This is a genomic window from Sphaerisporangium sp. NPDC051017 (assembly GCF_040683095.1).
In the GTDB taxonomy this organism is placed as follows: Bacteria; Actinomycetota; Actinomycetes; order Streptosporangiales; family Streptosporangiaceae; genus Sphaerisporangium.
Genome location: NZ_JBFBCI010000046.1, coordinates 1 through 57,671, shown reverse-complemented (window position 1 = coordinate 57,671; position 57,671 = coordinate 1). Strand labels below are relative to the sequence as shown.

The 57,671-nt window shown below is 70.6% G+C and carries 48 protein-coding genes and 1 pseudogene (1 of these 49 running past the window's edge); 22 read left to right on the top strand and 27 right to left on the bottom strand.

Going from position 1 to position 57,671, the window contains the following annotated elements; all coding sequences use genetic code 11:
* Window positions 1-449, top strand: the 3' portion of a protein-coding gene (locus AB0M95_RS29460; protein ID WP_358510775.1) for a flavin reductase family protein. The gene continues 91 nt to the left of window position 1, outside the view; 449 of the gene's 540 nt are visible here — the last part of the coding sequence; its start codon lies beyond the left edge, outside the window; the stop codon is at window positions 447-449.
* The gene (locus AB0M95_RS29455) at window positions 446-1,855 is read left to right on the top strand and encodes a cytochrome P450 (protein ID WP_363771332.1); all 1,410 of its coding nucleotides are present in this window, start codon (window positions 446-448) and stop codon (window positions 1,853-1,855) included. The genes AB0M95_RS29460 and AB0M95_RS29455 overlap by 4 nt, the downstream gene beginning before the upstream one ends.
* A 524-nt stretch (window positions 1,856-2,379) precedes the next feature.
* Here the strand turns inward: AB0M95_RS29455 and AB0M95_RS29450 are convergent.
* Window positions 2,380-3,144 (bottom strand): AraC family transcriptional regulator, encoded by a 765-nt coding sequence (locus AB0M95_RS29450; protein ID WP_363771329.1) that lies wholly within the window; start codon window positions 3,142-3,144, stop codon window positions 2,380-2,382.
* A 515-nt stretch (window positions 3,145-3,659) separates the two neighbouring features.
* Here AB0M95_RS29450 and AB0M95_RS29445 point away from each other — a divergent pair.
* The 5 genes from AB0M95_RS29445 (at window position 3,660) to AB0M95_RS29425 (ending at window position 9,796) form a co-directional block, all read left to right on the top strand.
* The gene (locus AB0M95_RS29445; RefSeq protein WP_363771326.1) at window positions 3,660-4,190 is read left to right on the top strand and encodes a DUF5987 family protein; all 531 of its coding nucleotides are present in this window, start codon (window positions 3,660-3,662) and stop codon (window positions 4,188-4,190) included.
* Entirely contained in the window at window positions 4,187-5,842 is a 1,656-nt protein-coding gene (locus AB0M95_RS29440) for a GMC family oxidoreductase (protein ID WP_363771323.1), read from the top strand. Before AB0M95_RS29445 ends, AB0M95_RS29440 begins: the two co-directional genes overlap by 4 nt.
* A 14-nt stretch (window positions 5,843-5,856) precedes the next feature.
* Window positions 5,857-7,035, top strand: a complete 1,179-nt coding sequence (locus tag AB0M95_RS29435) for a carboxymuconolactone decarboxylase family protein (RefSeq protein ID WP_363771320.1) — start codon at window positions 5,857-5,859, stop codon at window positions 7,033-7,035.
* Window positions 7,036-7,446: 411 nt separating this feature from the next.
* Entirely contained in the window at window positions 7,447-8,250 is an 804-nt protein-coding gene (locus tag AB0M95_RS29430; protein ID WP_363771317.1) for a TIGR03084 family metal-binding protein, read from the top strand.
* Between the two features lie 115 nt (window positions 8,251-8,365).
* The gene (locus AB0M95_RS29425) at window positions 8,366-9,796 is read left to right on the top strand and encodes a wax ester/triacylglycerol synthase family O-acyltransferase (RefSeq protein WP_363771314.1); all 1,431 of its coding nucleotides are present in this window, start codon (window positions 8,366-8,368) and stop codon (window positions 9,794-9,796) included.
* Between the two features lie 41 nt (window positions 9,797-9,837).
* On the opposite strand, the gene AB0M95_RS29420 is transcribed toward AB0M95_RS29425, so the two are convergent.
* Together AB0M95_RS29420 and AB0M95_RS29415 are read right to left on the bottom strand one after the other, a co-directional pair.
* Window positions 9,838-10,134, bottom strand: coding sequence for a hypothetical protein (locus AB0M95_RS29420; protein WP_363771311.1), 297 nt, complete (start codon window positions 10,132-10,134; stop codon window positions 9,838-9,840).
* Entirely contained in the window at window positions 10,131-10,613 is a 483-nt protein-coding gene (locus AB0M95_RS29415) for a hypothetical protein (RefSeq protein ID WP_363771308.1), read from the bottom strand. The genes AB0M95_RS29420 and AB0M95_RS29415 overlap by 4 nt, the downstream gene beginning before the upstream one ends.
* A gap of 117 nt (window positions 10,614-10,730) precedes the next feature.
* Between AB0M95_RS29415 and AB0M95_RS29410 the strand changes: the two genes are divergently transcribed.
* Window positions 10,731-11,498: a GntR family transcriptional regulator gene (locus AB0M95_RS29410; RefSeq protein ID WP_363771305.1), complete on the top strand. Its 768-nt coding sequence runs from the start codon at window positions 10,731-10,733 to the stop codon at window positions 11,496-11,498.
* A 133-nt stretch (window positions 11,499-11,631) separates the two neighbouring features.
* Here the strand turns inward: AB0M95_RS29410 and AB0M95_RS29405 are convergent, their stop codons facing one another.
* Together AB0M95_RS29405 and AB0M95_RS29400 are read right to left on the bottom strand one after the other, a co-directional pair.
* Complete coding sequence (locus tag AB0M95_RS29405) at window positions 11,632-12,132, bottom strand: DinB family protein (protein ID WP_363771302.1); 501 nt, start codon at window positions 12,130-12,132, stop codon at window positions 11,632-11,634.
* A gap of 42 nt (window positions 12,133-12,174) precedes the next feature.
* Window positions 12,175-12,801, bottom strand: a complete 627-nt coding sequence (locus tag AB0M95_RS29400) for a class I SAM-dependent methyltransferase (RefSeq protein WP_363771299.1) — start codon at window positions 12,799-12,801, stop codon at window positions 12,175-12,177.
* 100 nt (window positions 12,802-12,901) lie between these two features.
* Between AB0M95_RS29400 and AB0M95_RS29395 the strand changes: the two are divergent.
* Both AB0M95_RS29395 and AB0M95_RS29390 read left to right on the top strand, forming a co-directional pair.
* Window positions 12,902-13,060 (top strand): annotated as a pseudogene (locus AB0M95_RS29395) (helix-turn-helix transcriptional regulator); the annotation flags it as partial.
* Between the two features lie 261 nt (window positions 13,061-13,321).
* Complete coding sequence (locus AB0M95_RS29390; protein ID WP_363771296.1) at window positions 13,322-14,887, top strand: gamma-glutamyltransferase; 1,566 nt, start codon at window positions 13,322-13,324, stop codon at window positions 14,885-14,887.
* Between the two features lie 378 nt (window positions 14,888-15,265).
* Here AB0M95_RS29390 and AB0M95_RS29385 read toward each other — a convergent pair whose 3' ends face one another.
* The 14 genes from AB0M95_RS29385 to lanKC all read right to left on the bottom strand — a co-directional run bounded on the left by AB0M95_RS29385 (window position 15,266) and on the right by lanKC (window position 27,720).
* Window positions 15,266-15,700, bottom strand: a complete 435-nt coding sequence (locus AB0M95_RS29385; protein ID WP_363771294.1) for a CBS domain-containing protein — start codon at window positions 15,698-15,700, stop codon at window positions 15,266-15,268.
* A 103-nt stretch (window positions 15,701-15,803) separates the two neighbouring features.
* Window positions 15,804-17,225, bottom strand: a complete 1,422-nt coding sequence (locus AB0M95_RS29380) for an amidase family protein (protein WP_363771291.1) — start codon at window positions 17,223-17,225, stop codon at window positions 15,804-15,806.
* Between the two features lie 273 nt (window positions 17,226-17,498).
* A complete protein-coding gene (locus AB0M95_RS29375) occupies window positions 17,499-17,870 on the bottom strand; it encodes a VOC family protein (RefSeq protein WP_363771288.1) in 372 nt (123 codons plus the stop codon).
* 231 nt (window positions 17,871-18,101) lie between these two features.
* Window positions 18,102-18,656: an alkaline shock response membrane anchor protein AmaP gene (locus AB0M95_RS29370; protein WP_363771286.1), complete on the bottom strand. Its 555-nt coding sequence runs from the start codon at window positions 18,654-18,656 to the stop codon at window positions 18,102-18,104.
* A 4-nt stretch (window positions 18,657-18,660) separates the two neighbouring features.
* Complete coding sequence (locus AB0M95_RS29365; RefSeq protein ID WP_363771283.1) at window positions 18,661-19,338, bottom strand: DUF6286 domain-containing protein; 678 nt, start codon at window positions 19,336-19,338, stop codon at window positions 18,661-18,663.
* Window positions 19,335-19,742 (bottom strand): Asp23/Gls24 family envelope stress response protein, encoded by a 408-nt coding sequence (locus AB0M95_RS29360; RefSeq protein ID WP_363771280.1) that lies wholly within the window; start codon window positions 19,740-19,742, stop codon window positions 19,335-19,337. The genes AB0M95_RS29365 and AB0M95_RS29360 overlap by 4 nt, the downstream gene beginning before the upstream one ends.
* Window positions 19,739-19,927 carry a DUF2273 domain-containing protein gene (locus AB0M95_RS29355; RefSeq protein WP_358510713.1) on the bottom strand — a complete coding sequence of 63 codons (189 nt, stop codon included), beginning with the start codon at window positions 19,925-19,927 and terminating at the stop codon, window positions 19,739-19,741. The genes AB0M95_RS29360 and AB0M95_RS29355 overlap by 4 nt, the downstream gene beginning before the upstream one ends.
* The gene (locus AB0M95_RS29350) at window positions 19,920-20,330 is read right to left on the bottom strand and encodes a hypothetical protein (RefSeq protein ID WP_363771277.1); all 411 of its coding nucleotides are present in this window, start codon (window positions 20,328-20,330) and stop codon (window positions 19,920-19,922) included. Before AB0M95_RS29350 ends, AB0M95_RS29355 begins: the two co-directional genes overlap by 8 nt.
* Window positions 20,327-20,797, bottom strand: coding sequence for an Asp23/Gls24 family envelope stress response protein (locus tag AB0M95_RS29345; protein ID WP_363771274.1), 471 nt, complete (start codon window positions 20,795-20,797; stop codon window positions 20,327-20,329). The genes AB0M95_RS29350 and AB0M95_RS29345 overlap by 4 nt, the downstream gene beginning before the upstream one ends.
* A gap of 102 nt (window positions 20,798-20,899) precedes the next feature.
* A complete protein-coding gene (locus tag AB0M95_RS29340; protein WP_363771271.1) occupies window positions 20,900-22,705 on the bottom strand; it encodes an ABC transporter ATP-binding protein in 1,806 nt (601 codons plus the stop codon).
* A complete protein-coding gene (locus AB0M95_RS29335) occupies window positions 22,702-24,660 on the bottom strand; it encodes an ABC transporter ATP-binding protein (RefSeq protein WP_363771268.1) in 1,959 nt (652 codons plus the stop codon). Before AB0M95_RS29335 ends, AB0M95_RS29340 begins: the two co-directional genes overlap by 4 nt.
* An 84-nt stretch (window positions 24,661-24,744) precedes the next feature.
* Complete coding sequence (locus tag AB0M95_RS29330) at window positions 24,745-24,873, bottom strand: SapB/AmfS family lanthipeptide (RefSeq protein ID WP_358510698.1); 129 nt, start codon at window positions 24,871-24,873, stop codon at window positions 24,745-24,747.
* A 66-nt stretch (window positions 24,874-24,939) separates the two neighbouring features.
* The gene (locus AB0M95_RS29325) at window positions 24,940-25,068 is read right to left on the bottom strand and encodes a SapB/AmfS family lanthipeptide (RefSeq protein WP_363771265.1); all 129 of its coding nucleotides are present in this window, start codon (window positions 25,066-25,068) and stop codon (window positions 24,940-24,942) included.
* A gap of 6 nt (window positions 25,069-25,074) precedes the next feature.
* Window positions 25,075-27,720, bottom strand: coding sequence for a class III lanthionine synthetase LanKC (gene lanKC, locus AB0M95_RS29320; protein ID WP_363771262.1), 2,646 nt, complete (start codon window positions 27,718-27,720; stop codon window positions 25,075-25,077).
* 517 nt (window positions 27,721-28,237) lie between these two features.
* Here lanKC and AB0M95_RS29315 point away from each other — a divergent pair.
* Window positions 28,238-28,426: a DUF2795 domain-containing protein gene (locus AB0M95_RS29315; RefSeq protein WP_363771259.1), complete on the top strand. Its 189-nt coding sequence runs from the start codon at window positions 28,238-28,240 to the stop codon at window positions 28,424-28,426.
* A gap of 66 nt (window positions 28,427-28,492) precedes the next feature.
* Here the strand turns inward: AB0M95_RS29315 and AB0M95_RS29310 are convergent, their stop codons facing one another.
* Together AB0M95_RS29310 and AB0M95_RS29305 are read right to left on the bottom strand one after the other, a co-directional pair.
* Window positions 28,493-29,164 carry a response regulator gene (locus AB0M95_RS29310; protein WP_363771256.1) on the bottom strand — a complete coding sequence of 224 codons (672 nt, stop codon included), beginning with the start codon at window positions 29,162-29,164 and terminating at the stop codon, window positions 28,493-28,495.
* Complete coding sequence (locus AB0M95_RS29305) at window positions 29,161-30,798, bottom strand: sensor histidine kinase (RefSeq protein ID WP_363771253.1); 1,638 nt, start codon at window positions 30,796-30,798, stop codon at window positions 29,161-29,163. Before AB0M95_RS29305 ends, AB0M95_RS29310 begins: the two co-directional genes overlap by 4 nt.
* A gap of 137 nt (window positions 30,799-30,935) precedes the next feature.
* Between AB0M95_RS29305 and AB0M95_RS29300 the strand changes: the two genes are divergently transcribed.
* Window positions 30,936-32,324, top strand: a complete 1,389-nt coding sequence (locus AB0M95_RS29300; protein WP_363771250.1) for a cation:dicarboxylase symporter family transporter — start codon at window positions 30,936-30,938, stop codon at window positions 32,322-32,324.
* A 137-nt stretch (window positions 32,325-32,461) separates the two neighbouring features.
* Here AB0M95_RS29300 and AB0M95_RS29295 read toward each other — a convergent pair whose 3' ends face one another.
* A complete protein-coding gene (locus AB0M95_RS29295) occupies window positions 32,462-33,391 on the bottom strand; it encodes a hypothetical protein (protein WP_363771248.1) in 930 nt (309 codons plus the stop codon).
* Window positions 33,392-33,461: 70 nt separating this feature from the next.
* Between AB0M95_RS29295 and AB0M95_RS29290 the strand changes: the two genes are divergently transcribed.
* From AB0M95_RS29290 to hrpA, 4 genes are all read left to right on the top strand, one after another.
* Window positions 33,462-33,608, top strand: a complete 147-nt coding sequence (locus AB0M95_RS29290) for a hypothetical protein (protein WP_363771245.1) — start codon at window positions 33,462-33,464, stop codon at window positions 33,606-33,608.
* A 54-nt stretch (window positions 33,609-33,662) separates the two neighbouring features.
* Window positions 33,663-34,421 carry a polyphosphate--glucose phosphotransferase gene (ppgK, locus tag AB0M95_RS29285; RefSeq protein WP_363771242.1) on the top strand — a complete coding sequence of 253 codons (759 nt, stop codon included), beginning with the start codon at window positions 33,663-33,665 and terminating at the stop codon, window positions 34,419-34,421.
* A 149-nt stretch (window positions 34,422-34,570) separates the two neighbouring features.
* On the top strand, window positions 34,571-35,002 hold the full coding sequence (locus AB0M95_RS29280) for an ATP-binding protein (protein WP_363771239.1): 432 nt from the start codon (window positions 34,571-34,573) through the stop codon (window positions 35,000-35,002).
* Between the two features lie 186 nt (window positions 35,003-35,188).
* The gene (gene hrpA, locus AB0M95_RS29275) at window positions 35,189-39,070 is read left to right on the top strand and encodes an ATP-dependent RNA helicase HrpA (RefSeq protein WP_363771236.1); all 3,882 of its coding nucleotides are present in this window, start codon (window positions 35,189-35,191) and stop codon (window positions 39,068-39,070) included.
* A gap of 40 nt (window positions 39,071-39,110) precedes the next feature.
* On the opposite strand, the gene AB0M95_RS29270 is transcribed toward hrpA, so the two are convergent.
* Window positions 39,111-39,884 carry an AfsR/SARP family transcriptional regulator gene (locus AB0M95_RS29270; RefSeq protein ID WP_363771233.1) on the bottom strand — a complete coding sequence of 258 codons (774 nt, stop codon included), beginning with the start codon at window positions 39,882-39,884 and terminating at the stop codon, window positions 39,111-39,113.
* Between the two features lie 208 nt (window positions 39,885-40,092).
* Here AB0M95_RS29270 and AB0M95_RS29265 point away from each other — a divergent pair, with 208 nt between their 5' ends.
* The 5 genes from AB0M95_RS29265 (at window position 40,093) to AB0M95_RS29245 (ending at window position 51,224) form a co-directional block, all read left to right on the top strand.
* Complete coding sequence (locus tag AB0M95_RS29265) at window positions 40,093-40,656, top strand: hypothetical protein (RefSeq protein ID WP_363771230.1); 564 nt, start codon at window positions 40,093-40,095, stop codon at window positions 40,654-40,656.
* On the top strand, window positions 40,653-47,333 hold the full coding sequence (locus AB0M95_RS29260) for a DUF4082 domain-containing protein (RefSeq protein WP_363771227.1): 6,681 nt from the start codon (window positions 40,653-40,655) through the stop codon (window positions 47,331-47,333). The genes AB0M95_RS29265 and AB0M95_RS29260 overlap by 4 nt, the downstream gene beginning before the upstream one ends.
* A gap of 177 nt (window positions 47,334-47,510) precedes the next feature.
* Window positions 47,511-47,684 (top strand): hypothetical protein, encoded by a 174-nt coding sequence (locus AB0M95_RS29255; RefSeq protein WP_363771224.1) that lies wholly within the window; start codon window positions 47,511-47,513, stop codon window positions 47,682-47,684.
* A 428-nt stretch (window positions 47,685-48,112) separates the two neighbouring features.
* Window positions 48,113-48,619, top strand: coding sequence for a hypothetical protein (locus tag AB0M95_RS29250; protein ID WP_363771221.1), 507 nt, complete (start codon window positions 48,113-48,115; stop codon window positions 48,617-48,619).
* Between the two features lie 2,371 nt (window positions 48,620-50,990).
* Window positions 50,991-51,224: a hypothetical protein gene (locus AB0M95_RS29245; RefSeq protein ID WP_363771218.1), complete on the top strand. Its 234-nt coding sequence runs from the start codon at window positions 50,991-50,993 to the stop codon at window positions 51,222-51,224.
* 171 nt (window positions 51,225-51,395) lie between these two features.
* On the opposite strand, the gene AB0M95_RS29240 is transcribed toward AB0M95_RS29245, so the two are convergent.
* Together AB0M95_RS29240 and AB0M95_RS29235 are read right to left on the bottom strand one after the other, a co-directional pair.
* Window positions 51,396-52,238, bottom strand: coding sequence for a methyltransferase domain-containing protein (locus AB0M95_RS29240; RefSeq protein ID WP_363771215.1), 843 nt, complete (start codon window positions 52,236-52,238; stop codon window positions 51,396-51,398).
* 287 nt (window positions 52,239-52,525) lie between these two features.
* Window positions 52,526-53,455 (bottom strand): radical SAM protein, encoded by a 930-nt coding sequence (locus AB0M95_RS29235; RefSeq protein ID WP_363771371.1) that lies wholly within the window; start codon window positions 53,453-53,455, stop codon window positions 52,526-52,528.
* A 473-nt stretch (window positions 53,456-53,928) separates the two neighbouring features.
* On the opposite strand from AB0M95_RS29235, the gene AB0M95_RS29230 reads away from it, so the two are divergent.
* The gene (locus tag AB0M95_RS29230) at window positions 53,929-55,158 is read left to right on the top strand and encodes a helix-turn-helix transcriptional regulator (protein WP_363771213.1); all 1,230 of its coding nucleotides are present in this window, start codon (window positions 53,929-53,931) and stop codon (window positions 55,156-55,158) included.
* A 159-nt stretch (window positions 55,159-55,317) separates the two neighbouring features.
* Here the strand turns inward: AB0M95_RS29230 and AB0M95_RS29225 are convergent, their stop codons facing one another.
* Window positions 55,318-57,054 carry a CHAT domain-containing protein gene (locus AB0M95_RS29225; protein ID WP_363771210.1) on the bottom strand — a complete coding sequence of 579 codons (1,737 nt, stop codon included), beginning with the start codon at window positions 57,052-57,054 and terminating at the stop codon, window positions 55,318-55,320.
* 303 nt (window positions 57,055-57,357) lie between these two features.
* A complete protein-coding gene (locus AB0M95_RS29220) occupies window positions 57,358-57,522 on the bottom strand; it encodes a hypothetical protein (RefSeq protein ID WP_363771208.1) in 165 nt (54 codons plus the stop codon).
* Window positions 57,523-57,671 lie beyond the last annotated feature (149 nt).

The following is a 57,671-nucleotide window of genomic DNA, read 5'->3' as shown; positions in this document are numbered from 1 at the left end:
TGGTGACGACCGGCGGTGACGTCCCGCACGCCATGACCGCCAACTCCTTCACCTCGGTGTCGCTCGATCCGCCGCTCCTGCTGGTCTGCGTCGACCGCGGCGCGCTGATGCACCAGTACCTCAGCGCGTCGCGGTACTTCGGGGTGTCGGTGCTCGCCTCGCACCAGGAGGCGGAGGCCCTGCACTTCGCGGACCGCCACCGGACGCTTGGAGCCGCCCAGTTCGACCGCGTCGACTGGTACCCCGGGCGTCAGAGCGGCGTCCCGCTGCTCAGTGGCACCCTCGCCAGCTTCGAGTGCGCGATGTGGCGGGCGTACGACGGCGGGGACCACACGATCTTCATCGGCGAGGTCCTGAACCTGCACCAGCCGACCGACATGGAGGCGCTGCTGGTGTTCAAGGCCAAGTTCCGCCAATTGAGTCCCGATTGGAGCGAGGTACCGGCGTGACGCTGACCGGACCCAAGGCCACGGCATCCGAGCGGCGGTCTTCGGACGGCCGCCGGGTGCCGCCCGGCCCGCCTTTGTGGGCCGGGCCCGGCCTTTTCAAGAAACTGGCGAAGGACCGGCTGGCGCTGATGGAGCAGGCCGCCACGTACGGCGACGCGGCGAAGCTGTCCATCGGCCCGAAGACCCTCTATTTCTTCAACCATCCCGACCACGCCAAGCACGTCCTGGCGGACAACAGCGGGAACTACCACAAGGGAGTCGGCCTGGTCCAGGCGCGCCGGGCCATCGGCGACGGCCTGCTGACCAGCGAGGGCGAGCTGTGGCGCAAGCAGCGCAGGATGATCCAGCCGGTCTTCCAGAACAAGCGCATCTCCCAGCAGGCCGGGGTCATCGCCAAGGAGGCGGCCGACCTGGTGGAACGGCTCCGCGCCAAGGGGGCCGAGGGGCCGGTCGACGTCGTCCAGGAGATGACGTGGCTCAGCCTCGGCGTGCTCGGCCGCACGCTGCTCGACGCCGACCTCGGGGAGTTCGCCTCGATCGGGCAGGACTTCGAGGCCGTGCAGGACCAGGCGATGTTCGAGCTGGTGACGCTGAGCAAGGTGCCGATGTGGGTGCCGCTGCCCAAGCAGATCAGGTTCCGCCGGGCCCGCAACGACCTCCAGCGCATCGTCGACCATCTGGAGGCCGAGCGGCTGAAGTCGGGCGAGCTCGGGGACGACGTCGTCTCCCGGCTGATCGCCTCGACCCGCGAGGAGGCCGACCCCTGCGTGGGACGGCTGCGCATGCGGGACGAGCTGGTCACGCTGCTGCTGGCCGGGCACGAGACCACGGCGAGCACGCTGTCGTGGACGTTCCACCTGCTGGACGGCCACCCCGAGGTGCGCGAGCGGCTGCGCGCGGAGGCGGTGGAGGTGCTCGGCGACCGGCTTCCGGTCTACGAGGACCTGCACCGGCTGAAGTACACCGCGATGGTGGTGGAGGAGGTCATGCGCCTCTACCCGCCGGTGTGGATGCTGCCCCGGGAGGCCCAGGGTGACGACGAGGTCGGCGGCTACCACGTGCCGGCCGGTGCCGACGTCCTGATCAGCCCCTACACGCTGCACCGGCACCCCGCCTTCTGGGACCGGCCCGAGGTCTTCGACCCGGAGCGCTTCGACCCCGACCGGCCGGGTGGCCGGCCGCGGTACGCCTACATCCCCTTCGGCGCGGGGCCCCGGTTCTGCGTCGGCAACCACCTCGGCATGATGGAGGCCACGTTCGTGATCGCCATGGTCGCGCGTGACCTGCGCCTGGCCAAGGTGCCGGGGTACAAGGTGGTCCCCGAGCCCATGCTGTCGCTACGGGTGCGCGGCGGTCTGCCGATGACCGTCCACCCCGTCCGCGACGCCGGGGGCGCCGGGGCCTGATCCTCGTTTCGCGGCCCGGGCCGCCGCACGGTTCAGGCGGGCATTCGCTTCCCGAGTCTGCCCGCCTGTTCCGGCCGGCTTCCGCCGTCTGTTCGCGCTTTCGGGAACGTCGTCCTTTTCCACGGCGGCTTCAGGGGGCGCATTGCCGCGCGCTTCGCGGCCGATTTCACATTCACGCCGCGGCGCCGTCTCGATTCACCTGGGCCCGATTCACGTGGGACGGCGCCGTTTCGCGCGGGAACCGCCCATTAACCGACGGGGACGGCGTGCGCGCGCGAATGCGGGGCCCCGGCATGCCTGAATAAGGGCGAAGGTGGGGTTGTTCGGGGGCCGGCCCATGAAATGAGGGGCGGTCTCTGGGTGTCGCCCGCGTTACCCAGAATGGCCGGGATATGAGCTGCCCGGCTGGGACCGGCTTCCCGCACGGTCCGTCTCACGGATAAGCGTTGAACCCTTGTCTCATGGAAAGGACGGGCCCGGCCGCGGCCCGTCCGGCCGCCGTGCGCCGCGTGCGCGGCGACGGCTCAGTGGGTGAGCTGGGGAACGTCGAGCAGGTCGCGCAGCGCGAGCAGCACCGGAGGGTCGAGGGGACGCATCGGACGAAGCTGCAGGTGAGCCAGCTTGGTGTCCGTGCCGGGCCGTACACTGATCGGCCCGTGGCGCCCGATGCACAGTCCCTCGTCCGAGCCGGCGGGGTGGAGGACGGCGTCCTCCCTGCCGGGGGCGACGGACTGGGCCATCAGGTGCCATTCCCCCTGTGGGACGTCCTCCAGCACGAAGGGCCCCGGCCTGCGGAGGATCGTGTATCGGATGGGCTTGCCCTCGAGGATCCTGTCGGGGAACAGCCCGGCGAAGATGGGCTGGTCCTTGAGCGGGGAGGAGATGTCGCCCCTAATGGTCGTCATCGGCCTGTCCCGCTGGGGAGCCGGTTCCGTTTCGGTGCTGATCTGCGGCGTGATGCTCTTGAGCTGCCGGTATTTCGTGGGAGAGAGCCCGACGCTCGCGGTGAACCGCGAGCTGAAGGTTCCCACGCTCGAATAACCGACCGTGTGGCTGATGTCGGTGACCGTCAGCGACGTGGTCGTGAGCAGCCGCTTGGCCTCCTGGAGCCGCACGGCCGACAGGAACCGGCCGGGCGACAGCCCCGTGACCCGCTGGAACACCCGGGAGAAGTGGAACTTGCTGAACATGGCCGTGCGGGCCATGTCGTTGATCGTCAGCTGCTCACCGAGGTTCTCGTGCATGCTCTTGACGACCCGAAGGACGGCTTGCTCAATCGCGTTTTCCATGGCTCCTCCCGTGCGCTGGAGGCGCTGTGAGAATTGACCCCGAATTGACACGGGAGAACTCGTCATCGCGAGTATCTGTCATCTGCTCAACACTCCAATACAGCGAATGGAACCCATTCGGCTGCGGTGTGATATCCGGAACAAACGACGCCCGACGACGACGCATCGACGGCACTTGGCCATGGCATCAGAATTGAGTGCCGCACCTTCTGCGACAACCCCTAGCCGCCCCCTGCCTGCCCATATCCGCTTCGGGTGGCTCGGGAATCACCCGGATCCTTTACGCCGAATGACCGCCGCGCCGGGTGACGCGCATGCGCGTTCACCGGGAACTATCCGCGCGGCGATGTCGCGGATGCCGGGCGTTAGGGGGTGTTCGTCCGGAATGCGAAAGCAACTCAGGAGATGCACCTCTTCGGGCGATGCCGTTCCATGAACTGGTCAGCAGCCCGACCTGGACGAGCGAGGAAACGCGTATGCGACCGCCATCCACAGACATAGACAAAGCCAGGACGATGACGCTGGAGGCGTTCGCGGACACGATCGTCCCCGGCGAGAAGCGCTCACCCGACGACCGGGCCATCGCCGGCGCCGCCACCGGTGGTGGCGCGGTGCAGGCCGGTGCCCTTGAGCTGCTTGGATGGGACGCGACCGGCCTCACCGAGGGTCTCGACAACTTCGCCAACGCGCTGAACGACCACGCCACGGCGTACGCCTTCGAGCACGGGGTCGACCTGGACGGCGCCGTCCCGCCGTTCGTCTCCCTGCCGTTCGAGCACAGGACGAGGCTCGTGCAGCGCCTCACCACGCCGGGCCACCCCGAGAAGGAGCTCTGGGTCAGCCTCGCCCTGTTCTGCAACATGGCGTACGACTCGGCGGCGCACATGCACACCGCCGACGCGATCGCCCAGGGACACCCGGGACTGCTGGCGATGGGCATCGAGAAGCCCGACGCCGACGGCCGGTGGAGGTTCCCGAACTTCTCCTACGGCCGGCCGCTGGCCCGCCTGCACCCGGACACGACCCCTTCAGGGAGTCCCAAATGACCAGCACGGAACGCACCGACGTCCTCGTGGTCGGAAGTGGCTTCGGCGGCGCGATCGCGGCTTACCACCTCGCGGCCGGAGGCGCGAAGGTGATGGTGCTCGAACGCGGCCCGTGGCTCACGGGCAAGGACTTCGACCACGACTTCAAGCTCGGCTCGTCCTACACGCGGGCCTTCGACTTCACCGTCGGCGACGGCATGAGCATCCTCGGCGGCAACTGCGTCGGCGGCGGCAGCGTCGTCTACTTCGCCGCGATGCCCCGCGCGCCCCGGTTCGTCTTCGAACGGCACGGCAGCATCGGCCGCCGCATGTGGCCGGCGTCCGTCAATCGTGACACCCTCGACCCGTGGTACGACCGGGTGGCCGAGTCCATCCCGATCACCCAGCAGAACTGGGAGGACGTGACCTACGCCGGCGGGCTGTGGGCCGCGGCCTGCGACCACGCCGGGCGCACCGCCAACCCGGTCCCGGCGGCCGTCGACCGCAGCCTGTGCACCAACTGCAACTGGATGATGGCCGGCTGCCACTTCGACGCCAAGCAGTCGCTGCTGCTCAACTACCTGCCCGCGGCGATCGCGCACGGCGCCGAGATCCGCCCGCTGCACGAGGTGCAGCACATCTCGCGCACCGACGACGGCGGCTACCGCGTGCACTACGACATCATGGACGACGAGGACTACCGTCTCCGCGGCGAGGGCGGCACGATCGACGCCAAGATCATCGTGCTGGCGGCCGGCGCCGGCGCCACCCCCGTCATCCTCCAGCGCAGCGAGGCCACGCTCGGCACCATGCCGCACGCCGTCGGCCGCTACTTCTCCGGCAACGGCGAGCGTCTGAACACCGCGATCCTCAACGAGGACAAGGTGCGCGAGGTGCTCGGCCTGGAGCGCGAGAACGGCCTGGCCTACGAGGCCAACCAGATCGGCAAGGGCCCGGTCGTCGCCAACTGGGACCGGCTCGACGGCTCGCTGCCGGAGTTCGAGCGGTTCTCGCTGGAGCAGCTCTACTTCCCGCCCGGCCTCGGGACGATCCTCGCCCAGGTGCCCGGCGCGCTCGGCCCGAGCTGGTTCGGGGTCGACAAGAAGGAGGTCCTCAGGCGCTGGCGCTCCTGGCTGATCATCTTCCAGATGATCGAGGACAACAATGAGGGCGTCTTCGGCCCGCCGCCCGCCAAGGGCAACGCCGACCGCCTCAGCCAGCAGATGCTCGGCGTCGGCCGCCTCAAGTACGACCCGACCCCGCAGACCCTGCGGGCGTGGGCGCTGGCGGACGCCGAGGTCAAGGACATCCTGGAGCGCGACGGCCTCGCCGAGGTCGCCGCCTGGACCAACGACGTGGTCGGCGCGTACACCGTCCACCCGCTGGCCTCGTGCCGCATCGGCGACGACCCGCACACCTCGGCGCTGGACGACCGCAACGAGCTGCGCGGGCACCCGGGCATCTTCGTCACCGACGGGTCCGCCGTCCCGGGCGCGCTCACCGTCAACCCGGCGATGACCATCTCGGCGCTGGCCGAGCGCGCAATCCCCGGCATCGTCGCGGCCGCCCAAGAGCGGGGCGTCGAGGTCACCTACGGAGCTCCGGCCCCTGACGGCTCGACCAGCGGACGGCGTGGCGTCGCTCCGCTGATCACGAGCCTGTCACGCCGGTAAGGAGGGAGCGGGCGATGGGCAGGATGCTCAGCCGTGCGACGCTGCCGGGGACGCTGTCCCACGTCCGGCACGTATCCGTGGTACGTCACCGTACCGCGCCGGACCTCGTCGCGAAGGTATACGCGCAGGTGGAGCGAGACTTCGGCATGCTGGCGCCGCCGATGCTCCTGCACTCGCCCGCTCCCGTCACCCTCGCGGCATCGTGGTTGATGCTGCGAGAATCCCTCCTCGCGGCCGGGGCGACCGGCAGGCCGCTGAAGGAGGCGGTCGCGACCGCCGTGTCGCGCGGCAACGCCTGCCCCTACTGCGTCGACGTGCACCAGGCCACTATGGACGGCCTCGCGCCCGGCGGCCACGCCGCGCTGATCGCGGCCGGCCGCGTCGACGACATCGACGACCCGGCGGTGCGCCGGGTGGCGTCGTGGGCGCTGGCGAGTGGGACGCGCGACACGGCGGCGCGGCACGAATCGCCGCTGCCGCCCGAGCGACTGCGGGAGCTGGCGGCGGTGGCGGTGACGTTCCAGTACCTCAACCGCATGGTCAACATATTCCTCACCGAGTCGCCGCTGCCCGCCGAGGTGCCCACCGGCGCGCGCGGCCTGCTGCTGCGGCTGTTCGGCCGGATCATGCGGACGTACGCCCGCCGCGGCGGCGAACCGGGCGCCTCGCTCGGCCTGCTGCCCGAGGCCCCCCTGCCCGCGGACCTGGCCTGGGCGGAGGGCTCGGCGAACCTCGCCGCCGCGTTCGCCCGGGCCGCCGCCGCCATCGACGCGGGGGGCGCTCGCGCGGTTCCGGTCCCGGTGCGCGAGCTGGTCATCACGCGGCTGGCCGCCTGGGACGGCGAGCCGACCGGGCCGAGCCGCGCCTGGGTGGCGGACGCCGCGTCCGCGCTCCCCGAGGCCCTGCGCCCGGCCGGACGGCTGGCGCTGCTGACCGCGATGGCGTCGTACCAGATCGACGACGCGCTGATCGCCGACTTCCGCGCCGGGACGCCCGGCGACCTGGCACTGGTCGAGCTCACCTCGTGGGCGAGCATGGCGGCGGCCCGCCGCATCGGCTCCTGGATCCCGATCGTCCCGGTCACTGCGGAATCGGCGCCCTCCGGTTCCGCGTCCGCCCAGGCTCCCGCCGCCGTCCCCGCCGTCCCCGCTGCCGTCCGCGCGCAGGGCGCGTCCCCCGCTGGGGAGAGCTGAGCGACGTCATGTCCTCCCGCTCCGCCCGCGTGAACCCCTGGCTCGCGCTGCCGGCGGGCAGCGCGCCGGCGACGCACATGACCCGGTGCTCCGCCGCCGCGCCCCCGCCGTCCGGGGACGACGCGCGGCGCGGAGCGCCGGTATAGCCGGTCCGCGCGATTCGCGTCGCCGATATCGCGAAATGCGGGCCCAAGAAGCACACACGGAGAAGACGCCCGAATTTTCGTGATGCATGCTTGAGTTGAGAACTCAAAACAATTGAATGCCGTTACGGTCGCATTTATAAGAATTGCCGTACTGTCTCTGGCCTGGTGTGACGCGTCCGTATGAACGTGTGGACACGTGTCCCCGGTGTTCCCGGCGCCGCCGATATCCCCGTAATCCAAGGCTTTTCAGTGAGAGGACAGACGCGTGAGCGAGCTGGATGAAGTGCTGCAGGCGCTTACCGTTGAGGGCGAGGAGCTCGACCGCGTGGTCGCCGGCCTCCAGCCCTCACAGTGGGATCTGCCCACCCCCGCACCCGGATGGACCATCGCGAACCAGATCGGCCACCTGACCTTCATCTTCGGCCTCGCCCGGACCGCCGCGTCCGACGCCGAGACGTTCAAGACCCTGGTCGCGGGCGCCGAGAAGGACTTCAACGGCGCCGTCAACGCGGCCCTCGGCCTGTTCGCCAACGACACCATCGAGTCGCTGCTCGCCAAGTGGCGCGGCGAGCGCAAGGACGTCGTCGACGCGCTCGCCGCCGTTCCGGCCGGCCAGATCGTGCCGTGGCTGGTCAACCCGCTGCCGCCGATCATCCTGGCCTGCGCGGGCATCATGGAGCAGTTCGCCCACGGCCAGGACATCCTGGACGCCCTCGGCATCGAGCGCACGTTCACCGACCGCATCAAGCACCTGGTGGTCTTCGCGGTCCTGACCAGGGACTTCGGGTACCTGTCCCGCGGTCTCACGCCGCCCGCCGAGGAGTTCCGCTTCGAGCTCGTCGCCCCGTCGGGAGAGCTGTGGGCGTTCGGTCCCGAGGACGCCTCGCAGCGCATCACCGGTCCGGCCGCCGACTTCTGCCTGCTCGCGACCCGCCGCCGTCACCGCGACGACCTCTCGATCGTCGCCACCGGCGACGTGGCCGACCACTGGCTGGACATCGCCCAGTGCTACCGGGGCCCCGCCGGGGAAGGCCGCAGGCCGGGCCAGTTCGCCGCCGCCCGGGTCTGACCGTTCGCCGTCAGGGCCGCCGCCCATCGCCTCCCGTCGCTCCGGCACCCGGCGTCGGACCCGCCGGAGCGGGGAGGTAGAACGGAGACGGGTCCCGAGGGTCAGGAGGTCGGCGGTGCGGCAGCTCAGCGCGCTCGACGCGCAGTTCCTCAACTTCGAGAGCGACACGAACGTCGCCAACGTCGCGGGGCTGTCGATCCTCGACGGCGACGTGGCGCGCGACGACCTGCTCAAGCTCGTCGAGGAACGCTCGGCGCTGGTCGCGCCGCTGCGGCAGCGGCTGGTACAGGTGCCGCTCGGCCTCGACCACCCGTACTGGGCGCAGGACGAGGCCCTCGACCTGGACTACCACGTGCGGGAGATCGGCCTGCCGGCGCCGGGCAGCGACCGGCAGCTCGCCGCGCAAGTCGCCCGGCTGCACGCGCGGCGGCTGGACCGGCGCCACCCGCTGTGGGAGATGTACCTGATCCACGGCCTGGCGGGCGGACGTACCGCGCTCTACGTCAAGATGCACCACGCGGCCATCGACGGCATGGGCGGCGCCGACGTGCTGGCGGCGTTCATGGACATCGAGCCCCACCCGCCGCGCCGCGAGCCCGACCACCCCGCCGAGCCCGACCGCGCCCCCGAGACGGCCGAGATGATCGCCAGGACGGCGGGCAGGCTGGTCGCCAACCCCGCGTACCTGCTGCGGTTCCTGGTCGAGGCGGTGCCGCACCTGGACGAGATCCCGATCATCTCCCGGCTGCCCGGCGCGGTGCCGGTGTCCCGGGCGACCCGGCGGCTGACCCGGTGGATCGGCCGGGGCGCGGGGGAGGAGGTGCCGGGGCTGCCGAGGCTCGCGGTGCCGCGCACCCCGTTCAACTGCCCGGTGTCCCCGCACCGGCGCTTCGCCTTCACCGAACTGCCGCTGGACGAGGTGAAGCGGGTCAAGAACGCCTTCGGGTACACGGTCAACGACGTGGTGATGACGCTGGTGGCGACGGCGGTGCGCCGCTGGCTGATCGACCACGACGCGCTGCCCGCCGAGCCGCTGGTGGCCGGAGTGCCGTTCTCGCTGCGCGAGGACGCGCGGGCCCCGGGCAACCAGGTCACCCTCATGATCACCTCGCTGGACACGCAGATCGAGGGCCCGCGCGAGCGCCTGGAGGCCGTGCACGAGGCGATGGGCCGCATCAAGGACCGCTTCAACCTGGCGCCCGCCCGCTGGCTGCGCACCCTCAGCGAGAGCATGCCCGCGGCGCTGACCGGGCTCGCCCACCGCGCGGCCTTCGGCCTGGCCGCGCAGACCACCCCGGCGATCAACCTGATGGTCTCCAACGTGCCGGGCCCGCAGATCCCGCTGTACGTGTGCGGGCGGCGGCTGCTCGCGCAGTACCCCGTCTCGGTCGTCACCGACGCCAGCGGGGGGATCAACGTCACCGCGTTCTCCTACGACGGGCGGATCGACGTGGGCATCGTCGCCGACCGGGCGATGGTGCCCGACGTCTGGTCCCTCACGACCTACCTGCACGACGCGCTGGAGGAGCTGAAGGCCCTCACCTGAGGGGTCCCGTCACCGGGCGGGCCGCGTCCGGCGGGATCCGTTCACCGGGCGAGGCCGAGCAGGATCTCCATCCAGAGCCGGTCCGCCTCGCGGTGACGCATGCGCGCGGTCTCGTGGTCCACGCCGGACTGCTTGTCCGCGCGCCGGACGTACGCGCGGCCGCCGCCCACCACCAGGTAGTAGACCCGTGTCCGGCACTCGCACGTCCACCGCAGGATGCGGGGCCGGGTCTCCGCGTTCATGGGCGGGTGCCAGACGATGCGCCGGCAGCCGTCGCGCGGTTTGGGGACGTGCGGGCCGTGGTCGGCGTGCCCCGAGGACGCGGTCAGCGCCGTCACCGGCCGCCCTCCATGCGCAGGGCGATCAGCGCCGAGAGCCGCTCGGGGGTGGGGGCGTGGACGAGCCGGGCCTCCAGCCAGGGGCCGCAGGCGTACCAGGTGCGGCCTGAGGACCACACGCGCCAGCCGGGGTGGGCGGTCCGCAGCGCCTCGAGCTCGGCGGCGGTCTCGTCGTCCCGGCAGGGGCCGTCCGCAGAGAGGGCGCCGGGAGTGGGGGCGTCCGTGGAGAGGACGGCGGGAGTGGGGGCGTCCGTGGAGGGGACGGCGGGAGTGGGGGCGTCCGTGGAAGGGGCGGAGGGGGAGGGGGTGTCCGCGGAGGCGGGCACTTCTGGCATTTCTGGTGCTTCAGGTGCGTACCCGCACCAGCCCGGCGGCTCCGGGGCGGGCCGCGCCGCCGGGGCCGGTGCGCACGGCACGGGGGCGCGGGTGCGGAAGAGGCGGGCGCGGCAGGCGGTGAGATAGGGGAGAACCCCGGCCATCCAGACCCCTTAGCGGCTACAGCAATCGGTTGACATATACGACAATGGCGAGACGATAAGGTGCGTGTCAACCAGGTGACCCCATCTGGAACCCCCGGCAGATCGGAACGCAGGCACGTGTCTGGCCACGCCTACGAGCACATCGCGGCCGAACTGCGTGGCGCGATCCTCGACGGTGGCCTGCCACCGGGCGCCCGCCTTCCCCGGCACGCAGACCTCGCCCGGCAGTACGGCGTGTCCGAGATCGTCGTCCGGCAGGCGATCGACGCCCTGAAGAACGCGGGCCTGGTCGAGACCCGCGGGCGCGGCGGCACCTGGGTGCGCGAGCGGCCTCTCGTGCGCCGCATCTCCTCCCAGCGCTACCTCGCCGACCTCGGGCCGCAGGCGGTCCGGCAGACCTCCTTCACCCGCGACCAGGGCATCACCTGGGAGCAGTACCGCCTCGACACCGCCTACCGGTGGATCGACGCCGACGAGCGGCTGGCGGGCCTGTTCGGCGTCGCGCCCGGGACGCGCGTCCTCGAACGGCACTTCGTCTTCTACGCGGCGGGCGTGCCGTCCCAGGTGGCGCGGCCGTGCCTGCTGGCGGCCGACGTCGAGGGCACGCCGGTGGCCGACCCGAAGAACGAGCCGTGGCCCGGCGGGACGATCAACCAGTTGCGCACGCTCGGCATCGAGGTGGACGACATCACCGAGTCGGTGGCGACGCGCATGCCCACCCCGTCGGAGGCGCGGACGCTGCGGATCGCGCAGGGCGTCCCGGTGTTCGCGATCACCCGGGTGATGTACGCGGCCGGGCGGGCGGTCGAGGTCGCCGACCCGATCGTGATCCCGGGCGACCGGGCGATCCTCGACTACCGGATCCCGCTGCGCCCCCTGCCCTGACGCGGCTCCCGCACAGGCCCCGGCACAGGCACCCCGGCTACGAACACCCCGCCGACCCCCACCACCCCGTCGCGACCCACCGCCACTGACGCCTCCCTCGCGGACTCCTTCGCCGCGGAGGGAGCCCGCGGAGTCAGCGGCCGGTCGAGCTGTCGATCAGTTCGCGGAGGATGTCCGCGTGGCCCGCGTGGCGGCCGGTCTCCTCGATCATGTGGGCGAGTGCCCAGCGGACGCTGGGAGCGGGGCGGCCCTGCGCCGGTCGGGGGACCGGTGCGCCGAGATCGGCGCACCGGTCGAGCACTTCGTTCGCACGCTCGACCGTCTCTCGGTAGCGGGCGACGACATCGGCCACGCTGTCCGCCGGTGCGGCCTGGAACGTCGTTTGCCAGTCGGTGACGGCGTCCCCGAGAAACGTCGAGCGCTCGACGAAAGTCAGGTGTTTGAGCAGGCCGAGCAGGTTCGTGCCCGACGGCACTGCGGCTGTTCGCACCTGTGGTTCGGGGGCGCCGTCGACCTTCGCGGCGATCGAGGTCCGGAGGTAGTCGAGGAATCCGCGCAGGACCTCGGTCTCGCTGCTTCCGGTCCGGGGCGGCGGGGTGTCGCGGCGGCGGTTGCGGCGCGTGCTGCTGGGCACAGCGGTCTTCTTCCTTCGTTGGGGGCGGCGTCGGCCGCCGGGTCAGGCGGTGCGGCGGATGAGGAGGACGTGGTCGGTGACCTCAGCGGTACGCCCGCCCGGTCCGGTCGCGATCCGGCGGGGTGCGTCGGCCCGCTCGACCGTCCATGTCGCCGGGTCCAGATCGATACCAGTGGCGACTTCCCGCGGGCTCGGGTACCGGATGTCGGGATCCTGGTTCCATGACCACGGCGCGGTCGAGCCGTGGTCGACGACCAGCAGCCGCCCGCCCGGGCGCAGTGCGTGCGCGGCCGCGCGCAGGACGGTTGTCCGGTCCAGGTCAAAGGGGGTGTGCAGGTAGTGGGCGCAGATCAGGTCGAATCCGCCGTGCGGGAAAGACGTGCGCAAGTCGTGCCGCACGGTGGTGACGCGGTCGCCCAGGCCGTGTGAGCGGGCGAGGGCGGTGAGCCGCTCGACCGCCACGGCCGAGATGTCGGCGGCGGTGACGTGCCACCCCTGGCGGGCGAGCCACAGCGCGTCGCCGCCGTCGCCGCATCCGAGGTCCAACGCGTCACCGGGCGGCAGGCCCGTCACCGTCTCGGTGAGGCGGGCATTCGGCTGCGGGTCGCCGGCTGCCGGCCGGGCCGCGTAGACGCCGTCCCAGAACGCGACCGGATCGGTGGTGCTCATTTAAGACTCCTTGTGTCGGTACGCGCACAGTCTGACCAGGCTCGCCGCGGTTTGGCACGCAAACTTGCCATTCTGGCAAGATGGCCTCGTGGACCACGAAATGGACGAGGTGCTTGACTCTGTGGGGCCGCGGCTTCGTGTGCTGCGTCGTGATCGCGGCATCACCCTTACCGCTCTAGCGGCGACGACCGGCGTGTCGGAGAGCACCCTGTCCCGGCTGGAGAGCGGGCAGCGCCGACCGAGCCTGGAACTGCTCATCCTGTTCGGCCTGCAAGGGGTGCGTTCGCACGTACGTACCGACCCTCATCGGTCGTCTCGGGCAGGGAGCCGGCGGTGAACTCGGGCCTCCGTTAACGGGCAGCACATGGACCGGGTAGCGCGGTGATCTTCGGAGGCGTCGGTTCGCGTGGATATCGGCCCCACTTGGCGATCGTGGACGCCTTGATCACGCATGAGTTTTGGCCCCACCTGGTACGCCGGGGGGCGGATCTCGGGAGCGGAGCGTCGTAGAGTGCCGAGCATGGAGTTCACGCGATTCGCCAGGTTTGGCATGGTTTGCACCATCGACCATCTGGCCACCTCGGCCGGGCTCACCATGCTGAACCGGGGCGGTTCCGCCGCCGACGCGGCCATCGCCGCCATCGCCGCCAACGCAGTCCTCGCCGTGACCGCGCCGCACGCCTGCGGCCTCGGCGGCGACCTGTTCGCGCTGGTCCACGACGGCGAGGGTCCGCCGCGCACGCTCAACGCGTCCGGCCGGTCGGGATCCGGCGCCGACCCGGGCCGGCTGCGCGCGGAGGGGCACGAGCGCATGCCGTTCCAGCACGACATCAGATCGGTCACCGTGCCGGGCTGCGCCGACGGCTGGCTCGCCCTGCACGCGCGCTACGGACGGCTGCCGCTGGACGAACTCCTCGCCCCCGCGATCCGGTACGCCGACTCGGGCTTCCCCGCGTCGCCGCTGCTCGCCCCGGCGGCCGCGGTGCTGCCCGGCGTGGACGCCCCGGTCGCGCCGGGCACGCCGCTGCGGCGGCCGGGCGTCGCGCGGGCACTCAGCGCGCTCGGCGCCGACGGGCGCGACGGCTTCTACCTCGGCGAGTTCGGCGCGGGCCTGCTCGCGCTCGGCCGTGACCCCGCGGTGGGCGGCACCGCCGCAGGAGAGTACTCCGAGGGCGACCTCGCCCGCGTGAACGCCGACTGGGTCGAGCCCATCGCCGTCCGCGCGTTCGGGCACGACGTGTGGACGGTGCCGCCGAACTCCCAGGGCTACACGCTGCTGCTGGCGCTCGCCATCGCCGACGGGCTCGACCTGCCGCGCGATCCGGCGGACCCGCTGTGGGCGCACCTGCTGGCCGAGGCCGCCCGGGCCGCCGGGCACGACCGTCCCGACGTGCTGTACGAGGGGGCGTCCGTGGACGAGGTGCTCGCCTCGGCCGGCGAGCGCCGTGAGGGCGTCGACCCGTCGCGCCGCGCCCGGCTCCGGGACCTGATCGCGCCGGGCGACACGACGTACCTGTGCGCCGTCGACTCCGGGGGCATGGGCGTGTCCCTCATCCAGTCCAACGCGGCGGGCTTCGGCAGCATGCTGTTCGAGCCGGCCACGGGGATCAACCTGCACAACCGGGGCCTGGGGTTCTCGCTGACCCCGGGGCACCCGGCGGAGTACGGGCCCGCGCGGCGCCCGCCGCACACCCTGGCCCCCGCGCTGGTGACGCGGCCCGACGGCTCGCTGCGCGCCGTGCTCGGCACCATGGGAGGCGACTCCCAGCCGCAGATCCTGCTGCAGGTGATCGCCCGCCTGCTGGCGTCCGGCCAGACGCCCGGCGAGGCCATCGGCGCGCCCCGCTGGCGGCTCGGCCCCGGCGACAACGGCTTCGACGCGTGGGTCGACCCCGACGGGGCGACCCTGGACGTGGAGGACGGCGCGCCGTGGGCCCCGGACCTGCGTGAACGCGGGCACGACGTGCGGCACCTGCACTACGGCGGCTCCTTCGGCCACGCCCACCTCATCGAGTCACGCCCCGACGGCACGCTGGCCGGTGCCGCCGACCCCAGAGCCGTGATCTCCAGCGCCGCGGGCTACTGAGCCTGGAGACCCGTCCGCCCTCATAGGGCGGCGGGCGTTGGAAGATTCTCGCCGGAATCTTTCGCGGCGCGGGGAACAATCACGCGGAGGGTGTGGTTCCATGTCTCGTGGCTGATGTGTCTGGTGTCCCCGGGCCTCATCTATAGCCTTCGCGGAATACCGTTCGGCTGGAGCCGCGTTGAGCCTTTCGCCGAGAGGCGACCCGCACATCGGTCCACAGCGTGAAGGCCCCGCCGGGATTTCCCGGCGGGGCTTCGCGCGTTCCGGCAGCTCACCACGCTCAAGCACCTGGTGGGGATGCTCACGGCCACGCGGGCGTGACCGCGCCCGGGCGCCGCGATGCGGGGCGTCCGGGCGCGGTGTTCGCGCGGACCCGGGTCAGGCGCCCGAGTACACGCGGTGGACGAACTCGGCCAGCTTGTCGTCCGGCAGTTCCTTGGCCAGGTCGGCCTCGCTGATCATGCCGACGAGGCGGCGGTTCTCCAGCACGGGGATCCGCTTGACCTGGTGCTGTTCCATCGTGGTCAGCGTGTCGTCGATGCTGGTCGCGCCGTCGACCCAGACCAGCCCCTCGGCCAGTTCCCCCGCCGTGGTCCGGTCAAGGTCCTTGTCCTGGGCACAGCAGTGGACGACGAGGTCCCGGTCGGTGATGATCCCCTTGAGGCGGTCGTCGCCCCCGCAGATCGGCAGCGCGCCGACGTTCAGGTCGCGCATCATCCGCGCGGCGGTGCGGAGGCTGTCGTTCTCGCCGATGCACTGGGCCCCCGGGTGCATCACGTCATGCGCCGTCCGTGCGGCTCTCGGTGTGCTCATCGGTGCCCCCTCGATCGATTGACTCCTTCGCACGACCCCTACCCGGATTGCCCTATTTGAGGGGTAATGCGATGTTTAAACCTCGGGTGGTACCGCCCCCCCGTCAGAGGTTTCCCGCGAAGATCGGTGGCACCCGGTCCCGCCACGGCGCGGCCTCCTCCAGGCGGGCGGCGACCCGGAACAGCAGGTCCTCCCGGCCGTACGGGGCGACGAACTGGACGCCGACCGGCAGGCCGCCGCTCGTCCGCCCCAGGGGAAGGCTGAGCGCGGGCTGTCCAGTGACGTTGAACACCACCGTGAACGGGCCGTATGCGAACATCGACTCCAGCCAGGTGCGGAAGGTGTGCGCCGGGTCGTCGTACCGCAGGGTGCCGTGCGGGGCGGGCGGCTGCCCCAGCGTCGGGGTGACCAGCAGGTCGTACTCTGTGAAGAACGCCCCCACCGACCGGCTCACCCGGTTCTGCGCGTCGAACGCCCCCATCAGCTCCAGCGCGGTCATCTCGCCCGCCTCCAGGAGGATGCGCCGGGTGACCGCCTCCAGCAGCGACGGGTCCAGGCGCCGCGGGGCGGTCACCAGCGGGTGGGCGGCGGAGGCCGCGCCGAGCGCCACCATGGCCCGCAGCACGTCCTCCCAGTCGATGGCCGGGCTCGCCTCCGTCACCTCGTGGCCCATCTCGGAGAGCAGCCCGCACGCCTCGGCCGTCACCACCGCGACCTCCGGGTCCACGGCCACTCCCGACCAGGCGCGCGTCGTCACCGCAACGCGCAGTCTGCCCGGATCCGCCCCGACCTCCTCGGCGTACGGGCGCGACGGCGGGGGCGCGGTGTACTTGTCGCCCACGCCGGGGCCCTGGATCGCGTCCAGGAGGTGCGCCGAGTCGCGGACGGTGCGGCTCAGCGCCGTCTCGCAGACCATGCCGAAGAACGCCTCGCCGGTGTCGGGGCCGGACGGCGTGCGCCCGCGGCTCGGCTTCACGCCGACCAGGCCGCAGCACGACGCCGGGACCCGCACCGAGCCGGCGCCGTCGTTGCCGTGCGCCACGGGGACGGCGCCCGCCGCCACCAGCGCCGCCGCGCCGCCGCTCGACCCGCCGACGCCGCGCGCGAGGTCCCACGGATTGCGGGCGGGCCCGTGCTTGACCGGCTCGGTCGAGAAGCTGAGGCCCATTTCGGGTACGGTCGTGACGCCCAGGGTGACCAGGCCGGCGGCCCGGAACCGCGTCATCAGGTCGTTGTCGTGGCGGGCCGGGACGTGGCGCAGGGCGCGGCTGCCCAGGCCGAACGGCACCCCTTCGGCCATCGGCTGACTGTCCTTGATCAGGAACGGCACACCGGCGAGCGGCCCGTCGGGCGCGTGGGCGAGCGCCGGGGTGAACAGCGGCAGCGCGAGGCCGTTGACCTCGGCGTTCGCCTTCTGAAGGGCGTCGCGGGCGGCGGCCTCGACCTCGGTGGCGGTGACCTCGCCCGTCCGGATCAGGTCTCTGAGCCCGATGGCGTCGTACCCGGCGTACTCGTGCGGCTTCACGCTCGTCTCCCTGTCGCTCGGATGCGGGAGGCCGGTCCGTCACCATCCATGCCGTTCCCCGCGCGAGAACAGTCCTACTCGCAGGCCAGCGCGCGATTCCACTGATTTTCCCCGGGGCGCCAGGGGGCGTCGCGGTGACGTGGCGTCACGGACGGGCGGGCGCCGGCCGATGTAACCACGAGGCCGTTACCGGACCTAATGAAGACGAAGGCAGAAACGATCTCGGGTTGGAGTCTCGTTGGAGACATTTCTGGGTCGTCGGCCTGGAGGCCGTCAGCCCTTGAGGAGGCAGAAGGGGTGGCCGGCGGGGTCGGCGAAGATGCGCCAGCCGTGGGGGTCGGTGTGGAGGAGCGTCGCGCCGAGCGCGAGGAGTCGTTCCTGGGCGGTGTCCAGGTCGGGGACGTCGATGTCCAGGTGGAACTGCTGCGGGTGGGCGGGGTCGGTCCAGCGCGGGGGGCGGTGGTCCTTCGCGCGCTGGAACGCGAGCACGAGGCCGCCTTCGGTATGGAGTGTCGCGAAGTCGTCGTCCACCCCCCAGCGGCGGTCGGGCCGGTTGACCTCGCCGCCGAGGACCGCCTGGTAGAACCGCGCGAGCTCGAGGACGTCCGGACAGTCCAGAACCACGCACTGCAACCTGCCGATCAACGAACGCCTCCTTCGGGGCCCGGCGCGGAGAACGGGGAGAGGCCGGGCGCACCGACTCCAGTCGTCCTCGCCCCCGGACAGGTCGGCCGGGGGAGTCGGCCGGGGGAGAAGCGCACTCCCTGGTCGTCGGCGCACTCGGCGGTCGCATTCCCGTGATCCCTGGCCCGCACACCTCTCCCCGGTGTGGCGGGGCGGCAAGGTTCCTCCAAGCCAGGCAGATCAGGCAGGCGGCTACATGCGCCGGTGGACGGCGTGCATCCGGACGGTCGCGGGCAGCCGGTCGGTCTCCAGGGACCGGCGCAGCCGCGCCACCGCCCCGTTGACGCCCTGCCGGGCCACGGCGGGATCGGCCTGGTCGGGCAGGACGACGACGATCGCGAGGCGCGGGTCGGACGGTGCGCCCGCGAGCGAGGCGCGCGCCCGCTCCCCGCCCACGTGCTCGGCGAGATCGTCCTCCAGCGCCCCGGCGGCGGCGCCCGCGGAGACGCGGGTCGTGCCGTGGGAGGGGTCGGGCTCCAGTTCGAGGGTGCGCAGCGTGTCGAGACGCCCCTGCACCAGCAGCCAGTACAGCGCGAGCAGCGCGACGACCAGCGAGCCCGCGATCACGGCCGGCCACAACCACGGGCGGCCGGCGGGGAAGCCCGCGACCTCGGGGGGGATCAGCGGGGCGTCGGGGGATCCGAGCAGGCCGAGCGCGCGTACGAGCGTGACGGCGCCCGCGAGGGCCGGCAGCAGGCCGACGAGGACCAGGCCGACGCGGTTGGCGGCAGCGGGACGGTTTTTCACGCGCTCACTTCCCTCCGTGCGTGACGTCGACGTGGACCCGCATGGGCTTGAGCGGCCGCAGCGCGTCCAGTCGCCCGCCCACGGCCTCGGTGATCTCGCCGGGAAGGTCCCCCGGGTCGCGCAGCGGCGTCACCGCCCGGACGTGCACGACGCGGCGCCGCAGCTTGACGCGCGCCCGGGACACGCCGTCCACGGCCGTGGCGACGGTGGCGAGGTGGCGGCGCAGCCCTCTCTCGGTGATGCCGGTGACGGTACTCGGATCGTCGGAGGCCAGCGGCACGACCCGGGTGCGGCCGGGCACGAGGGCCAGCCCGAGCAGGAACAGCCCGACGACGACCGCCGCGCCGGCCACCGCCAGGTGCGCCGGGTCGTCCACGGGCCCGGCCCCGAAGTCGGCGAACGACGTCCACGGCACGGTCCGCATGTTGGCGCCCGTCGCCGCCGCGACGGCTCCGATCAGGGTCACCAGGGCGGCCAGGGCGAGCAGCAGGGCGGTGACGGTCGCCGGGACCGTCCGGCGGGGACGGAACGCCCGCGCCGCGGCCCGCCGCTGGGCACCCTCGCGCGGCGGCGGTCGGCCCGTCTCGTGCTCGCCCTCCACGGGAGCGACGCCCGCGTCGCCCGGCCCCGGCCAGGCGGCGGTGGGATGGTCCGGCGTGATCCCGTGCTCCGGCCAGGTCACCGCAGGTGCCTTTCGTCCGGGGGCGGCTGGACGAAGCGCGTGACCTGCACGTCCACCTGCCGGGCCTCCAGGCCGGTCAGCTCGTGGACGCGGGCCATGACGGTGTCGCGCACCCGGCGCGCGAGCCCGCGCACCGGCTCCCCGTAGGTCGCCGACATCGCCACCCGCACGATCGCCACGCGTCCCTCGGCGTGCGCGGTGACCCGGGGGGCGGTGTCGTGCGCGTCGCGGCCGAGCGGCAGGCCGAGCACGCGCGGGGCGATCCCGCCGGCGTGCTCCACCTCGGCGACCGCGTGGGCGGCGACGCGTTCCAGGACGCGGTCGGCGATATCGGTGCGTCCGCGCACCTCCGGCGGCGCGGTGACGTGCGGGGCCCCGTACGGCGTGGCCGCGGGGGTGCTCATGGACGTCTCCGGCCGCGCAGGCCGCTCATGTCGAGTTCGCCGGTCATGGCGCGGCCGATCAGGTAGCCCACCACGCCGAGGACGAGCACGATGAGGAACGCCGTCAGGCCGCCCACGACGACGGCGAAGCCCAGGGCGGTGCCGAACAGCAGGCCGATCGCCGGCCACCAGCGGTTTTCATCCATCTCGCTCACCTTCCCCTGCCGGCCTTGTCGTTTCCGGCGGCGTGGTCGTGGTCCCGGTGGTGCCGGAGGGCTCGCCGGCCTTCTCGCCGGTCTCGGTCGTCCCGGTGACCTCGGCGATGTCGTCGATGCGCACGTCCACCGGCAGCCCCGGCACGAGCGGCTCGACGACGTCGCGGACCTCGTCGGCGATCTCGGGCATCGGCCTTCCGTACCGCACGACGACCGCGACCTCGACCTCGGTGTCGTGGACCGCCACTCCCGTCACCCGGTGGCCGGGCAGGTACGAGGCCGGCCCGCCCCCGGCCAGCGAGTCGACGTCGGGGCAGGAGGCAACGGCCTCGGCGATCCGGTCGGCGAGCCGCTCGGGGTCGCCGGTCCGTCCGGTCTCGGCGGTGGACGTCATCGGACCCGCGCCTCCTGCTGCTCGGGGGAGACCTCCTCACCCGGAAGGTGCAGGTCCTCCACGGCGATGTTGACCTCGGTCACCTCCAGGCCGCACATGTTCTCGACGGCCTCGATGACGTTGCGGCGGACGGCCGCGGCGACCTCCGGGATCGCCACCCCGTACTCGACGATCAGGTCCAGGTCGATCGCGGCCTGGCGTTCTCCCGCCTCGACCGCCACGCCCTGGGTGGCGGGGCCCGGGCCGCCGATCAGGCGCTCGCGGACGACGCCGAGGGCCCGGGACATGCCGGCGCCCAGCGCGTGGATCCCCTGGACCTCGCGCGCGGCCATCGCAGCGATCTTGGCGACCACCGTCTCGGCGATCCTGGTCCTGCCCCGCTCGGTCACGAGCTCCGCGGACCCGTGTCCCCGCGTCTGCACGGCGTCGGACGTCTGGCGGGGCGCCTCACTTCTCTGTGCGCTCACCTCGGTGTCCTCCGTTCCAGCAGGTCCCCCTGCGTCGCCGAAATAGGCCGAATAGGAAGGCGCAACCGGCGTGATCGGAGACGTACCCTGGGCGAGGGTAAATTAAGGGCATTTTATGGCCCAATGTCGGTTTTCTCGTGGGGTGTCGCACGCCTCGGCGGCGACAGGGTCCTCCCAGCGGCCCATCAGGTCCCGGTACAGCGGCGACCCGGCGATCATCTCCTCATGCGTGCCCACCCGCGCCCGGACGCCGTCCATCACCAGCACCCGCCGCGCCCGCAGCGCCGAGGTGAGGCGGTGCGCGATGACGATCAGCGTGCCCTCGCGGGCGGCGAACGCCTCCTCCGCCCGGGCCTCGGCGGCCGGGTCCAGATGGCAGGTGGCCTCGTCCAGCAGGACCAGGCGCGCGGGGGACAGGTACGCGCGGGTGAGGGCGATGAGCTGCCGTTCCCCCGAGGACAGCTCGGACGGGTCCACCACGGCCTCGTACCCGCCGATCCGCCCCGCCAGCTCCGCCATGCCGACCGCCTCCACGGCCCCGTCCAGGACGGAGTCCGTCGCGGCGCCGCCCGCCGCGAGGTAGGCCAGGTTCTCGCGCAGCGTCCCGCGGAAGACGTACGCCTCCTGCGGGATGAGGACGCGCGCCCGGCGCAGGGACTCCGGGCCGAGCGACTCCACGGGGACGCCCCCGAGCAGCACCCGCCCGCGCGCGGGCCGCAGGATCCCCGCCGCGAGGGCCGCCACGGTGGACTTGCCGATGCCGCTCGGCCCCACGACGGCCAGGTGGTCCCCCTCCGGCACGGTCAGGTTCAGGTCCGACACCACCGGCTCGGCGTCCGGCCCGTACGCGAACGTCACCCCGCGCAACCGCAGCGGCGCCCCGGCCGTGCCCCGGGACGTCGCGAGGGGGGCCGTGGCGGGGTACGCCGTGATCTCCCGCCCGCCCCGGGAACCGGCCGCCGGCCGGGCGCCGGTCGCCAGGATGCGTTCCAGCGCCACCACCAGCCGCACGCCGTTCACCCCGACCCCCTGGACGAGACTGCCGAGCGCGGGCGTCAGCGACTGCGCCACGTACGTCAGCGTGCCGAGGATCACCCCGGCGGTCGCCCCGTCCCGTACCAGGCTCGGGGTGGCGGCCAGGACCAGGAGGATGGGCAGCCAGCCGCCGACGGCGAGGGAGAGCGTGCGCACGGCGGTGAGCCGGGCGAGCGCCTTGGCGATCCCGGCCTGACGGGCGACGTCCCGCCCGACGGCGGCCTCCACGCGGTCCTCCGCGCCGCACGCCGTGACGTCGCGCAGCGCGTCCACCATGGACGCCAGCGAGGACGCGGTGCCCTCCTCGGCGAGGATCAGCCGCCGCTGCAGCCGGGCCATGGCGGGCAGCGACGCCGAGAACAGCGCCAGCCCCGCGACCAGCGGCGCCAGCACCAGCGGCAGCACCCCGTCCGTCAACGTGAGCACGCCGAGCACGACCCCGGCGACCGAGAACAGGAACGACCTGCTGACGGCGATCACGGCGGCGAAGGAGTCGCGGGCGAGCTCCACCTGGCGGCCGAGCCGGGCGACGGCGGCGCTGTCCGGCCGCAGGCCCGAGCTCGCCGACCGGTGCAGCGTCCCGGCGACGACGTGGCGCAGCAGCGCGTCGCGGAACGGCTCGACGATGCGGGCGACGGCCAGGAGCACCTGGCGGGCGCCGATCGCGGCGGTCAGCCAGGCGGCGGCCATCAGCGTCAGCCAGCCGAGGCCGGCGACCGGGCGCCCGGCGGCGAACCCGTCGTCCAGCGCGTGCGCGATGGCCTGGCCGGACACGAACGAGGGCGCGGCCTCGGCGAACGACCAGCCGAACAGCCGCACCAGGTCGCGGGGCCGCCGCCGCGCCGCCCCCCACAACAGCTCGCGGATCCTCATCCTCGCTCCACCGCCGCGGCGTCCCGGACCGCGTCCGGCGACGTGGAGGCCTTCGCGGGCCGCGGGCCGTCCGGTGACGCGGGCCCGTCCGGTGGCGTCCCTCCCGGGGGACGGCCGGGCGGGTCGCCGACCTGGAACACCGCCCGGTACGCGGGGTCCGCCCACAGGGTCTCGTGGGAGCCCCGCCCGCGGATCCGCCCGTCCTCCAGCCACACGACCAGGTCCGCGCGCGCCGCCGTCCCCGCGCGGTGGGCGACGATGACCCGCGTGCGGTCGCGCAGTTCCTCGGTGAGCGCCCGCGCCACCTGGTACTCGGTGACCGTGTCCAGGCTGGACGTCGCGTCGTCAAGGATCAGCAGCCGCCCGCCGTGCGCGAACGCCCGGGCCAGCCCCACCCGCTGCCGCTCCCCGCCCGACATGGGCGCCTCGTCCACGGGTGTGTCGTACGCGCGGGGGAGCCTGCGGACGAACGCGTCGGCCGCGGCGGCCCGGGCGGCGTCCGTCACGCCCCGGTCCGTCATGCCCGCGTCCGTCATGCCCGCGTCCGTCATGCCCCCGTCCGTCATGCCCCCGTCCGTCATGCCCCCGTCCGTCACGGTCCCGTCCGTCATGGTCGCGTCCGGGCCGCCGGCGGCGATGGCCTCGCGCAGGGTGCCGCCGAAGAGCACGGGCCGCTCGAAGGCGTACCCGACGGCCCGGCGCAGGGCCGGGCGGGCGAGCCGGGGGAGCGGCACCCCGTCGAGCAGGACCTCGCCGCGGCCGGGGTCGAGCATGCGCCCGGCGACGGCCGCCAGGGCCGACTTGCCGCTGCCCGACCGGCCGACCACCGCCAGCACGGACCCCGCGGGCACCACCAGGTCGATGTCGCGCAGCACGGCCCGCCCGTCGGCGTGGACGGTGTGGACGGTGACGTCCCGCAGTTCCAGCCGCCCGCCGTTCCCGGCCGCGCCGGGCAGCTCGCCGGTGCCGTACGCGGGGGCCGGATGGTCGAGCACCTGCCGTACCCGCCGGGCGGCCGAGCGCGCACGCGCCAGCCGGTTCAGGTACCCGAGCGCCGAGCCGATGCCGGCGCCGAGCACGGCGTACCGGGCCGCCGCGAACAGCTCCCCGGCCGTCAGCTCGCCCGCCGCCAGCAGCAGCCCGCCGACCCCGATCACCGCGGTCTCCAGCAGCGGGACGACGATGGCCGCCTGCACGCCCGCGCGGGCGTTGACGCGCCACAGGGCCATGCCATGGGTGCGCAGGCGCGGCAGGGGGGCGAGGACGCGGCGGACCTCCTGGTCCTCGGTTCCGGCGGCGGCGATGGTGCGCGCGCCCGCCAGCGCGTCGATCAGCCGGGACGCGATGTCGCTCTGCGCCTCCTGGTAGCCCCCCGAGACGGCAGTGGTCTCGCGCAGGAAGGCCCGCAGCACCAGCAGGATCACGGCCAGGCCCGCGGTGAACGCCACGGCGAGCCAGGGATCGATGAGCGCCAGCGCGACCAGCGACCCGGCGGCCGGCACGAGCAGGGACACGGCGGTGATCACGGCCTCGGGCGCGGCGCCGACCTCCTCGGCGTTCGCCCCGGCGCGGGTGACCAGGTCGCCGGGCGGGAAGCGGCGCGACATGGCGGGGCCGCCGGCGAGGATGTGCCGGACCAGCCGCCCGCGCAGCAGGCGCGCCGCCTGCGCGCCGCCCGAGCCGGACGCCAGCACCCCCACCGCGTCGCAGGCGACGACCGCCGCCACGAGCGAGGCGCACACGAGGAGCACGCCGGTGACGTCACCGCCGGGAGAGACGAGGACGTCCACCGCGCGGCCCAGCGCGCCGGGGAGCAGCAGCTCGACCACGGCGCCGACCGGCGCGGCCACGGCGTAGACGTAGGGCCATCCGCCGCTGCGGCGGACCATCTCCAGCAGGAGCCCGTCGGCCCGGCGTTCCGCCGAGGCCTCGGACGGAGCCGTGGTTTCCGCCATCGCCAAGGTTTCCCCTCGAAGAGTCCAGGGAATGGACAAGCCTGGAGCGGCCGTGCAGGGCCGCCCCAGGCTTCAGCCCGCGAGTCAGTTGCCGCAGAGGATGCTGAGGCTGCTGTTCTCGTGGGGGGTGCACCCCAGCAGGCTGAGGTTGCTGCCGCCGCCGCCGTGGCCGCCGCCGGGGAGTTCCATGTCCTGCAGGTCGAGAAGCGCCATGGGGATCACGCCCTTTCGTTGATCTTTCGGGGTTCAGGGGTATCGCGGGGTCCCGCGAGCGGAACGTCAGTTGCCGCAGAGGATGCTGAGGCTGCTGTTCTCGTGGGGGGTGCACCCCAAGAGGCTGAGGCTGCTGCCGCCGCCGCCGTGGCCGCCGCCGGGGAGCTCCATGTCCTGGAGGTCCAGGAGCGCCATGTCACGTCACCTCCTTCCCGTGCTGGAACCGTCCGCCGACCCGGCGGGGGTGCCGGGCGGGGAGATGAGGGGCAGGGACACCGGCCGGTCGTGCAGCACGGTGCCGAGCGCGAGGACCACGCCGGCGGTGCCGGTGCCGAGGTCCATCGAGAGCCGGAGCAACTGGTTGCCCGGGAAGGCCAGCCCGCCGCCGTACGGCATCGCGTGCCAGGCCAGCCGCGCCACCTGGGCGGCCACCTCGGGTGAGGAGCGGCCGACGCCCGGGACGAGGCCGAGGGCCAGCGCGGCGATCATTCCGGCCCGCCCGGAGAACAGGCCGGACTGGACGTAGTAGTCGAGGGTGGCGACGGGGCCGATGTCCGCAAGCGCCCGCCGGAACGTCTCGTCCTCGCGCCGGTCGAGGTACCGGCGCAGCACCAGCCCGATGCCGGCCGAGCCCTCGTCCATGTACGGGTTCGTGCGCCAGCCCTGCTGGACCTGGAGCTGGCCGTCCTCGCGGCGCGTGCACCGGCGCAGGTCCTGCCGCAGGGCCACGCTCGCGAGGTCGAGCAGCGCGTCCTCGCCGGTGGCGTCGTGCGCTTCGAGGAACAGCAGTGCCGGGCCGGAGGATCCGCGCATCAGCCCGGCGTGCGGGTTGCCGCCGCCGCTGACCTCGGGCACGCTCTCGACGGTGCCGAGCCGCCCGGCGACCAGGTCGACGATCGTGTACGCGGCGTCCAGCAGCTCGCGTTCCCCGGTCGTACGGCCGAGGTGCAGCAGGTTCAGCCCGATGCCGGACAGCCCGGCGTACAGGCTCTGGCCGAGTTGCTCCCACCTCTCCCGCAGGCAGAGGGTGACCAGTTCCAGGGCGTCCTCGCGGCGGCCGAGCGCGTCGAAGGCGTAGGCCACGCCGTGCAGGCCGTCGTAGAAGCCGAGGCCGGTGCCGGGTTCGGGGGCGAACGCCCGCTCGCGCAGCCACTTCTCGTGCTCGGGGTAGCGCCCCGCGCCGGTCGCGGCCAGCGCGTACAGGACGCCCGCCGCGCCGCTGCCCAGGTTGAGCCCGCCGCCCGGCTGGAACTGCGCGGCGTCGCCGGGGAACAGCCGGTCGTCGCGCTCGGGGGTGGCGGAGGCGAGGATGGCCCGGCGGGCGGCGTCCCGGATGTCCTTCCAGGACGCCCTGCCCGGCAGCGGCAGCTCCTCCATCGCCCGCGAGCCCGGCCGCCCTCTCCCGGCGGCCGTGCTCCCGGAGTCATCGGAGTCGCCGGAGTCGCCGAGGATCGTCCGGACGGCCTCCTCGACGTAGTCGCCCGGCACCGGGAAGGTCTCGCGCACCAGCGCGGCGAGGTGGGTCACCTTGGGCCGGTGCAGGGGGATGAGCACCGTGGACATCGGGGCGAACAGGCTCAGGCGCATGCACGCCAGCGAGTACCGGTCGGCCGCCACGCCGAGCCGGTCGGGCGGCGGGCAGAAGCCGGGGTGCGCGAGCGTCGGCCGGGCGTTCCTCTCCGCCAGGCTGGCGACCTCGAAGTCGATCAGCACGACGCGGTCGCCCTCGACCAGGACGTTGAAGGGGTGCAGGTCGCCGAAGACGACGCCGCGCCCGTGCAGCGAGGTGACGGCGCGGTCGACGCGGTCCAGCATGGCGAGCGCCCACTCGGTGTACTCGGCGGCGTCCTCGGCGGTGATGGTCGCGCGGGTCAGGGGGTGGCGGTGGATCGACTCCTGGCTGAGCGTGGTGCCGTCCACGAACTCCTGGACGAGGAAGTGGTGCTCGCCGAGCTCGAAGTAGTCGCGCAGCGCGGGCACCGCGTCCAGCCCGTCGAGCCGGCGCAGGATCTCGGCCTCGTGCCGGAGGCGGGCCACCGCGTCGCGCCCGGCCGCGTCCAGCCCGGCGTACGGCCTGGCCTCCTTGAGGACGACCGTCTCGCCCGTGCGCGTGTCCGTGCCCTTGTAGACGCCGCCGCCGTTGGAGAAGTGCAGCACGTCCTCGACGGTGTACGGCAGGCCGGTGAGCGTGACCGCGTTGCGGGCGGCCAGGTGGGGCTCCAGGAAGGCCGGCAGCGTCACCCAGGACGGGGGCGAGAAGGACGGGCCGCGCCGGTCGGGCACGAGCTCGCCGCCGGGGTTCTCGATCGCGAGGACGCGGTCGCGGTCGGCGTTCAGGGTGTAGCGCTCGGCGAAGCCGCCGTAGCGGACGAACAGCGGGCCCTCGCCGACGCGCAGGTCGCTGAGGATGTACGGGCCGCGCACGCCGCGCAGCAGGCCGTCCAGCTCCTTGACCACGAGCTCCAGCTCGGCCTCGTCGGCGGGGTAGATGGTGACCAGCTTGCCGCTGCTGCCCCGGTCGGCGTACTTGGAGTTGAGCATCGTCACGACGCGCGGCCCGCGCAGGAACTTGAAGCTGAGCCGGCGGCCGACGCAGTAGTCCCAGACGGTGTCCAGCGTCCGCTCGGCGTCGGCCAGGCGGGCGGAGACGTGGATCTTCCATCCCTGGGCCGGGAGCACGTCCTCCTCGGGCCCGTAGTGCAGCCACGTGTCCGTCGCGCGGTGACGCCAGCCGGGGGGAACCTTTCTGTCCGCTATGGGAAAGTCGGGGTACTTCGTCCGCTGGTTGTCAAGGGTGTCGTAAAACAGTGGATCGGCCAGGCAATAGATCTCGTATCTGCTGATCACGTTCCACGCCCCTCTCACCGCTGCTCGCCGCACGATCGCTGGGATGAGAATTACGGATAACCCCAGCGATGGCTAGTGACGCTGCCCACAGGGGTCATATGCCGCTGTCACTGTTGCATTCGTGATAACTGTCATTGTCGGCGGGCTTGACCTGTGTGTTTATGAAAGTGCGGGATTCCTGGGGTGACTTCGGAGAAATTCCGGGGTTGACCTGGTTTGAAACCAAAAAGTGGTGTTGACCTGCCTCGATTCAAACCAGAAAAGTTCTCGCGTTTTCCAGGTCGGGGTGTCCGTCATGGAGATCGGCGTCGCCGGCGGCGTGCGGCGAGAGGGTGGGGTGCCGCGCGGACGGCGTCACCGGCGGTGGGATCCGTCTGATTCACTCCGGTTAGGAAGGAGTCGTGCAGTGGAGGGGGAAGGTGACGTAAAGACTCGTGCATCGCGTTCTTCTGAGGTGGAATGGCCTGGTTTCCAGCTGATTCGCCGGGGACAGGAACCATGACGAAAAGGAGGAACCATGACACAGACGGACTTCATCCACGTGCAGAAGTACCTTTCCGGAGTTGACTACCCCGCGAGCAAGCAGGAGCTGGTGGACCACGCCAAGAAGAAGGGCGCGGACGAGCAGGCGATGAAGGCCCTCGGGCGCCTGCCCGACCGCGAGTACGACGGGCCCAACGGCGTCAGCAAGGAACTCGCCAAGTAGTCCTGACCCGTCCGGACGCCCGCCTGGGGCCCCCGCTCATGGGCGCGAGGGACGCGGCGGCGGGGCTCAGACGCTCTGGTAGAGCAGCTCAGGGCGTCCGAGCCCGCCGTACCGGGGGACCCGGCGCACGCTGCCCGTCCCGGCGAGGTGTTCCAGATAGCGCCGGGCCGTCACCCGGGAGACGCCGATCGCCGAGCCCACGGCCTGCGCCGACAGCCCGCCCTGCGCCCTGCGCAGCTCGCCGGCCACGGCGTCCAGCGTCGCCTGCGTCATCCCCTTCGGCAGCGGGACGCGGGCCGTCCCCCGCAGCGCAGACAGCGCGCGGTCCACCTCGCCCTGCCCGCTCACCTCGCCCGGCCCGCCGACGGAGGAGCGGAACTCGGCGTACCGCTCCAGCTTCTCGCTCAGCGCGGCGAAGGTGAACGGCTTGAGCAGGTACTGCACCACCCCCACCGACACCGCCGAGCGCACCACCGCGAGGTCGCGCGCGGAGGTGACCGCGATCACGTCCGACAGGACGCCCGCCGCGCGCAGCGCCCGGCACACGTCCAGCCCGTGCATGTCCGGCAGGTACAGGTCGAGCAGCACCAGGTCGGCCGGCCGCCGCCGCAGGAACCGCAGCGCCTCGTCCCCCGTACGGGCCACCCCGAGCACCTGGAACCCCGGGACGCGGCCGACGTACAGGCGGTTGGCCTCTGCGGTCAGCTCCTCGTCCTCGACGATCAGCACCGAGATCACGCTTCCTCCTCCTTCCCGGCGGCCGGCCCAGTAGCCGGAGCCGGACCCGTCAGCGGCAGCCGTACGGTGAAGACCGCACCCCGTCCGCCGTGCTCGACCTCGATCGTCCCGCCGAGGCGGCGCACCGCCTGGCCGACCATGGCCAGCCCGAGCCCCCGGCCGTCGCCCTTGGTCGTCCACCCGCGCCGGAAGGCGTCCTTGGCCTCGTCCGCGCCGAGCCCCGGCCCGCTGTCGGAGACGCGGACCAGGAAGCCCCCGTCCCCCGCACTCAGGTGGACGGCGGCGCGGGCGGGCGGCGGCCCGGTCATGGCCGCCTCCACCGCGTTGTCGATGAGGTTGCCGACGATGGTCACCAGGTCGCGCCCGTCCAGCGCGACGTCGTCCAGCTCGCTCTCGGGGCTGATCGACAGCTCCACCCCGCGCTCGGCGGCCTCGGCGGTCTTGCCGAGCAGCAGGGCGGCGAGCACGGGCTCGCGCACGGCGCCCACCACGCGGTCGGTGAGCTGCTGGGCGGCCTTCAGCTCGGCCGTGGCGAACGCGACCGCCTGCTCGGCCCGGCCCAACTCGACCAGGGTCACCACCGTGTGCAGCCGGTTGGCGGCCTCGTGCGCGGCCGAGCGCAGCGACTCGGCGAAGCCGCGCTCGGCGTCGAGCTGGCCGGTCAGCGCCTGCAGCTCGGTGTGGTCGCGCAGCGTCACGACCGTGCCGAGCGAGCGCGCGCCCGAGCGGACGACGGCGGCGTTCACCACGAGCACGCGGTCGCCGGTCAGGTGGATCTCGTCCGCGCGGTCGTCGCCCGAGGTCAGCGCCTCGGCCAGCGACGGCGGCAGCCCGAGCGCGGAGACGTGCAGCCCCTCGGCGTCCGGCGGCAGGCCGAGCAGCTCGCGCGCGCCGTCGTTGGCCAGCGTCAGCCGGTGTTCCGCGTTCACCAGCAGCAGGCCCTCGCGCACCGCGTGCAGGATCGCGTTGTGGTACTCGTACATGCGGCTGAGCTCGGCCGAGCGCAGCCCGTGGGTCTGGCGGCGCAGGCGCGCGCCCACCAGGTACGTGCCCGCCGTGCCCGCCGACAGGCCGATCGCCCCGGTCAGCGCGGCCGTCGCGAGCTGCTCGCGGAGCTGCGCGCTGATCTTCTCGACCGTGATGCCTGCGGCGACCAGCGCGCGCACGTGCCCGCCGGAGTCCCGCACGGGCGTGACGGCGCGCACGGACGGGCCGAGCGTGCCGGTGTAGGTCTCGGTGAACGTGCGGCCGGCGAGGGCGGGGGCGGTGTTGCCGAGGAACCGCCTGCCGATCTCCGCCGGGTTCGGATGGGTGTACCGGCGGCCCTCGGGGTTCATGATCGTGATGAAGTCCAGCCCGGCCTCCGTGCGCACCTTCTCGGCGTACGGCTGGAGCACCGCCGAGGGGTCGGGGTCGGCGAGGGCGGCCAGGACGGCGGGGGAGTCGGCCACGCTGACGGCCACCGCCTTGGTCGTGGCGCCCGCCTCGTCGATCAGCAACTGGCGGATGTGCAGGAACGTGAGCAGCGTGCCGCCGGCCACGGTGATGCCGACGACGGCGATCTGCAGGGTGAGCATCTGCCCGGCCAGACTCCATCGCCGGAGGCGAGGGAAGAGGGGCGTCACGGCGTCCACGCGGCGGCTCCTTTCTCACGGATCGCGGTGACCCTTCGTTGGCGAACGAAATGTACGTAATAGTGACGCAGATCACTGGCCGGGGGATAGTCGCTCGATACGCATCCCCCAGCACCTGCGGAAACAGGGAGGGTCGTGTGACCACGACAATCACCCCGGACACCCCCGGCACCCCGGTGTCCCCGCCGCCCCGTGATCGCACCCGGTATCTGTACCTGGCGGTGATCGTCGCGGTGGTCGCGGGCATCCTCGTCGGGTTGGTGGCCCCGGACGCCGGCGTCGCCCTCAAACCCCTCGGCACGGCCTTCGTGGCGCTGATCAAGATGATGATCAGCCCCATCATCTTCTGCACCATCGTGCTCGGCGTCGGGTCGGTCGCCGAGGCCGCCAAGGTCGGCAAGGTGGGCGGCCTGGCCATCGGCTACTTCGTCGTCATGTCCACGGTCGCGCTGGTCATCGGCCTGGTGGTCGGCAACCTTCTGCACCCCGGCGAGGGACTCCAGCTCACCGACGCGCTGCGCAAGGCCGCCGAGGACCAGGCCGCCAAGGGCGGCGAGAGCGACACGACCACGTTCCTGCTCGGCATCGTCCCCACCACGCTCGTCTCGGCGTTCACCTCCGGCCAGGTGCTGCAGACCCTGCTCGTGGCGCTGCTCACCGGCTTCGCGCTCCAGGCGATGGGCCGGCGCGGCGCGCCGATCCTCACCGGGCTCGGCCACATCCAGCGCCTCGTCTTCCGCATCCTCGCGATGATCATGTGGGCGGCGCCGGTGGGCGCGTTCGGCGCGATGGCCGCCGTCACCGGCGCGGGCGGGTTCGACGCGCTGCGCAGCCTCGCCGTCCTGATGATCGGCTTCTACATCACGTGCCTGCTGTTCGTCGGCGTCGTCCTCGGGGCGATCCTGCGGCTGTTCGCCGGGATCAACCTGTGGTCCCTGCTGCGCTACCTCGGCCGCGAGTTCCTGCTGATCCTGTCGACGTCCTCCTCGGAGTCCGCGCTGCCGCGCCTGATCGCGAAGATGGAGCACCTCGGGGTGGGCCGCGCGGTCGTCGGCATCACCGTCCCGACCGGCTACTCGTTCAACCTGGACGGCACCGCGATCTACCTCACGATGGCGACGCTGTTCGTGGCCAGCGCGACCGGCGCCCCGCTGTCGCTCGGCGAGCAGATCGCGCTGCTCGTGTTCATGATCATCGCCTCGAAGGGCGCGGCCGGCGTCACCGGCGCGGGGCTCGCCACGCTCGCCGGCGGCCTCCAGTCGCACCGCCCCGGGCTGGTCGACGGTGTCGGCCTCATCGTGGGCATCGACCGGTTCATGTCCGAGGCCCGCGCGCTGACCAACTTCGCCGGTAACGCGGTGGCCACCGTCCTGATCGGCAACTGGGTGCGCGACTTCGACCGCGACCGCGCCGAGGAGGTCCTGGCCGGCCGCCTCCCCTTCGACGAGTCCACCCTGCTCGACGAGGACCACCCCACGCCGCCGCCCTCGGCCGCCGAGCGGGAGCCGGCGTTGTCACCGCACTGACCTTGAGCACTGGCCCTGCGGGGCCCGTCCGCGGCGCGTCCGGAGAAACCCGATGAACCCGGGCCGGGCGCGCCGCGCAACTTTCCGATGTCGCACGCCCGCCGCCTTGGAGGAGACCCGGCGGCCGGGGGTGACGGCTACCGCGGCAGGCCCGCGCGGTAGACCTCCCTGGTCAGCGCGGTCGGCCTGGCCGCGGAGGACTTGTAGGACGCCCCCGCCGGCTGGAGCGTGAGCACGGCCATAATGAGGCGGTCACCCTTGCCGGCGAGGCCTGTGGTGTGCAGCACCGGGCGCGCGAGGTTCACCGGCGGACGCGCGGGCGACGCTGACGACGCGGGGGTGCTCTCACGGGCGGCCGTGGCGGCGTCCGCAGCCGTGCCCGGGGCGAGCGTCGCCGACGAGGCGCCCGTGATCCCGGCGTCGCTCGCGGAGGCCCGGCCGCTCGCCCGCGTGCCCGAGCACGGGACCGCCGGGTGGGCGCCGTACCCCGACCAGCCCTGCTTGACCGCCCACGGACGTGGGACGGCGCTCGGGATCCCGAAATACTGGTCGAAGTCATCCGCGGCGCACCGCGTGGCGTTGCTCAGGTGGCCCAGGATCACGTCCCGCACCGCCGGGTTCGCCCGCTCCAGCAGGTAGCGGTACGTCTTCACGACGTCCGACGCGCTGAGCGCGGTGTACCCCCAGAAGCCGGGCTTGGACGCGGGCGGCGGCCCGGTGTCCACCAGCTTGAGGCGGCGCACCACGCGGTCGATGATCGCGGCCCGGCCGCCCCGGTTCCAGAAGGCCGTCGCCGCGTCGTCGTCGCTGGCGCGCAGCATGCGCCGCAGCAGGTCGGCGTCGCCGGGCGGCATGGCGGTGCCGGGCTTGCGCGACTCCAGGTAGTCCAGCGCGATGAGGACCTTCACGACCGACGCCGAGCGGAACCGGACGTGCGGCTTGTACGACAGCGTGGTCCTGCCCGTGACCCGGTCGAACACCACGTAGCTCGCCGCGGTGCCCGCGGGGATCTTCGGCGGGCGCGGCGCCGCCGAGGGGCTCGCGGCGGCCGGGGCCGCGATCGCCATGGTAACCACAGTGGTGGCTACGGTGGTGACCACGGTCGCGAGTAGGGCGGTCGTGAGGAGCGCGGCCCGCGTGGACGAGAACCTGGACGAGACCGTGGATGTGAAGGCGGACGTGAAGGTCGGCACCCGTCATCCCTACCAGATCGGTACGGCGCCGATGCCCGCAATACGGGAAGCGGATGGTAGTTCTGCCGTGTACGTGGCAGTAATCGGCTAGGCCTGTTCGGCGCGGAGCCCGATTGGTGGGGACCCGATTGGTGGGGAGCGGCATATGAACGCACTGGGAATCGACATCGGCGGCTCGGGGATCAAGGGCGCCCCCGTGGACACCGCCACTGGGACACTGCTCGCGGAGCGCCTGCGAATACCGACGCCCAGTCCCTCGGCCCCCGGCCCCGTGGCCGAGGTCGTCCGGGACATCATCCGCCACTTCGACTGGACCGGCCCGGTCGGGGTGACCTTCCCCGGCGTCGTGGTGAACGGCGTCACCACGACCGCCGCCAACGTCGACCACGCCTGGATCGGCCTCGACGCGCGCGCCCTGTTCACCGAGGCGGGCGGCCTCGGCGTCATCGTCCTCAACGACGCCGACGCGGCGGGCCTCGCCGAGGCCGCCTTCGGCGCCGGCCGGGACCAGGACGGCCTGGTCGTCACCCTGACCTTCGGCACCGGCATCGGCAGCGCGCTGATCATGGACGGCCGTCTCATCCCCAACACCGAGTTCGGGCACCTGGAGCTGGACGGGCACGAGGCCGAGCACCGCGCGTCCGACCACGCCCGCGAGGCGCACGGCCTGAACTGGGAGAAGTGGGCCCACCGCGTCCAGAAGTACCTGGAGCACATCCAGATGCTCATGTCGCCGGCGGTGATCGTCATCGGCGGTGGAGTCAGCAGGAAGGCCGACAAGTTCCTGCACTACATCGACCTGCCCGGGACCAGAGTCGTGCCCGCCGCGCTGCTGAACAACGCCGGGATCATCGGGGCCGCGCTCGCCGCCGCCTCGGCCGCCGCGCCCAGCGGCCACTGCTGAGACGGGCCGCACGGCGCGCCGGTCCGGGGCGGCCCGCGCGGTCCCTCCGTGGCCGCAGGAGGTCACGGAGACCGGCGCAATCATGACGTGCTTCTGTGTTTGCACGTGATCCTGAGGGCACCTATCGGGGTGGGTGAGAAGGAGGAACCGTGAAGGTGACCATCGCATTGCGCTTGCCCAGGGACGCGGCGAGCGTGTCCGTCACCCGGCAGATTCTCGGCGCCGAGCTGGAGGTCCTCGGCGTCGAGCGTCACATCACCGAGGACGTGCAGCTCATGCTGACCGAGGCGTGCTCCAACGTCATCCGGCACGCCACCGAGGGCGACGAGTACACGGTCAGCGTCGAGCTCGTGGACGACAGATGCCTGATCACCGTGGTCGACACCGGACGGGGGTTCGATCCGGAGAAGATCCGTCCCGGCCTGCCGCTCGCCGAGCACGGCCGCGGGCTCCAGATCATGCGCGCGCTCGCGGACGATGTGCGGTTCATGAACCGTCCCCGGCAGGGGGCGATCGTCTGCCTGGAGAAGACCCTGAAGTTCACCGCCGACTCGCCCGGCCATCTGCTGAGCGCGCGCTGAGCCCCCCGGCGGGCGGCGCTGAGAACCCCTACGGGCGGATGCCGAGAGCGCTCGCCGCGACCCGCGCCGGTGACCTCACATGCCGGAGCACCCCGGGGTCGCCGCTAAACCGTTGGCGAAGACCCCGGGCGGGTTGCTTATCCTTGCCGGTGGCGGCTGTTCGACGGGACGGCCGGGAAAGCGACCATGGGATCTTCTTCGGTGACATCGCCCCTGACCGGCCTGCGCGAACGCCTGCCCGCGCTGATGCTGCGCGACGAGATCAGGCTGCGCCGCCGCATCGACGGCGCGCGCAAGGTGCGCGACCACAAGGCGCTGAGGGCCATCGCCGACCAGGTGACCGGCCAGATCGAGGCGGCCGAGGCCCGGGTGGAGGCGCGGCGGGCCCTCGTCCCCCCGCTCACCTATCCGGAGAACCTGCCGGTCAGCGCCCGCAGGGACGACATCCTCGAAGCCGTGCGGGACCACCAGGTGGTCATCGTCGCCGGTGAGACCGGGTCGGGCAAGACCACGCAGATCCCCAAGATCTGCCTGGAGCTCGGCCGGGGCGTCAAGGGCCAGATCGGCCACACCCAGCCGCGCAGGATCGCCGCCCGGACGGTCGCCGAGCGCATCGCCGAGGAGCTCGCCATCCCGCTCGGCGGCGCCGTCGGGTACAAGGTGCGCTTCACCGACCACTCCGGGGACGACACGCTGGTCAAGCTGATGACCGACGGCATCCTGCTGGCCGAGATGCAGCGCGACCGCCTCCTGTCCCGCTACGACACCCTGATCATCGACGAGGCCCACGAGCGCAGCCTCAACATCGACTTCATCCTCGGCTACCTGAAACAGCTCCTGCCCCGGCGTCCCGACCTCAAGGTGATCATCACCTCGGCCACCATCGACCCCGAGCGCTTCTCCCGCCACTTCGGCGACGCCCCGATCGTCGAGGTCTCCGGGCGCACCTACCCCGTCGAGGTCCGCTACCGCCCGATCACCGACGAGCAGGAGGACCAGGCGCAGGCGATCGTCGACGCCGTGGACGAGCTGTGCGCCGAGGGGCCCGGCGACATCCTGGTCTTCCTCAGCGGCGAGCGTGAGATCCGCGACACCGCCGAGGCGCTGAAAGGCCGAAAAGAGGAGGTCCTGCCGCTGTACGCGCGGCTGTCGGCCGGCGAGCAGCACCGCGTCTTCCAGTCCCACCGCGGGCGCAGGATCGTCCTGTCCACCAACGTCGCCGAGACCTCCCTCACCGTCCCGGGCATCAAGTACGTCATCGACCCGGGCTTCGCCCGCGTCTCCCGCTACAGCCACCGGCTCAAGGTCCAGCGCCTGCCCATCGAGCCCATCTCGCAGGCGTCCGCCAACCAGCGCAAAGGCCGCTGCGGCCGCACCTCCGACGGCATCTGCGTCCGCCTGTACGCCGAGGAGGATTTCCTCGGGCGGCCGGAGTTCACCGACCCCGAGATCCTGCGCACCAACCTCGCCTCGGTCATCCTCCAGATGACCACGCTCGGCCTCGGCGACATCACGGCCTTCCCGTTCGTCGAGCCGCCCGACCAGCGGCAGGTGAAGGACGGCGTCAACCTGCTGCACGAGCTCGGCGCCTTCGACGACGACCGCCGGCTCACACCCATCGGCGGCAAGCTCGCCCAGTTCCCCGTCGACCCGCGCCTGGCCCGCATGGTGCTGGCCGCCGACGCCAACGGCTGCGCCGCCGAGGTCATGGTCATCGCGGCGGCGATGTCCATCCAGGACCCGCGCGAGCGGCCCGCCGACAAGCAGGCCCAGGCCGACCAGAAGCACGCGCGCTTCGCCGACAAGGAATCCGACTTCCTCACCTACCTCAAGCTGTGGGACCACCTGCGCGAGCAGCAGAAGGAGCTGTCCTCCAGCCAGTTCCGGCGCATGTGCAAGGCCGACTACCTCAACTACCTGCGCGTCCGCGAGTGGCAGGACATCTACAGCCAGCTCCGGCACGTCGCCACGGGCATGGGCATCACGCTCAACTCCACCCGCGCCGAGGCATATCCGATCCACGTCTCGCTGCTGGCGGGCATGCTGTCCCACATCGGCGTGATGGACGTCGAGAAGAACGAGGAAGGCTCGCGCCGCCGCGCCATGCGCGAGTACATCGGCGCGCGGGGCGCCCGGTTCGCCATCTTCCCCGGCTCGGGGCTGTTCAGGAAGCAGCCCCGCTGGGTCATGGCCGGCGAGCTGGTCGAGACCTCGCGCCTGTGGGCGCGCGTCGTCGCCAAGATCGAGCCGCAGTGGATCGAACCGCTCGCCGGGCACCTCGTCAAGCGCACCTACAGCGAGCCGCACTGGGAGAAGAACCAGGGCGCCGTCATGGCGCATGAGAAGGTCACGCTGTACGGCGTGCCGATCGTCGTGGAACGCAAGGTCCCCTACGGGCGCATCGACCCCGAACTGTCCCGCGACCTGTTCATCCGGCACGCCCTGGTCGAGGGCGACTGGGAGAGCAACCACCGCTTCCTGAAGGACAACCGGCGGCTGCTGTCGGAGGTCGAGGAGCTCGAGACCCGCGCCCGCCGGCGCGACATCCTTGTCGACGACGAGACGCTGTTCGACTTCTACGACAAGCGCATCCCCGAGGACGTCGTCTCGGGCCCTCACTTCGACACCTGGTGGAAGCGCAAGCGGCAGGACGAGCCCGAGCTGCTCACGTTCACCGCCGACATGCTCATCAACGCGGGCGCCGACGCCGGCGACCTGCACCAGGCGTACCCGGACGCGTGGCGGCACCTCGGCCAGCGCATGCGCCTCACCTACCAGTTCGAGCCGGGCGCGGACGCCGACGGCGTGACCGTCCACATACCGCTGCAGGTGCTCAACCAGTTCGAGGGCGACGGCTTCGACTGGCAGGTCCCCGGCCTGCGCGAGGAGCTGGTCACCGAGATGATCCGCTCGCTGCCCAAGCCGCTGCGCCGCAACTTCGTCCCCGCGCCCAACTACGCCCGGTCCGTCCTGCAGAACGTCACGCCCGGTCAGGAGGCGGTCGCCGAGGCCGTGTCCCGCGAGCTGCTGCGGCTCACCGGCGTCCGCGTCCCGCCGGACTCCTTCGACCCGGCCCGCCTGCCCGACCACCTGCGCGTCACCTACCGCGTCGTGGACGAGCGCAAGCGCACCGTCGGCGAGGACAAGGACCTGGAGGCGCTGAAACGCCGCCTCGCCCCCAAAGTGCGCGCCACGCTGTCGCGCGCCGGCGAGGAGCTCGAACGCTCCGGCCTGCGCGCGTGGAACTTCGGCGACCTGCCCAAGCTGTTCGAACAGGGCCGCGTCAAGGCGTACCCGGCGCTGGTGGACGAGGGCGCCTCGGTCGCGATCCGCGTCTTCGAGACCGAGGCCGAGCAGCGGGCCGCCATGTGGAAGGGCATGCGCCGGCTCGTCCTGCTCGACGTGACCTCGCCCGCCAAGGCGATCCTGCGCGGGCTGAGCACCCAGCAGAAGCTCGCCCTCAGCCACAGCCCCCACCGCGACGCCGCCGACCTCTTCGAGGACTGCGTGACGGCCGCGGCGGACAAGCTCATCGCCGACGCGGGCGGCCCGGCCTGGACGCCCGCCGACTTCCGGCGCGTCCACGACCACGTACGCGCCGAGCTGTACGACACCACCGCCGAGGCCGTGTCCCGCGTCGAGCGCATCCTGGTCGTCTGGCAGGGGGTGCGCGGCACGCTCGCCGCGATGAAGAGCCCCGCCGACGCGCTGGAGGAGATCGACGAGCACCTGTCCACGCTCGTCTTCCCCGGCTTCGTCACCGAGACCGGGTACCGCCGCCTGCCCGACCTCCAGCGCTACCTGCGGGCCGTCGAACGCCGCCTCGAGAAACTCCCCGACGACCCCTACCGCGACCACGAGCGCATGCTCCAGCTCGACGAGATCCGCCTGGCGTACGAGGACCTCCTCACCCGCCTCCCCGAGCCCCGCCGCTCCGAGGACGCGGTGGTGGAGATCCGCTGGATGCTGGAAGAGCTACGCGTCAGCTACTTCGCCCAAACCCTCGGCACCCCGTACCCCATCTCCGACAAACGCATCCGCAAGGCCATGGACCGCCTCACTCCATGACCCCGCCCGGTCGCGCCCGCTGCGGTCACGTACGGAAGCCTCACATCGAGTTCTCGAGGGGTCCATGGGCGAGGGGAGGATGCCCGTTGAGGATCTTGGAGTGAAGCTCCCGCACGTGGTGTCCGGGTTTGACCCCGGTCTGGTCGACGAGAGTGCGACTCAGTCGGTGGTAAGCGTCCAGGGCCTCGGATTGGCGTCCGGAACGATATAGAGTCAACATGAGCTGGGCATGGCCGCGCTCGCGTAGGGGATGCCTGGCGGTGTGGGACAGCAGATCACCGATGGTGTCGTTATGGCGGTCGAGCGCGAGCTTGACGTCGATCAGATCCTCCGACACGGTCAGGCGCTCGTCCTCCAGGCGACGAGCCCAATCCGCCAGCTCTCCTCTGAGGTCGAGTCCATGGAGTACCTCCCCCCGCCACATGCTCAGCGCCTGCTCGAACAGCCGGCTCGCGCCGACCAGATCGTGATCACGGACGGCTTGCCTCCCACCTGCGGCCAGGCGGCCGAAGGCCGTGGCATCCAGACTGTCCGGCTCCATGACGAGGAGATAGCCGTTTCCGGCAGTGCGGACAGGGAGGCTGCCCGGCGTCAGCACGGCTCGGAGCATCGCCACGTAGGTCTTGAGATTGCTCCTCGCGGACTTCGGCGGTTTGCCGTGCCAGAGCCAGTCGATCAGACGATCGGCGGGGATCGGCAGGTTGGCCTTGAATAATAGCAGCGCGAGCAGAACCCGAGGCAGCCCTTGGGCGATCTGCAGTACCTCGCCCTCGTCGTTTCGCACCAGGATCGGTCCAAGCACCTCGAACAGCACGGCTCTCCTGAGGGAAAGGGCCCACGACAAGACTTGTTGATCTCTAGCGTGAACCTTAAAGGATGCTGTGACTGCCAGTAAACCGGGATGATTGCGGCAGAACGGCCCCGAAGGGGCGTCGCCGGTGTGCCTTCAATGTGCCTTCGATGTGCCCGTGATCATTACCGTGCTGTGCGTATGCCCTTGCCCAGCTACGTACGGAGTGTAGATGGTCTTCTCGCGGCTCAAAATCAGGGCAAGACAAACCCGGACAATCGCAGCCGGCATGGTCATCGCGCTGGCGGTCACCACGATCGCAGGCGCTCCCGAAGCGGTGGCCGCAGACAAGGCGCGCGCAGCTGCAGTGGCTGCGGCCAAGGCGACCTCTACACAAGAGCAGGTCACCGAGCGCCCCGACATGACGTCGGCCGGGTTGGCCGCTCGTCTGCAGAACTCTCGCGTGGAGGTGACCTCTGAGCGCACCGAGGAGTCCACGTCCTGGATCAATCCCGATGGGACCGTGACAACGGAGATCAACTCCGGGCCTATCCGCGTCAAGCGCGGAGATGGCTGGGTGCCGATCGACACCACGCTCATCCAGGAAGGTAACCGCCTGGTTCCCAAGGCCGCTGTTGCCGACATCGACTTCAGCGCGGACGGTTCTGGCGCCTTCGCCTCGATCGCTGACGACACCACGGTGAAGGTCAACGGCAAGCGCAAGGGCAAGGCGCGCCGCTTAGGCCTGAAGTGGGCGGGTCAGTTGGGCAGGCCGGAGGTTTCGGTAGCACCTTGACGTGGCGTGATGTCGCGCCGGGTGCTGATCTGGTCGTGCAGGCGCAGGCGCAGGCGCAGGCTCGTGGTTTCGTGCATTTCGTGGTCTTCCGGGAGCGGCCCACCGGCCCGGTGGAGATCAAGCTGCCGATGGAGCTGTCAGGAGTGCAGTTCGGCCAGCGCGCCGACCATGGTCTGCAGCTTGCCGACGATTCCTCGGGCAAGGTGATCGCCGCCGCTCCCGCGCCGCAGATGTGGGACGCCGCCGCGGAGGAGTCCCCCGATCAGGGCAAGCGTGCCGAGGTGGCCTCCGAGATCGTCAACGGGCCGGACGGGCCTGCGTTCGTCCTCAAGCCGGACACCGGGTTCATGGCCGACCCGGCCGTGCAGTTCCCGGTCACGGTGGACCCGTGGATGAACCTGACCCTGCAGACCGACACCTTCGTCTCCGACGACTACCCCAGCTCACAGACCGGCGCCACCTGGCTGCACGCGGGCAAGTTCGGCACGGGTACCAAGACCGCACGCACCTACCTGCAGTTCGGGCTGAACGGGTTGACCCGCAAGCACATCATGAACGCGGATCTGACCCTGTCGAACTACAAGTCCAACGCCTGCGGCAGCAGCGTGGGATCGGGTGTGCAGGTGCGCCGGGTCACCTCGGCGTGGCAGTCCTCGACGCTGACCCTGGCGGCACAGCCGTCCACGACGACGACCGGCGCGGTCACCAACACCAACGCCTACGGCGACCCGGACTGCGCCGAGAGCACGATGCTGTTCTCCATCGAGAGCATCCTGCAAGCCTGGTCGGACGGCACACCGAACTACGGCCTGCAGATCCGCGCGGTGAACGAGGCTGACGCCACCAACTGGCGGATGTTCCGCTCCTCGGAGAACACCGCCGGCATGCCTGGCCCGAAGATCATCGTCCAGTGGAACTCCTACCCGACCGTGCCCTCAGCCCTGTCGATCACCCCGAGCGCGGGCGGTACCAACGGTGGGACGTTCGTCACCTCGCTGACCCCGACCCTGGCCGGCCTGGTCGGCGACGGCGAATGGGACACCGAGCGGATCGACTTTGAGATCCTGCGTGATCCGGCCTACCCGGCCGAAGGCACCGGGACGGTCTGGTCGGGCGCGGTGAACGGCCTCCAGCAGGGCGAGCTGGGCAAGATCCAGGTCCCGGCGGGCAAGCTCGCCGACGGCAAGCACTACCAGTGGCGGGCGCGCGGGTTCGACGGCACCGACTACTCCCGATCCTGGTCGGCGCTGAAGAGCTTCACCGTCGATGCGACCGACCCGGCCGCTCCCACCGTGAGCGTGGCGTCCTATCCGGCGAACGCCTGGTCGGCCAAGCAGACCCAGCCGGTGACCGCCACCTTGAGCACCACCTCGGCTGACGGCTCGGGCTACTACTGGGGCCTGGACGACCCCTCCGCGCCGAACCTGGCCGCCGACAACGGCGGCGGTGGCCACCCGCTGACCATCAGCATCGACCCCAAGCAGGGCTGGCACACCCTGTACGTCAAGACCCGCGACATGGCCCTGCGCACCTCGACGGTCACCGCCTACAACTTCGGCGCGGGAGTCGGTCAGGTCACCAAGCCGCTGGACGAGGACCGCACCCAGGCCGCGATCGCCCTGGCCGCTGTAGCGGCCCCCGACCGCACCGGCGTACGGTACGAGTACAAGGCCGACGTCAAGACCGACGCCGCCTGGTCACCGATCCCCACCACCGATGTGACTGTACCGGGCTCTGCCACCCCCATTGCCGCCTGGCCCGTGACACGGACCAACACGAGCCAGCCGTTCGCCGAGCTGTACTGGGACGTCGCCCACACCATGCGCAGCGCCGGTCGTGGTGACGGTCCGGTCGCGCTGCGGGCCTGCTTCACCAGCGGCACCGCCGACGACTGCTCCGATGCGGTCGGCTTCACCCTGGAACGAACCGCCTTCGGCGCCTCCTACGCGACCACGGCTCTCGGCCCCGGGACCGCCGCCCTGCTCACCGGTGACTACTCAGTCGGCGCGACGGACGTCAGTGCGTTCGGACTGTCGGTGTCCCGGGGCCACACCACCCTGGCCCCCGCAACCGTCACCGGCGCAGGCGGGGTGTTCGGACCAGGCTGGACCGCCTCCTTCCCCACCGGCAGTTCGGCCGTCGCCGGCAGCCAGTTCGAAGACCACACCGACAAGGGCTACGTGCTCTTCACGGGTCCTGACGGCTCTCAGCTCACCTACACCAAGCAGGCCGACGGCACCTACCAGGGCGTCTCCGACGCCACCGACGGGTCTACGGTGGTCAAGGACTCACCCACCCAGTTCGCCCACACCGATACCTTCGGGGACAAGACAACCTTCAAAGCAGCCGCGGTGGCCCCGACCGCCCCCGCACACCTCTTCGCCGCCACGGCAGCTCCCACGGTTGCGTCGGTCAACGAGCCCGACCCGCTGGAGATCGGGGTGAAGTTCACCGCCGACCAGCCAGGACTCATCACGGGAGTGCGTTTCTACAAGGGACCAGGCAACACCGGAACCCACATCGGCAACCTGTGGACCACCGCCGGGCAGAACCTCGCCACCGGGACGTTCACCGGCGAAACCGCATCGGGATGGCAGACGCTCACCTTCACCGCACCGGTTCAAGTGAGTCCTGGCACGACGTATGTGGCGTCCTACTTCGCTCCGGCGGGACACTATTCCTTCGACGACAACTTCTTCGCTGCGGCCACCGACAGCCCGCCGCTGCACGCCCCGGCCACCGCGGACGTGTACGGCGGCAACGGCGTCTACGGCTACGGGACGGCCTCCACCTTCCCCTCCGGGAGCTACCACGGCGGCAACTACTGGGTGGACGTGGACTTCGTCCCCAACCAGGGGGCACCTGATCCCGCCCTGCCGACCGTGAGCACCACCAGCCTGTTCGGCGTGGCCGCCACCCCGGGAACCGCGGCCTCCACCGACCCCGACCCGGTCGAGTTGGGGGTGAAGTTCACCGCCGACCAGCCCGGATTCATCACCGGGGTACGTTTCTACAAGGGGCAAGGAAACACCGGAACCCACATCGGGAACCTGTGGACCGCGTCAGGTCAGAAGATCGCCACCGGCACGTTCACGGAGGAGACGGACTCGGGCTGGCAGACCCTCACCTTCCCCGCACCGATCCGGGTGACGTCGGGCACAACGTACATCGCGTCCTACTTCGCTCCCGCCGGGCACTACTCCTTCGACGGTAACTATTTCGCGTCGACGAAGGACAGCCCGCCGCTGCACGCGCCGGCCACCAGCGCGGTGTACGGCGGCAACGGCGTCTTCTCCTACGGCAGCGCCTCCCAGTTCCCCACCAGTTCCTACGGCGGCGGCAACTACTGGGTCGACGTCAACTTCGCTTCTGACTTGACCCGATGGGTCGTCAGCCGTGTCGATGAACCCGGCCAGGAGAACACCACCACCTATGCGCTTGACGGGCAAGGACGGGTAACCCGCATGCTCGCCCCGGTTCCGGCAGGAGTGGACTGCTCCGCAAGCCTGGTCGCAGGCTGCAAGACGCTCGACATCACCTACGCCTCCGCCACCACGGCAACGGGCATCGCCTCCGGCTGGGGTGACTATGCCGGGCTGGTCAAGTCGATCTCATACACGGCCTATGACCCCGCAACCTTGGCGATGAAGTCCACGATTGTCGCCACCTACGGGTATGACTCCACCGGGCACCTGCGCACGGTGACCGACCCCCGCCCCAATCTGACGGTCACCTACTACTACGACGGCGCGGGCCGGATCTCGCAGATAACCCCGCCCGGGGTCAACCCCTGGCGGATGGACTACGACACCTCCGGCCGACTGGCCGATGTCCAGCGCGAGGCAGGCGCCACGGACATCGTCCAGGCGGTGTCGTACGGTGTGCCGATCAACTCGCCGGTGGACGTGACCGGGGCGACGGCCGCGACCTGGTCGCAGACCTCTGACCTGCCTCGGACCGGTACGGCGGTCTTCCCCGCCTGGCACGTGCCTCCGCAGGCCGGGGACGGCTCCTACACTCCCGCCTCCGGCGACTATCCGTACGCGTCCCTGACGTACATGGACGTCAACGGCCGCGCCGTCAACACGGCGACGTACGGCGCCAGCGCCTGGCAGGTCTCGACGACCCGGTACGACGACAACGGCAACACCGTGTGGGACCTGAGCGCGGGCAACCGGGCCGAGGCCCTCGCGCCCACCACTTCGACGGACGCCTACGTGGCCGGGCGCACCAGCAGCGCCGAGCGCGCCGACCTGCTGGCCACCCTCACGACCTACAACGACGATGGGGACGCCCTGACTGGCGACGGCCCCGCCCACCAGGTGATGCTCGCCGACGGCACGCTCGTGTCCGCCCGCCAGCACACCAACTACACCTACGACGAGGGCAAGCCCGACCCCGATGTCGACTACCACCTCGTCACGACCACGACCGTCAAGCCGCTGGTCGTCAACGGCGCTGGCACGGTCGCGTCGGCCGATACCCACACCGAGAAGACGGGCTACGACCCGATCGTCTCCGGCGGCCCCTCTGGCTGGGACCTCTTCCAGCCCACCAGCCACAAGACCGTCGTCGCAGGCGGCACCGACATCGTGCAGAAGGTCCACTACGACGACGCCGGACGCCAGATCGAGCGGCGCATGCCGTCCTCCTCGGGCTCCGATGCGGGCACGACCACGACGACCTACTACACCGCCGCCGCCAACTCCTCGTACCCGTCGTGCGGCGGGAAGCCGCAGTGGGCCGGACTGATGTGCCGCGCCGCTCCCGCCGCCAACCCCTCCAGCGGAGGGACGCTGCCAGTCACCACAGTCACCTATGGCTACTGGGGCCAGACCGCCCAGACCGTCGAGACGTCGGGGTCGGCGACCCGAATGTCGACGGTCACGGTCGACTCCGCAGGCCGTACGGCCGCGACCAGCGTGACCGAGACCGGCGCCGGCAGCACCGCACTGCCGGATCGCACCTACACCTACGACAGCGCCACCGGCCTGCAGACCGGGGTCACCGCCGACGGAGTCTCGGTCACGACCGCCTACGACGCGCTCGGCCGGGCGTACTCGACCACGGACGCCGACGGCAACACCGCTGTCACGACGTACGACCCGACGGGCCGGGTCGCCACGGTGAACGATGGCAAGGGCACCTACACCTACACCTACGACGGCACCGACGCCGCCGGAAAGGCCGAACGGCGCGGCCTGCCCACCGGCATCGCCGTCTCCACCATCGGCTCGTTCACCGCCGCTTACGACGCGGCGGGCAACCTGGTCAAGCAGGTGTACCCGAACGGCCTGACCGCCACCAGCGGGTGGGACGATACCGGCAAGCAAACCAGCCTGACCTACGCCAAGTCGGGCACGAACTGGCTGGCCTTCACCGCGATCCCCGACGCCAACGGCCGGACGGTGGAGACGGCCGGGCCGAACGGCAGCCTGCAGCACTACAACTACGACACCGCCGGGCGGCTGACCCAGGTGTCGGACACCTACAACCTGTCGTGCGAGACCCGCACGTACGGGTTCGACGTGGACACCAACCGCACCTCGCAGGCCAGTTACCCGGCGGCCGACGACGGGTCGTGCTCGACCTCGACCACCCCGACGACGGTGACCCATACCTTCGACTCGGCGGACAGGATCACCGATTCTGGGTACTCCTACGACGCGTTCGGCCGTACGACCGCCGTCCCAGCGGGATCCACGGCCAACAGCGCGGCGGTCACGGTCGGCTACTACGCGGGCGACATGGTCAGGACCCTCACCCAGGCGTCGACGACCAAAACCTTCACCCTCGACCCGCTCGGCCGCGTCCGCCAGACCACGTCCTCGGTCGGCACGCAGACCAACCATTACACGGGTGGCGGAGACTCGCCGGCCTGGATCAGCGAGGCGAATGGCACCTGGACCCGCAACGTCACCGCGTTCACCGGTCTGGAGGCCACGCAGACCAGCGGCGGCATTCTCACGCTGCAACTCACGAACCTGCACGGGGATGTCGTCGCGACCTGCGCCGATAGCAGTAGTGCCACAGGGGTGGACAGTTACTCCGAACAGAACGAGTATGGCCTCGATCGAGCTGTCAACACCAGTGACCGCTATGAGTGGTTGGGAGGTGCCCAACGAGCCAGCGACACGGTCGCCGACATCGTCCTCATGGGCGTGCGCCTCTACAACCCCGCCACCGGCCGATTCCTCCAGGTCGACCCCGTGGCCGGCGGCAACGCCAATGCCTACGACTACTGCAGCGCAGACCCCGTCAACTGCCGAGACCTCGACGGCAGGTTTGCCTGCGGTTTCTCCTGGAGCGCGTGGAAGTGTTGGGCGATTGCGGGCCCTGCAGGCGCCGCGGTGGTCGCCGCCTGCGGGCTCATTCCTGGCCTGGCTGCGTCAGGATGGTTGTGTGTATCACTGGGCGGAGGCGTGACCGGCGCTGTCGCGCAATGGTACAAGGACAACTGGAAGTGGAACAGCAAAGCCATATGGGATGCCTTCGTCGAAGGATTCGGTGAAGCTCTCGGTGCCTGGGCGGCCAGCAAACTCATAAAAGGCCTAGGCTGGCTCATAAAGGTCCTCAAGAATAATACCGTACGGTCTGTTCTCGGATGGATACTCAGCAAGGTCAAGCTCATCGGAGCCGCAGGTAAGCATCACAACACAAAACTGCTCAGGGACTAGGCTCGTGTAGCTGACCCTGGAACCCGGCCAAGGAGGCCGCGAACAGCGTCTCCCTGGCCGGACTTCATTATCCGGAGGCGCGATGGTCTGTTGCTGAGAGAGGAAACGGGTAGCGATCGGCCCTCACCGTGCGGGCCGATCGGAGTTGCACGGTATAGCGCCTCTTAGGGATGAAAGATGAAACGTGAACCGTGGTGGGTGTACTTGGTGTATTTCCTAGGAGCCGTGGCGCTGGCGGCATTCCTTTTTCTTATGGACAGATGGAAGGGTCATGGCGCGGCGGTCATCGCCAGCGTGGCGATGGCCGCCGGCCTGTACGATTCCGCCCGGAAACGTAAGCGCAACAAGTGAACGGCCGCGCCTGTGTGAAGGGAGAATTCACGGCCTGCAGGCAGGGGCCGCCGCGTTTTCTCTGTCTGGATCGGTGCCGCGTTCTCGCGCTCGCCTGACTCGTTCTGAGTATCCATTTCGGTTGGGTGGCCCCGGTAATGGCCGGCCTGGATCGGTGAGGTCAACGGGACGTGGACGCGCAATATCACGGTATTCGCGTGGTTCGAGGCGACGCAGTCCAGTGGCGGCACGCTCACGCTGCAGCTTACGAACCTGCACGGGGACGTTGTCGCCACCTGTGCCGATGCCGGTAGTGCCACAGGCGTGGACAACTACGCGGAACAGACCGAATATGGCCTCGACCGCGCAGCCAACACTAGCGACCGCTATGAATGGCTGGGAGGCGGCACGTTTCATTGCCAAACAAAAAGAGCGCAAGGCGCGAAAGAATGTCTGATGAAGTTCCTTCGCTTCCTGCCGGTGAAGCGAAGGAACAGTTTGGCCTCGGATGTGCGACCACTATGGCGCTGGTCGGTCTCGTCGTCGCCGTCAGCGGTTTCTTGGCGCTTGGGCCGTCGTTGCGGGCGTTGATGGGCGAGGGGACTCGGGGCATGCTGACGGTCCAGACCCGAGATTGCAACATAACGTTGTGCAACTGGAGCGGCTCATTCGTCTCGGACGACCGGCGGCTTCAGCTCGCTCACGTGGAGACCGCCGACTTGGCCGGCGGCACGCGGCCGGGTGAGCACGTCGCCGTGATCGACGTGGACGGCAACATCTACGGAGCCGAGGGCTCGACCGAATGGCTCGGTGACGCCGGTGCGACCCTCGTAGGCATTCTCGTCATCACTTGGACGATCTGGGGCTGGTGGTCCTCGGGCCATTCGCTACAAGTGCGGCTATGGGCGCCGCGACGCCGGGCCCGTGGGGGCCGCCACGCCCGGCCACTCCAGTGACGACCGCGATCGGTGAGGTGAGGAAGCGGCGGCAGCTATCCGGCTCTGTCGATTGGTTTACGCGTTGCCCGCTGTCTCACCCTTCTTTGGCGTCCCATGCAGAGCTTGCGGCCCTGCCCGGGGCACCAGAGGACCTTTCTAGTCAGGGGATTCGCCAATTCATGCAAAGTTAGGCGCGTATTCGCAAGACGCTTTAGGCTCTAAATGGAATCGGAGACGGAAGTCGACGGCCGCTCAGCCTGGGTTTTGCCGCTACGTGAGATATCTGAGGGGGTTTCCGGGGGAGAGTGCGAAGATCGATAGAAAATCTGAGCCTGAATGGTACGGAGTGCGATGCGTATTCCATCATCGCGACCTGGGCGCATATGAAGAACGTATAACAATTTGGAGGGCTGCTCGTTTCGCGGAGGCGATTCGGCTGGCCGAAAGTGAAGCAATGCAGTATGCAAGCACACTAATTAACGTCCGCTACGTGGGACTTTCTCAGGCGTATCACATATCGGATGATCTTGACGAGGGGGTGGAAGTGTTTTCATTAATGCGCACCAGCAATCTGGCGCCGTCTGAATATGTCGATACCTTCTTTTCTGAAGGAGGTGAGCGGCAGCGTGCTCAACCTTAACTAAGCCCAGGGCCCCGCGAGTTGACGTTTTGACCGGACGCGTTCAACGGCGGACCTCGTCCAGGTTGGTAATGGGTTGCCAAGCAGCCAAAAGAGGGGGCACGGCTCCCGAGGATCAGAGATCTCTGACGCCATCTGATCCAAGCTCGACTTTGGCCATCTTCGCGATCTTGAGGAACGTTACCGGCCTGGGTGGCCTAGGTGCGATCCAGACGAACGGCGGCATCACCAGTCTGCAACTGGCGAACCTGCACGGTGACGTCGTAGCCACCTGCGACTCCGGCATCGGCGCGACCGGTATCCAGGCCTATTTCGAACAGACCGAGTACGGCTCAGCCCGTCCCGACGCCACCAACCCACGTGCTACTCCTGGCTCGGTACTGCCCATCGTTCCTTCGGCACCCTGGCCGGCTTCGCCCTCATGGGCGTCCCAGTGGCGTCCACACCCAACCGAAAGTCAGGTACGCCTCCGATAAGAAGTCGGGCATCTTCTGCGCGAATGGGAGATGGTGCAAGATTTCGACGTGGGGGTGCGTCATAGACTACTATCTGGGCATCCAGGTAACGGTCAAAGGCGCAGGAGCTCCATCCTCAATGACGACAAATGGCTAAACGACAGACTTGGATCCTGTCTATACGGATCGCAGTCGTCGCTCTACTGATGCTGCTCGGGTGGTGGCTGGTCTCCAGTCCCTCTCCAGCGCGCGACGCCCGCCAAGAAATTCAACCTTCGCAGGGTACACGCTAGGTGGAAGCGGGCAGCTGCCGCGCCCGCGAGTAATTCACCGATAGCTTGATCAGCACGGGTTGCCGGTCGCTGGGGCGTGCACGTCCCGGCGACCGGCGATGTTTCGGCCCGACGAGAGCGTCACGAGGGTGGCTGCGAAGAACCATTGGCTGCACGTGGTCGTCACGGCGACGCTGACCGCCTACCATATCGAGGGCTGGGTGAACGCCGAGAAGGAAAGGTGTAGGGGAAGCACTTTAGAGGCGCGGGAAGTGGTCGATCGAGCACAGCTCACCGAGTTGGAGCGCCGCGTCAAAGATGGTTGGATTTACGTGCTCGGGAGATCCTCTTGGGGTTCAGCGGTAGGCGGAGACTTATTGTCGAGATCGCCATCTCTGGTGTGGTGTACGTCCTTGTGATTTTGGCGGCCGGGCTGCTATTGGATTTTCGGGCGGCTGCTGCAATCGGGGTGTTCGTGGCTTTGATCTCGATACTGTCCATCGGTAAAAGATTGTGGCAGTGTAGGCACAAATCCTGATTCCAAGGCTCGGCCTGATCGCAGTCGATCACACCTGGTATTGGTGACCGTGCTCCTGTCGGCCAACTCGTACTTGTAGGAGAGCGTCCGATTCCCTGGGCGCTTACGGCAAGTCTATGCCTCGGTCTTGGCGTGATATTTGCATTGACTTTCATTATCTCGGCATTGTTCGAACGGTGCAGGCAGAGGCGTTACGGGATTACGAAGGGTGGCGCCGCGGCTCGGACTGGGAAGAAACCGCTGATCGTCTTCTGGAGAAGATTTATCCACCGAGGTCCAGTATGGCCGGGCCGTCCATGGAAAGGGTGACGGAGTACGTGCAGAAGAGATGGTGTCCCTTTTCAGTGGTGGGAGGTGGCGCTGTTCTCGCTGCCCTTTGGCGGGCCAGGGAAAGCGTCATGCTGAGAAGGCGGTCGTTTGCGATCGGCGTGGCTGTCGCCGCTGTTTCCGGTGTCCTGATGTCCGCCGAGGCGTGGCTGCGTCGATGGCAAGTAAGCCGGACGAGAAGAGGATATCGGTGGTGAGATTCCTGTTGAGGTCGATATGGTTCGGAGGTGGAGCTTTTCTGGTCGTGATGCTCGACCTCCGGGTCGCCGGTAGGTCGACCGCCGATTGGCTTTTGCCGTCGCTCTCGTTCGCTGGACTGGGGGTCGCGGTGGCCGGATTAGTCGAGTTGAGACACCGCAGGAAGCGTGAAAAGGATATTTCCTCGAGCTGAGTCCAGAAGCTTCAGGTGTCAACGGCGGCTGAATGTTGGATCTGGCGCACGTTTCGTGATCCGGCGCATCGGAGCAGAGTCTGCCCGCGTAGCAGGGTGGGGCGGTGGCGGACGCTAACGTGTGCTCAGGGGAGTTCGACTCGTCCAGAGGGACAGGCGCGGGCACCCAGCTCAAACGAGCCTTTCTCGCCAGGCCCCGCGTGCCAGGTTGATCTCTCCGGTGGGGTCGATGTAGACCCAAGCGCCGAGAAGCGGAAGGCTGCCGTCGACCAGCCATCGGTGACGTATCTCGTCCAGGGCGTTCCAGAGTCGGCGGGGTCCGCTCTGATGGACGGTCGGTGGATCATTGTTGAACGCTTCGGCCCTGGCCCAGGACCCGTCAGGGTGCACCATCCACGCCGTCCGCCGCCCGTCTCCCTCTTCCTCGTAGTAGTGTTTGATGCCGGGAACGGTGACTTCCAGCATGGATTGCAACTCCCACGCCTCCACCACGTTCGTCACCGGATAGCGTCCTTTACCGACCTCTTCTCCCTCTTGGCCGCTGATGACGTCGAAGGCCTCCCACGAGCTGGACGGGTAGTCAGGGCCGACGCGGGTGGTCATGAACCCGGCACGATCCCACTGGACTCGACCGGCCGCGCCCCCGTCCTCGGTCTTGTCGGCCACGACGATGATCGTGGTATCGGCAATGGTGGTCACCAGGCGTCCGCCCGGCCTTAATGCGGTCAGCCAGCTTTCCGGAATCGGCCGCACGGACACCGTCGCCACTATCCGGTCGTACTCCCCAGGCAGCGGCCCTGTCGCGTCACAGGTGACGATCTCTGGCCGCAACCCTATTCCGTCGAGGCGTTCGGCCGCGATCTCCGCCAGGTACGGGTCGACATCGATGCTGGTGACAAGGCTGTCACCCAGCCGCTGCGCGAGCAGGGCGCAGCCGTACCCCGAACCGGTACCGACGTCCAGGACGGCGACGCCGTCGCAGATGTCCGCGTGCCGGAACATCTGCGCGACCAAGCCAGGCAGAGTCGACGACGATGTGGGCTTCCCGGAAGGGTGATCCTCAAGCTGTGCTTGATCCGCGTGAAGCGGCCCGACCCTCGTGACCAGAGAAGTGTCACTGTACGCGGCGCTCAGCCACTGCCGCGTGTCGGACGGCCCGTCGTTCAGCGTCCACCCCGAATGGGAACGGCTCCACCATCGGGGCACCAGCAAATGGCGCGGAGTGGTCAGAACCGGCTCACGCCAAGAGGAGGTCGGACGAGTCACCTCATCGGCGAGCCGCGCGGCGTGGTGTTCCCAGTTCATTTCTTCTTCGGATCCTTCGGCGGATTCTTGGGGCTGAGTTCTGGGCCACAGAACCGGGGATTACATGCGGGCTTCTCGGATGGATGACAGTCGTTTCCGTCCTTCTTGGGGCGGCAATCCTCTTTGTCTGGATTGCATTGAGGCCCACCCCGGGGAGCCGGGATCGAGTCAACGAGATCCTTCCATGCCTGTCCGGTCAGGATCTCGGCTAGCGGTCGTTCCTTGACGTTTCCCGCCCGCATCCACCGCGATAGGACGCACGGCCACACATCGCCTGTGGGAGAAACTGCCGCTTGCCCGCGTCCACAGCCCCCGCACAGCTGCGACACATCAGGACGTGTTCTCGCGCCACGCCCGACCCCCCGAAGCCGATCGATGCCGATGCTGGACACTCCCAGCGCCAACAGTTCCGCCTGAGCCTGTTCAACACGCTGCCCGTCGAGAACATCGATGATCCCGGCCCGGACCGGGATCCCGCGCCTCACCGCCTGGGCGATGTTCGCCCGCGTACGGGCATGACTCCCCTCGCGGCCGGTCACAGCCGCGTGCTCGGATGCCCGATCAGAGTAGTAGCTCGTCGCCAGCGACACCCCCGGGGAGACGAGCATGTCCCACCAGTCGGCCCGCACGTGCACCAGGTTACTGAACACCTCCACCGGCAGGCCGCAATCGATCGCGTGCCGAAGAAGCTCCCCGAACTGCGGATGCATCGTCGGCTCGCCCCCGATGAACTGAACGTGCGATACCCCCAGCAACGCAGCCTCAGAGATGGCCGTCTTCCAGTCCTGGGCCGTCATGGTGCCATGGTCACCGTTCGGGCCCGATTCGGCGTAGCAATGCACGCATTCGAGCTGGCAGCTCCCTGTCAGCTCGAATTCCAGGCGCCAGCCGGACAGCGCCGAGCTGTGGGTCGTGTTCGTGAGCATCGTCACCGTGACGTCCTTTCGGTCAACCCCTGCATCGTCGTTCAGTGCAGCCCGGCGCCGCAGAGCCCTGGCCTGAACTGGACAAGATCCGCGAAGGCCAGGAGATCGGAGGCCTGTGGGATTCGAGGTAGCTCCAGGACCTCACAGGTCGAGTGGCGGAGAGCGGCTGTCACGGCGCAGGAAGGCGGTAGAGCGCGGTCGGCAGCGCCCGGCGCGCGTTGGTCGCGCCGCGCACGGTGCGCCCGTTCAGGTCGTCAGCGGACCACGTCCACAGGTCCCGCGGCTGGTCGTCGTCGCGTCGAGGTTAGGGTATCCGGATCACACTGCTCCTCCCGCTTACGTCTGGTGCCAGCACTCCGGCGTTGGGCGCCTTTCTTGTGGCCGATCCGTCACAACCGAGTGCGCGCGGTCCCTGGGAGGGGAGACTGGGGGAGACACGCGGATATCCCGTATTCCCAAGAGGTGCATGCCCGATGACCAATGCCCCGCCATGGGCCGTACGGCTACGTGCCGAGCGGCAACACAGGCTGTGGAGCCTGAAGGACCTGGCCGTGCAGCTACGCGAGGCAGCCGACGAGCACACCCGCGCACGGCTGCCCACCGCCGACAGCCTCCGCCGCATGATCCGCTCATGGGAGGCCGGCCGGCATCATCCTGGCGAGCTGTACGCCCGGCTCTACGCCCGGGCCTTCGGTGTCGACGCCGGGGAGCTGTTCAGCGCCTCCCGGACGCCGATCCCTACGGCGGCCCCCGCGTCGGTCGCTCCCGATCCGGAGCTGTACGAGCGGATCACCGAAGCCGTCGACCAGCCGCGGCGGGTGGACGCGGTCACCGTCGAGTGGCTGGAACGCTGCCTGGCAGAGCATCGCCGCGTCGAGGACACCGTGGGAGGGCGCCCGCTGCTGCCGGTCGTACGTGCCCAGCTCGACATCGTCGCCACCCTGGCGCGCGGCGCTTCAGGGCCGCTCGCTGACCGGACGGTCGCCATGCTGGGCGAGTATGCCCAGTTCATCGCCTGGATGTGTCAGGACTCCGGCGACGCCGCCGCCGCGCTCGCCTGGTACGACCGCTCTCACGGATGGGCGCTGGAAGCCGGTGACGCCTCGCTGGCGTCGACCACGCTCAACATGCGAGCTCACCTGGCATGGAGCCTCGGCGATGCACCGCGCTGTGTACGCCTAGCGGAGGCTTCGCGCTGGCACGATGGGCGGACGACCGTCGGCGTACAGGGGATGGCCGCTCAGATGGCGGCACGCGGCCACGCAGAGATGGGGGACGCTCAACCGGCCCGCCGTCTTCTCCACGAGGCCGAGGAGCTGATCCGGGCCGCCGCAGAGCATCCCGAGGACGAGCCGCCATGGATGTACTTCTATGACGACGGGTGGTTCGACATGCAGCGAGGCATGGCCGAGCTAGCGCTTGGCGACGCCGCTCGAGCCATCGCGTTCCTCGATCGCGGCCTGTCGAGCCTACCGGCGTCCTACCGACGCGATCGGGCCTGGTTTGGCTCCTGCCTTGCCCGGGCGCACGCCGCCGCCGGAGACGTCGACGCGGCCGAGTCGATCGCTCTCACGGTCGCTCCCGACGCCGTGGCGGTCAACCGTTTCGCGCGGCGCGATCTCGGCAAGGTCGCCCAGACTCTCCGAGCTGCCCGCCCCCGAAGCGGCCAGGCCGTCGAGGATGCCCTGCGAGCGACCGCGTAGCTCCTGGAACAGCCTCGCACGCACCGGCGCACTGCTTGTCCACCCTCGCCCGGCCCCCGGCGTCGGCGCCGCCCATACATGATGAGCCGCGGGTGACATCCCCCACGAATGACGCACGCTTAGATCAAGGCGGTACGGAAGACTGACGCCAGCTCGCATCTAGGAACGGCTCAGCGGGACCGGTGGCGTCGCGGGGGCGATCAGGGGGAGGTCGTCGCCGGTGGACAGTAGGGTCGCGATGGCGTATTCCGGCGGTGGGGGGTTGTCCGGGTCGGCGCGGGTCAGGTGCATGCGTTCCTGTTCGAGGTGGTTGCGGGCGTCGGCCAGGGCCGCAGCCGGGGTGAGGGCGGCGCCGGTGGCGAGGGCGGTGTAGAAGCGTGTGGTCAGCAGGGTGGCGTATCTGGCGGTGACCGGTGCCTGCATGGCCAGGACGCGGTCGGCGCCGCGCCGGATCAGCGTCACGGCGGGCGCGTCGCCGCCCGGCCCGGGGGGCACGGCCGCCGCGCATCCGGAGATCACGACGAGGGGCGGGAGATCCCCGGGGCCGATCAGCCCGTCCTGCAGCGGCCGGATCACGTCGCCCGCCTCGGCGTCGGCCGGCGCCGCCGTCAGGTGTTCGGCGGGCAGCTGCTCCTCAGGCGATGTGCTGGGCGCGGACAGGTGTAGGACGTGGTATCGGTCGGTGCGTAGTGCCTCGGCGATCGCGCGCGGGTCGGTGTCCTCCAGGACGCGGACCTCGGCCGCGCCCATGGCCCGCAGGTCGGCGACCGCGTCCAGGGTGGCACGCCGGTCCGTTCCCGGGTCCAGGGCGGCCCATGGGCCGGTGGTCGCGTCCGGGACGCCCCGTGTCCCGGGCTCCCTGGCCGGCGAGCCGTTCCCGGTGGGTGGGGCCACGGCCACGAGGATCTTCAGCGGGCCAGGCGAGGCCGTCGGCGTCCGGTTCGCGGTGGTGGCGATGCGGCGCCGGACGTGGACTCCGGGGACGGTGGCGAGCAGGCGGCCGTCGGGGAGGCGCAGCAGCTCGTACGGCAGCGCGGACGCCGCGCCGTCCGCGCCCTCCACGTCGATCACGACGTCCACCACAGTGCCGAAGCGTGAGTCGTGCAGCAGCCTGGCGATGTGGCGGGTGGTGTCCTCGGTGAGCAGGGCGGCGCACAGCGCACGTCCCGCCTCGATCAGACGCTCCTCGGCCACGCGCGGCGGGGCGTCCATCGCGCGGGCGAGGGTGCCGGAGCCGACGGGGAGGAGGCTCGCGCCGTGCCGCCCGAGGACGGCACCCGCCAGCGTCGCCTCGCAGGAGACCCGCCCGTCCTGCACCGCGACGGCGAGGACCAGCTCGTGGCTGAGCGGCGAACGTGCCCCCGGTCGTGACGCCGCCGGAGGCGCGGGGGAGGCGAGTGGTTCGCTCATCGAGGGCGCGCTTCGCGGGGGAGGGGCCATCAGGGTCCGCATGAGCTTTTCGGTGCCGCGGACGGTGAAATCGGTGACCTCGTAAGGGGCGGACGCGGCGGCGAGGAACTCCGGGATTTCGCCCGCCGAATGCCCAGGTAACAGAACCGGCACGTACTTGAGCGGTGCGCTCGGGTCATTCCGATGGAACGCGTCGCGGATGTGGTGGGCCGCCGATCGCACGTCGTCGCCATCGCCGGTTTCCGCGGTGTCTTCGGCGCGTCGCTTATAGGCGTCCGAGGCGACGACGATGACGAAATCCGCGTCGCGGAGGCGGTCCCGCGTCCACGTGGGCCAGTCCTGCCTGCCCTCGGCGCCGGGGAGGTCGATGCGGGCGTCGATACCATGGCAGCGCAGGAAGATCCAGAGATTGCGCACCGATTCCTCGTGCTCCGTGGAATCGGGTGCGTAGGAAATGAAAACGCGTGGAGCGCTGCTTTCGCCCATCTGACCTCCAGTGTCGGCCGAATAGCATAATCGGCCGCACCACGCGTGCGGGGTCCGCCGGACGCGTTCGCGTTCACCGCGTCATGTCCCGTTATCTCGTCATATTCCTGAGCTGGCGGGTGCCGCAGCGACTGGTTGCGGCGGGCCAGGTTGCGGAAGACCAGGCTGACCCCCTTGCGGAGCACTGAGAGCCAGCTACCTCGCCCAGACCCTCGGCACTCCGTACCCATCTCCGGCAAACGCATCCACAAGGCCATGGCGCAACTGACCCGCTGACCGCCCCATTTCGTCCCGTGGATGCACTCAGCTCAGGAAGATGCCCGTGTCGAGGTCGAAGTCGACGGGGGCGGGGAGGCGCAGGGGCTTGCCCATCGTCACGCGGGTGATGGTTTGGTAGAAACCGTCTTCCGGGTCGCTGAGGACGGTGACCGAGGGCGGTGCGTCCTCCGGGTCGATCACCAGCATCACCGGCACACCGCCACGGGCTTGAACTCCTCCCCGGCCTGAAGTGAAGGCCGGAGGTTCTCCCGTCGCGTCGCGGTCAAGCGGCGCGCGGGGGTTGACGCTTCACAGACCGGGCAGCCCCGAGGTCTCCACGTCCTGACACCACAGTCCCT

Bases quoted from the DNA above. Each gene is read 5' to 3' on its own strand.
- AB0M95_RS29445 (WP_363771326.1), top strand. From the start codon at position 3,660: ATGACGCTGGAGGCGTTCGCGGACACGATCGTCCCCGGCGAGAAGCGC.
- AB0M95_RS29355 (WP_358510713.1), bottom strand. From the start codon at position 19,927: ATGGATGAAAACCGCTGGTGGCCGGCGATCGGCCTGCTGTTCGGCACC.
- AB0M95_RS29295 (WP_363771248.1), bottom strand. From the start codon at position 33,391: ATGGCGATCGCGGCCCCGGCCGCCGCGAGCCCCTCGGCGGCGCCGCGC.
- AB0M95_RS29390 (WP_363771296.1), top strand. From the start codon at position 13,322: ATGGAGTTCACGCGATTCGCCAGGTTTGGCATGGTTTGCACCATCGAC.
- AB0M95_RS29225 (WP_363771210.1), bottom strand. From the start codon at position 57,054: ATGGGCGAAAGCAGCGCTCCACGCGTTTTCATTTCCTACGCACCCGAT.
- AB0M95_RS29250 (WP_363771221.1), top strand. From the start codon at position 48,113: ATGTCTGATGAAGTTCCTTCGCTTCCTGCCGGTGAAGCGAAGGAACAG.
- hrpA (WP_363771236.1), top strand. From the start codon at position 35,189: ATGGGATCTTCTTCGGTGACATCGCCCCTGACCGGCCTGCGCGAACGC.
- AB0M95_RS29360 (WP_363771280.1), bottom strand. From the start codon at position 19,742: ATGAGCACCCCCGCGGCCACGCCGTACGGGGCCCCGCACGTCACCGCG.
- AB0M95_RS29330 (WP_358510698.1), bottom strand. From the start codon at position 24,873: ATGGCGCTTCTCGACCTGCAGGACATGGAACTCCCCGGCGGCGGCCAC.
- AB0M95_RS29315 (WP_363771259.1), top strand. From the start codon at position 28,238: ATGACACAGACGGACTTCATCCACGTGCAGAAGTACCTTTCCGGAGTT.
- AB0M95_RS29435 (WP_363771320.1), top strand. From the start codon at position 5,857: ATGGGCAGGATGCTCAGCCGTGCGACGCTGCCGGGGACGCTGTCCCAC.
- AB0M95_RS29340 (WP_363771271.1), bottom strand. From the start codon at position 22,705: ATGAGGATCCGCGAGCTGTTGTGGGGGGCGGCGCGGCGGCGGCCCCGC.
- AB0M95_RS29335 (WP_363771268.1), bottom strand. From the start codon at position 24,660: ATGGCGGAAACCACGGCTCCGTCCGAGGCCTCGGCGGAACGCCGGGCC.
- AB0M95_RS29235 (WP_363771371.1), bottom strand. From the start codon at position 53,455: ATGCTCACGAACACGACCCACAGCTCGGCGCTGTCCGGCTGGCGCCTG.
- AB0M95_RS29450 (WP_363771329.1), bottom strand. From the start codon at position 3,144: ATGGAAAACGCGATTGAGCAAGCCGTCCTTCGGGTCGTCAAGAGCATG.
- AB0M95_RS29230 (WP_363771213.1), top strand. From the start codon at position 53,929: ATGACCAATGCCCCGCCATGGGCCGTACGGCTACGTGCCGAGCGGCAA.
- AB0M95_RS29400 (WP_363771299.1), bottom strand. From the start codon at position 12,801: ATGAGCACCACCGATCCGGTCGCGTTCTGGGACGGCGTCTACGCGGCC.
- AB0M95_RS29415 (WP_363771308.1), bottom strand. From the start codon at position 10,613: ATGGCCGGGGTTCTCCCCTATCTCACCGCCTGCCGCGCCCGCCTCTTC.
- AB0M95_RS29265 (WP_363771230.1), top strand. From the start codon at position 40,093: ATGGTCTTCTCGCGGCTCAAAATCAGGGCAAGACAAACCCGGACAATC.
- ppgK (WP_363771242.1), top strand. From the start codon at position 33,663: ATGAACGCACTGGGAATCGACATCGGCGGCTCGGGGATCAAGGGCGCC.
- AB0M95_RS29350 (WP_363771277.1), bottom strand. From the start codon at position 20,330: ATGACGTCCACCGCCGAGACCGGACGGACCGGCGACCCCGAGCGGCTC.
- AB0M95_RS29245 (WP_363771218.1), top strand. From the start codon at position 50,991: ATGGCAAGTAAGCCGGACGAGAAGAGGATATCGGTGGTGAGATTCCTG.
- AB0M95_RS29325 (WP_363771265.1), bottom strand. From the start codon at position 25,068: ATGGCGCTCCTGGACCTCCAGGACATGGAGCTCCCCGGCGGCGGCCAC.
- AB0M95_RS29440 (WP_363771323.1), top strand. From the start codon at position 4,187: ATGACCAGCACGGAACGCACCGACGTCCTCGTGGTCGGAAGTGGCTTC.
- AB0M95_RS29385 (WP_363771294.1), bottom strand. From the start codon at position 15,700: ATGAGCACACCGAGAGCCGCACGGACGGCGCATGACGTGATGCACCCG.
- AB0M95_RS29255 (WP_363771224.1), top strand. From the start codon at position 47,511: ATGAAACGTGAACCGTGGTGGGTGTACTTGGTGTATTTCCTAGGAGCC.